Source organism: Streptomyces luteolus (assembly GCF_029968015.1).
Taxonomy (GTDB): Bacteria; Actinomycetota; Actinomycetes; order Streptomycetales; family Streptomycetaceae; genus Streptomyces; species Streptomyces luteolus.
Map to the genome: position 1 here is coordinate 223,012 of NZ_JASCIS010000004.1, position 54,431 is coordinate 277,442.

At 70.4% G+C, this 54,431-nt stretch carries 59 protein-coding genes, 1 pseudogene and 1 riboswitch (1 of these 61 running past the window's edge); of the genes and pseudogenes, 31 read left to right on the forward strand and 29 right to left on the reverse strand.

The genetic code is table 11. The features are described from left to right. Window positions 1–208: 208 nt before the first annotated feature. Window positions 209–784 carry a TerD family protein gene (locus tag QIT00_RS05690; RefSeq protein WP_282533976.1) on the reverse strand — a complete coding sequence of 192 codons (576 nt, stop codon included), beginning with the start codon at window positions 782–784 and terminating at the stop codon, window positions 209–211. Window positions 785–1,035: 251 nt separating this feature from the next. Between QIT00_RS05690 and QIT00_RS05695 the strand changes: the two genes are divergently transcribed. The 8 genes from QIT00_RS05695 (at window position 1,036) to QIT00_RS05730 (ending at window position 9,018) form a co-directional block, all read left to right on the forward strand. Beyond that, window positions 1,036–2,025 (forward strand): ROK family protein, encoded by a 990-nt coding sequence (locus QIT00_RS05695; RefSeq protein WP_282534037.1) that lies wholly within the window; start codon window positions 1,036–1,038, stop codon window positions 2,023–2,025. After that, window positions 2,025–3,200: an N-acetylglucosamine-6-phosphate deacetylase gene (gene nagA, locus QIT00_RS05700; RefSeq protein ID WP_282533977.1), complete on the forward strand. Its 1,176-nt coding sequence runs from the start codon at window positions 2,025–2,027 to the stop codon at window positions 3,198–3,200. Before QIT00_RS05695 ends, nagA begins: the two co-directional genes overlap by 1 nt. Window positions 3,201–3,427: 227 nt before the next feature. Next, the gene (locus QIT00_RS05705; RefSeq protein WP_282533978.1) at window positions 3,428–3,718 is read left to right on the forward strand and encodes a hypothetical protein; all 291 of its coding nucleotides are present in this window, start codon (window positions 3,428–3,430) and stop codon (window positions 3,716–3,718) included. Window positions 3,719–3,762: 44 nt separating this feature from the next. After that, window positions 3,763–4,899 (forward strand): putative T7SS-secreted protein, encoded by a 1,137-nt coding sequence (locus QIT00_RS05710; RefSeq protein ID WP_282533979.1) that lies wholly within the window; start codon window positions 3,763–3,765, stop codon window positions 4,897–4,899. Window positions 4,900–4,961: 62 nt separating this feature from the next. Next, window positions 4,962–5,687 carry a hypothetical protein gene (locus QIT00_RS05715; RefSeq protein ID WP_282533980.1) on the forward strand — a complete coding sequence of 242 codons (726 nt, stop codon included), beginning with the start codon at window positions 4,962–4,964 and terminating at the stop codon, window positions 5,685–5,687. Window positions 5,688–5,761: 74 nt separating this feature from the next. Next, a complete protein-coding gene (locus tag QIT00_RS05720; protein ID WP_282533981.1) occupies window positions 5,762–6,856 on the forward strand; it encodes a hypothetical protein in 1,095 nt (364 codons plus the stop codon). A gap of 116 nt (window positions 6,857–6,972) precedes the next feature. After that, window positions 6,973–7,902: a 1-phosphofructokinase family hexose kinase gene (locus tag QIT00_RS05725; RefSeq protein ID WP_282533982.1), complete on the forward strand. Its 930-nt coding sequence runs from the start codon at window positions 6,973–6,975 to the stop codon at window positions 7,900–7,902. 225 nt (window positions 7,903–8,127) lie between these two features. Further along, window positions 8,128–9,018 (forward strand): class II fructose-bisphosphate aldolase, encoded by an 891-nt coding sequence (locus QIT00_RS05730; protein ID WP_282533983.1) that lies wholly within the window; start codon window positions 8,128–8,130, stop codon window positions 9,016–9,018. Here the strand turns inward: QIT00_RS05730 and QIT00_RS05735 are convergent. Next, a complete protein-coding gene (locus QIT00_RS05735; RefSeq protein WP_282533984.1) occupies window positions 8,999–9,964 on the reverse strand; it encodes a carbohydrate-binding protein in 966 nt (321 codons plus the stop codon). The two genes, QIT00_RS05730 and QIT00_RS05735, sit on opposite strands and share 20 nt — an antisense overlap. A 123-nt stretch (window positions 9,965–10,087) precedes the next feature. Beyond that, complete coding sequence (cdgB, locus tag QIT00_RS05740; protein ID WP_282533985.1) at window positions 10,088–11,791, reverse strand: diguanylate cyclase CdgB; 1,704 nt, start codon at window positions 11,789–11,791, stop codon at window positions 10,088–10,090. Window positions 11,792–12,184: 393 nt separating this feature from the next. On the opposite strand from cdgB, the gene QIT00_RS05745 reads away from it, so the two are divergent. From QIT00_RS05745 to QIT00_RS05755, 3 genes are read left to right on the forward strand one after another with little or no spacing between them, the layout of a single operon-like run. Then, window positions 12,185–12,733: a flavin reductase family protein gene (locus tag QIT00_RS05745; protein WP_408909722.1), complete on the forward strand. Its 549-nt coding sequence runs from the start codon at window positions 12,185–12,187 to the stop codon at window positions 12,731–12,733. 49 nt (window positions 12,734–12,782) lie between these two features. Further along, a complete protein-coding gene (locus tag QIT00_RS05750) occupies window positions 12,783–12,977 on the forward strand; it encodes a hypothetical protein (RefSeq protein WP_282533986.1) in 195 nt (64 codons plus the stop codon). Further along, complete coding sequence (locus QIT00_RS05755; protein ID WP_282533987.1) at window positions 12,974–13,366, forward strand: type II toxin-antitoxin system death-on-curing family toxin; 393 nt, start codon at window positions 12,974–12,976, stop codon at window positions 13,364–13,366. The genes QIT00_RS05750 and QIT00_RS05755 overlap by 4 nt, the downstream gene beginning before the upstream one ends. A 256-nt stretch (window positions 13,367–13,622) precedes the next feature. Here the strand turns inward: QIT00_RS05755 and QIT00_RS05760 are convergent, their stop codons facing one another. The 4 genes from QIT00_RS05760 to QIT00_RS05775 all read right to left on the reverse strand — a co-directional run bounded on the left by QIT00_RS05760 (window position 13,623) and on the right by QIT00_RS05775 (window position 16,980). Next, window positions 13,623–14,018: an ATP-binding protein gene (locus tag QIT00_RS05760; RefSeq protein WP_408909723.1), complete on the reverse strand. Its 396-nt coding sequence runs from the start codon at window positions 14,016–14,018 to the stop codon at window positions 13,623–13,625. 290 nt (window positions 14,019–14,308) lie between these two features. Next, complete coding sequence (locus tag QIT00_RS05765; protein WP_282533989.1) at window positions 14,309–15,523, reverse strand: helix-turn-helix domain-containing protein; 1,215 nt, start codon at window positions 15,521–15,523, stop codon at window positions 14,309–14,311. A gap of 62 nt (window positions 15,524–15,585) precedes the next feature. Beyond that, window positions 15,586–16,014: an alternative ribosome rescue aminoacyl-tRNA hydrolase ArfB gene (gene arfB, locus QIT00_RS05770; RefSeq protein ID WP_282533990.1), complete on the reverse strand. Its 429-nt coding sequence runs from the start codon at window positions 16,012–16,014 to the stop codon at window positions 15,586–15,588. A gap of 66 nt (window positions 16,015–16,080) precedes the next feature. Then, entirely contained in the window at window positions 16,081–16,980 is a 900-nt protein-coding gene (locus QIT00_RS05775) for an SIS domain-containing protein (protein ID WP_282533991.1), read from the reverse strand. Between the two features lie 269 nt (window positions 16,981–17,249). Between QIT00_RS05775 and QIT00_RS05780 the strand changes: the two genes are divergently transcribed. The 3 genes from QIT00_RS05780 (at window position 17,250) to otsB (ending at window position 19,990) form a co-directional block, all read left to right on the forward strand. After that, on the forward strand, window positions 17,250–18,506 hold the full coding sequence (locus tag QIT00_RS05780) for an extracellular solute-binding protein (RefSeq protein ID WP_282533992.1): 1,257 nt from the start codon (window positions 17,250–17,252) through the stop codon (window positions 18,504–18,506). Between the two features lie 45 nt (window positions 18,507–18,551). Continuing rightward, window positions 18,552–18,806, forward strand: coding sequence for a DUF3263 domain-containing protein (locus QIT00_RS05785; RefSeq protein ID WP_282533993.1), 255 nt, complete (start codon window positions 18,552–18,554; stop codon window positions 18,804–18,806). Window positions 18,807–19,111: 305 nt separating this feature from the next. Next, on the forward strand, window positions 19,112–19,990 hold the full coding sequence (otsB, locus tag QIT00_RS05790; RefSeq protein ID WP_282533994.1) for a trehalose-phosphatase: 879 nt from the start codon (window positions 19,112–19,114) through the stop codon (window positions 19,988–19,990). A 167-nt stretch (window positions 19,991–20,157) separates the two neighbouring features. On the opposite strand, the gene QIT00_RS05795 is transcribed toward otsB, so the two are convergent. Beyond that, window positions 20,158–21,555: an alpha,alpha-trehalose-phosphate synthase (UDP-forming) gene (locus QIT00_RS05795; protein ID WP_282533995.1), complete on the reverse strand. Its 1,398-nt coding sequence runs from the start codon at window positions 21,553–21,555 to the stop codon at window positions 20,158–20,160. A gap of 50 nt (window positions 21,556–21,605) precedes the next feature. After that, window positions 21,606–22,553: a glucosyl-3-phosphoglycerate synthase gene (locus QIT00_RS05800; protein ID WP_282534039.1), complete on the reverse strand. Its 948-nt coding sequence runs from the start codon at window positions 22,551–22,553 to the stop codon at window positions 21,606–21,608. Window positions 22,554–22,684: 131 nt separating this feature from the next. Then, window positions 22,685–22,832, forward strand: a riboswitch (SAM riboswitch). An 18-nt stretch (window positions 22,833–22,850) separates the two neighbouring features. Here QIT00_RS05800 and thrC point away from each other — a divergent pair. The 4 genes from thrC to groL all read left to right on the forward strand — a co-directional run bounded on the left by thrC (window position 22,851) and on the right by groL (window position 27,075). Continuing rightward, window positions 22,851–24,137 (forward strand): threonine synthase, encoded by a 1,287-nt coding sequence (gene thrC / locus QIT00_RS05805; protein WP_282533996.1) that lies wholly within the window; start codon window positions 22,851–22,853, stop codon window positions 24,135–24,137. An 88-nt stretch (window positions 24,138–24,225) separates the two neighbouring features. After that, window positions 24,226–24,504, forward strand: coding sequence for a MoaD/ThiS family protein (locus QIT00_RS05810; RefSeq protein ID WP_282533997.1), 279 nt, complete (start codon window positions 24,226–24,228; stop codon window positions 24,502–24,504). Between the two features lie 433 nt (window positions 24,505–24,937). Then, complete coding sequence (locus QIT00_RS05815; RefSeq protein WP_005315736.1) at window positions 24,938–25,141, forward strand: cold-shock protein; 204 nt, start codon at window positions 24,938–24,940, stop codon at window positions 25,139–25,141. A gap of 311 nt (window positions 25,142–25,452) precedes the next feature. Then, complete coding sequence (gene groL / locus QIT00_RS05820) at window positions 25,453–27,075, forward strand: chaperonin GroEL (protein WP_282514660.1); 1,623 nt, start codon at window positions 25,453–25,455, stop codon at window positions 27,073–27,075. A 91-nt stretch (window positions 27,076–27,166) separates the two neighbouring features. Here the strand turns inward: groL and QIT00_RS05825 are convergent, their stop codons facing one another. The 8 genes from QIT00_RS05825 to QIT00_RS05860 form a co-directional block, all read right to left on the reverse strand. Further along, a complete protein-coding gene (locus QIT00_RS05825) occupies window positions 27,167–27,427 on the reverse strand; it encodes a Txe/YoeB family addiction module toxin (RefSeq protein WP_282533998.1) in 261 nt (86 codons plus the stop codon). After that, complete coding sequence (locus QIT00_RS05830; RefSeq protein ID WP_282533999.1) at window positions 27,424–27,675, reverse strand: type II toxin-antitoxin system Phd/YefM family antitoxin; 252 nt, start codon at window positions 27,673–27,675, stop codon at window positions 27,424–27,426. Before QIT00_RS05830 ends, QIT00_RS05825 begins: the two co-directional genes overlap by 4 nt. Window positions 27,676–27,770: 95 nt before the next feature. Then, complete coding sequence (locus QIT00_RS05835) at window positions 27,771–28,424, reverse strand: hypothetical protein (RefSeq protein WP_282534000.1); 654 nt, start codon at window positions 28,422–28,424, stop codon at window positions 27,771–27,773. A 47-nt stretch (window positions 28,425–28,471) separates the two neighbouring features. Next, complete coding sequence (locus QIT00_RS05840) at window positions 28,472–30,046, reverse strand: PTS transporter subunit EIIC (protein ID WP_282534001.1); 1,575 nt, start codon at window positions 30,044–30,046, stop codon at window positions 28,472–28,474. Window positions 30,047–30,090: 44 nt separating this feature from the next. Continuing rightward, entirely contained in the window at window positions 30,091–31,071 is a 981-nt protein-coding gene (gene murQ, locus QIT00_RS05845) for an N-acetylmuramic acid 6-phosphate etherase (protein WP_282534002.1), read from the reverse strand. Window positions 31,072–31,133: 62 nt separating this feature from the next. Next, window positions 31,134–32,078, reverse strand: coding sequence for a MurR/RpiR family transcriptional regulator (locus QIT00_RS05850; RefSeq protein ID WP_408909724.1), 945 nt, complete (start codon window positions 32,076–32,078; stop codon window positions 31,134–31,136). A gap of 82 nt (window positions 32,079–32,160) precedes the next feature. Further along, on the reverse strand, window positions 32,161–32,508 hold the full coding sequence (locus QIT00_RS05855; protein ID WP_282534003.1) for a hypothetical protein: 348 nt from the start codon (window positions 32,506–32,508) through the stop codon (window positions 32,161–32,163). Beyond that, entirely contained in the window at window positions 32,505–33,365 is an 861-nt protein-coding gene (locus QIT00_RS05860) for a hypothetical protein (RefSeq protein ID WP_282534004.1), read from the reverse strand. The genes QIT00_RS05855 and QIT00_RS05860 overlap by 4 nt, the downstream gene beginning before the upstream one ends. 242 nt (window positions 33,366–33,607) lie before the next feature. Between QIT00_RS05860 and QIT00_RS05865 the strand changes: the two genes are divergently transcribed. The 4 genes from QIT00_RS05865 (at window position 33,608) to QIT00_RS05880 (ending at window position 34,990) form a co-directional block, all read left to right on the forward strand. Continuing rightward, on the forward strand, window positions 33,608–33,886 hold the full coding sequence (locus QIT00_RS05865; protein ID WP_282534005.1) for a DUF1905 domain-containing protein: 279 nt from the start codon (window positions 33,608–33,610) through the stop codon (window positions 33,884–33,886). 4 nt (window positions 33,887–33,890) lie between these two features. Then, complete coding sequence (locus QIT00_RS05870) at window positions 33,891–34,265, forward strand: VOC family protein (protein WP_282534006.1); 375 nt, start codon at window positions 33,891–33,893, stop codon at window positions 34,263–34,265. A gap of 72 nt (window positions 34,266–34,337) precedes the next feature. Continuing rightward, a complete protein-coding gene (locus QIT00_RS05875; protein ID WP_282534007.1) occupies window positions 34,338–34,721 on the forward strand; it encodes a hypothetical protein in 384 nt (127 codons plus the stop codon). After that, entirely contained in the window at window positions 34,718–34,990 is a 273-nt protein-coding gene (locus tag QIT00_RS05880) for a DUF4031 domain-containing protein (protein WP_282534008.1), read from the forward strand. Before QIT00_RS05875 ends, QIT00_RS05880 begins: the two co-directional genes overlap by 4 nt. Here the strand turns inward: QIT00_RS05880 and QIT00_RS05885 are convergent. The 4 genes from QIT00_RS05885 to QIT00_RS05900 form a co-directional block, all read right to left on the reverse strand. Beyond that, a complete protein-coding gene (locus QIT00_RS05885; RefSeq protein WP_282534041.1) occupies window positions 34,941–36,227 on the reverse strand; it encodes a Cmx/CmrA family chloramphenicol efflux MFS transporter in 1,287 nt (428 codons plus the stop codon). The two genes, QIT00_RS05880 and QIT00_RS05885, sit on opposite strands and share 50 nt — an antisense overlap. A 181-nt stretch (window positions 36,228–36,408) precedes the next feature. Next, entirely contained in the window at window positions 36,409–36,900 is a 492-nt protein-coding gene (locus QIT00_RS05890; protein ID WP_282534009.1) for a GNAT family N-acetyltransferase, read from the reverse strand. A gap of 7 nt (window positions 36,901–36,907) precedes the next feature. Further along, a complete protein-coding gene (locus QIT00_RS05895; RefSeq protein WP_282534010.1) occupies window positions 36,908–37,564 on the reverse strand; it encodes an HD domain-containing protein in 657 nt (218 codons plus the stop codon). 63 nt (window positions 37,565–37,627) lie between these two features. After that, the gene (locus tag QIT00_RS05900; RefSeq protein ID WP_282534011.1) at window positions 37,628–38,224 is read right to left on the reverse strand and encodes a cysteine hydrolase family protein; all 597 of its coding nucleotides are present in this window, start codon (window positions 38,222–38,224) and stop codon (window positions 37,628–37,630) included. 101 nt (window positions 38,225–38,325) lie between these two features. Here QIT00_RS05900 and QIT00_RS05905 point away from each other — a divergent pair, with 101 nt between their 5' ends. Together QIT00_RS05905 and QIT00_RS05910 are read left to right on the forward strand one after the other, a co-directional pair. Then, window positions 38,326–39,327, forward strand: a complete 1,002-nt coding sequence (locus tag QIT00_RS05905; protein WP_408909725.1) for a GlxA family transcriptional regulator — start codon at window positions 38,326–38,328, stop codon at window positions 39,325–39,327. Between the two features lie 71 nt (window positions 39,328–39,398). Next, window positions 39,399–39,752, forward strand: a complete 354-nt coding sequence (locus QIT00_RS05910) for a VOC family protein (RefSeq protein WP_282534013.1) — start codon at window positions 39,399–39,401, stop codon at window positions 39,750–39,752. Window positions 39,753–39,757: 5 nt separating this feature from the next. On the opposite strand, the gene QIT00_RS05915 is transcribed toward QIT00_RS05910, so the two are convergent. Genes QIT00_RS05915 through QIT00_RS05925 form a run of 3 tightly spaced genes read right to left on the reverse strand, consistent with a single transcriptional unit; the run spans window position 39,758 to window position 41,360 of the window. Further along, window positions 39,758–40,294, reverse strand: coding sequence for a Uma2 family endonuclease (locus QIT00_RS05915; RefSeq protein WP_282534014.1), 537 nt, complete (start codon window positions 40,292–40,294; stop codon window positions 39,758–39,760). Next, window positions 40,291–40,539: a DUF397 domain-containing protein gene (locus tag QIT00_RS05920; protein WP_282534015.1), complete on the reverse strand. Its 249-nt coding sequence runs from the start codon at window positions 40,537–40,539 to the stop codon at window positions 40,291–40,293. The genes QIT00_RS05915 and QIT00_RS05920 overlap by 4 nt, the downstream gene beginning before the upstream one ends. After that, window positions 40,536–41,360: a helix-turn-helix domain-containing protein gene (locus QIT00_RS05925; RefSeq protein ID WP_282534042.1), complete on the reverse strand. Its 825-nt coding sequence runs from the start codon at window positions 41,358–41,360 to the stop codon at window positions 40,536–40,538. Before QIT00_RS05925 ends, QIT00_RS05920 begins: the two co-directional genes overlap by 4 nt. A gap of 112 nt (window positions 41,361–41,472) precedes the next feature. Between QIT00_RS05925 and QIT00_RS05930 the strand changes: the two genes are divergently transcribed. After that, window positions 41,473–41,877, forward strand: a complete 405-nt coding sequence (locus tag QIT00_RS05930; RefSeq protein WP_282534016.1) for an ATP-binding protein — start codon at window positions 41,473–41,475, stop codon at window positions 41,875–41,877. Here QIT00_RS05930 and QIT00_RS05935 read toward each other — a convergent pair. Further along, window positions 41,861–44,143, reverse strand: coding sequence for a heavy metal translocating P-type ATPase (locus QIT00_RS05935; protein WP_282534017.1), 2,283 nt, complete (start codon window positions 44,141–44,143; stop codon window positions 41,861–41,863). The genes QIT00_RS05930 and QIT00_RS05935 overlap by 17 nt on opposite strands. A 406-nt stretch (window positions 44,144–44,549) precedes the next feature. Between QIT00_RS05935 and QIT00_RS05940 the strand changes: the two genes are divergently transcribed. Both QIT00_RS05940 and QIT00_RS05945 read left to right on the forward strand, forming a co-directional pair. Next, window positions 44,550–45,248 (forward strand): copper homeostasis protein CutC, encoded by a 699-nt coding sequence (locus QIT00_RS05940; RefSeq protein WP_282534018.1) that lies wholly within the window; start codon window positions 44,550–44,552, stop codon window positions 45,246–45,248. Between the two features lie 218 nt (window positions 45,249–45,466). After that, on the forward strand, window positions 45,467–46,111 hold the full coding sequence (locus QIT00_RS05945; protein ID WP_282534019.1) for a dihydrofolate reductase family protein: 645 nt from the start codon (window positions 45,467–45,469) through the stop codon (window positions 46,109–46,111). Between the two features lie 97 nt (window positions 46,112–46,208). Here QIT00_RS05945 and QIT00_RS05950 read toward each other — a convergent pair whose 3' ends face one another. Continuing rightward, window positions 46,209–48,263: a HelD family protein gene (locus QIT00_RS05950; protein ID WP_282534020.1), complete on the reverse strand. Its 2,055-nt coding sequence runs from the start codon at window positions 48,261–48,263 to the stop codon at window positions 46,209–46,211. A gap of 276 nt (window positions 48,264–48,539) precedes the next feature. Here QIT00_RS05950 and QIT00_RS05955 point away from each other — a divergent pair, with 276 nt between their 5' ends. Next, window positions 48,540–48,728 (forward strand): hypothetical protein, encoded by a 189-nt coding sequence (locus tag QIT00_RS05955; RefSeq protein ID WP_282534021.1) that lies wholly within the window; start codon window positions 48,540–48,542, stop codon window positions 48,726–48,728. Window positions 48,729–48,859: 131 nt separating this feature from the next. Beyond that, window positions 48,860–50,152 (forward strand): glycosyltransferase 87 family protein, encoded by a 1,293-nt coding sequence (locus QIT00_RS05960; RefSeq protein WP_408909726.1) that lies wholly within the window; start codon window positions 48,860–48,862, stop codon window positions 50,150–50,152. 5 nt (window positions 50,153–50,157) lie between these two features. On the opposite strand, the gene QIT00_RS05965 is transcribed toward QIT00_RS05960, so the two are convergent. From QIT00_RS05965 to QIT00_RS05975, 3 genes are all read right to left on the reverse strand, one after another. After that, window positions 50,158–51,798: a DNA repair helicase XPB gene (locus tag QIT00_RS05965; protein ID WP_282534022.1), complete on the reverse strand. Its 1,641-nt coding sequence runs from the start codon at window positions 51,796–51,798 to the stop codon at window positions 50,158–50,160. Between the two features lie 124 nt (window positions 51,799–51,922). Further along, on the reverse strand, window positions 51,923–52,837 hold the full coding sequence (locus QIT00_RS05970) for a hypothetical protein (RefSeq protein ID WP_282534023.1): 915 nt from the start codon (window positions 52,835–52,837) through the stop codon (window positions 51,923–51,925). 3 nt (window positions 52,838–52,840) lie between these two features. Further along, window positions 52,841–53,263 (reverse strand): ATP-binding protein, encoded by a 423-nt coding sequence (locus QIT00_RS05975; protein WP_282534024.1) that lies wholly within the window; start codon window positions 53,261–53,263, stop codon window positions 52,841–52,843. 235 nt (window positions 53,264–53,498) lie between these two features. Between QIT00_RS05975 and QIT00_RS05980 the strand changes: the two genes are divergently transcribed. After that, on the forward strand, window positions 53,499–54,347 hold the full coding sequence (locus QIT00_RS05980) for a helix-turn-helix domain-containing protein (protein WP_282534025.1): 849 nt from the start codon (window positions 53,499–53,501) through the stop codon (window positions 54,345–54,347). 9 nt (window positions 54,348–54,356) lie between these two features. After that, window positions 54,357–54,431 (forward strand): annotated as a pseudogene (locus QIT00_RS05985) (DUF397 domain-containing protein) (its annotated part continues 87 nt past the right edge of the window); the annotation flags it as partial.

Here is a 54,431-nt window from a genome sequence, read left to right on the forward strand (position 1 = left end):
AGGCAGCGGCGCAGCCGCAGGCCGTCAGGGGCGCGGGGAAACTGCGCGACCGGCCCACGACAGGCCGCACCCGGCGACGAAACCGACACACCCCGCGTACGGGAAGGGGCCCCGGTCCGACGACCAGGGCCCCTTGCCTCGTCAGCGCGACCTCGTCAGCGCGACCTCGTCAGCGCGACCTCGTCAGCGCGACCTCGTCAGCGCGACCTCAGATGTTGACGCCGAAGTCCTGCGCGATGCCGGCGAGGCCCGAGGCGTAGCCCTGGCCGACCGCGCGGAACTTCCACTCCGCGCCGTTGCGGTAGAGCTCACCGAAGACCATCGCGGTCTCGGTGGCGGCGTCCTCGGAGAGGTCGTACCGCGCGATCTCGGTGCCGCCGTCCTGGTTGATGATGCGGATGTAGGCGTTCCGCACCTGGCCGAAGTTCTGCGAGCGGGACTCCGCGTCGTAGATCGAGACCGGGAAGACGATCTTGTCGACCTCGGCCGGCAGGCCCGCCAGGTTGACGTTGATCGCCTCGTCGTCGCCCGCGCCCTCGCCGGTGCGGTTGTCACCGGTGTGGACGATGGTCTGGTCCGGCGACTGCTTGTTGTTGAAGAAGACGAAGTGGCCGTCCGTGAAGACCTTGCCGTCGGCCTTGACCGCGATCGCGGAGGCGTCCAGGTCGAAGTCGGTGCCGGTGGTGGTGCGGACGTCCCAGCCGAGGCCCACCGTGACGGCGGTCAGGCCCGGTGCCTCCTTGGTGAGCGAGACGTTGCCGCCCTTGGACAGGCTTACAGCCATGGAAGATCCCCTCTGATTACTGCGGTGCTACGGGCTACGTACCTTCAGACGAAGCTACCGTCACCCGCTCTAACGCCGCCGGGGACCCGTGAGGTTCCAGGTCTCTTCGCTTTCTTCGGCACCGAAGGCTTTCTTCGGCACCGAAGACTTCTTCGGCACCGGAGGCTTTCTTCGACACGGAAGACTTTCTTCGGCACCGAAGTGGACTAGACCTTTCGCGGGGCGCGGGCCAGACTGTCAGCGTGACTGCATTGACCCGGGCGACAACCCCCGGACCCCCGGCCGGACGGCACGTCATCGCCCTGGACGTGGGCGGCACCGGAATGAAGGCCGCCCTGATCGGCGCGGACGGCACCTCCCTGCACGAGGCCCGCCGCGCCACCGGACGCGACCGCGGACCCGAGGCCGTCGTCGAGTCCATCCTCGACTTCGCCGCCGAGCTGCGCGCGTACGGGGAGGAACGCTTCGGCGAGCCCGCCGCCGCGGCCGGGGTCGCCGTGCCCGGCATCGTCGACGCGGAGCGCGGCATCGCCGTGTACGCCGCCAACCTCGGCTGGCGCGACCTGCCGCTGCGCGATCTGCTCACCGAGCGCATCGGCGTCCCCGTCGCCCTCGGCCACGACGTCCGCACCGGCGGCCTCGCCGAGGGCCGGGTCGGGGCCGGGCAGGGCGCCGACCGGTTCCTGTTCCTGCCGCTCGGCACCGGGATCGCCGGGGCCATCGGCATCGACGGCCGGATCGAGCCCGGCGCGCACGGGTACTCGGGCGAGATCGGGCACATCGTGGTCCGCCCCGGCGGACCGCTCTGCGGCTGCGGGCAGCGCGGCTGCCTGGAGCGGCTCGCCTCCGCCTCCGCCGTGAGCCGCGCCTGGGCCGAGGCGAGCGGCGACCCGGACGCGGACGCCGCGGACTGTGCCAAGGCCGTCGAGTCGGGGGACGAACGGGCCCTCACCGTCTGGCAGGACGCGGTCGACGCCCTCGCCGACGGCCTCGTCACCGCGATCACCCTGCTCGACCCGCGCACGCTCATCATCGGTGGCGGACTCGCCGAAGCGGGGGAAACCTTGTTCACACCGCTGCGGGCGGCCGTCGAGCGGCGCGTCACGTTCCAGCAGCTGCCCGCCGTCGTCCCCGCCGCGCTCGGGGACACCGCGGGCTGCCTGGGCGCGGGCCTGCTCGCCTGGGACCTGCTGACGGCTCAAGAATCCGCATCCCCCACGTCCTCGGAGGTAACCACCTGATGGCCGCACGCAAGGTACTCACCGGCGCCCGGGTGGTGCTGCCCACCGGGACCGTCGCCGACGGCCGGGTCATCGTCGACGAGCACGGCCGGATCGCCGGGCACGCGCAGGAGAGCGACACCGCCGTCGACCTGACCGGCCACTGGGTCGTGCCCGGCTTCGTGGACATGCACAACCACGGCGGCGGCGGCGCCTCCTTCACCTCCGGCACCGAGGAGGAGGTGCTCAGGGGCGTCCGCACGCACCGCGAGCACGGCACCACCACCCTCGTCGCCTCCACCGTCACCGGCGAGCTCGACTTCCTCGCGCAGCGCGCCGGTTTCCTCTCCGAGCTGGCCGAGCAGGGCGAGATCGCGGGCATCCACTTCGAGGGCCCGTTCATCTCCCCGTGCCGCAAAGGCGCCCACAGCGAGGTGCTGCTGCGCGACCCCGACCCGGCCGACGTCCTGAAGCTCGTCGACGCCGCGCGCGGCCAGGCCCGCATGCTCACCCTCGCCCCCGAACTCCCCGGCGGCGTCGACTCCGTACGCCTCCTCGCGGAGCACGGCGTGCTCGCCGCCGTGGGCCACACCGACGGGTCGTACGAGCAGACCCTGGCCGCGATCGACGCGGGCGCGACCGTAGCCACGCACCTCTACAACGCGATGCCGGGGCTCGGCCACCGGGCGCCGGGGCCGATCGCCGCGCTCCTGGAGGACGAGCGGGTCACCGTCGAGCTGATCGACGACGGCACGCATCTGCACCCGGCCGCCTTCCAACTGGCCTTCCACCACGCGGGCGCCGACCGGGTCGCGCTGATCACGGACGCGATGGACGCGGCCGGATTCGGCGACGGGCGGTACATGCTCGGGCCGTTGGAGGTCGAGGTGAAGGATAATGTGGCGCGCCTCGTCAGCGAGTCGGGCCCCGGCTCCATCGCGGGCTCCACGCTCACCCTGGACCGCGCGTTCAAGCGCGCCGCGACGATCGACCGGCTGCCCGTCGAGGACGTCGTCCGCGCCATCTCCGCCAACCCGGCCAAGCTGCTCGGCGTCTACGACCGGGTCGGCTCCCTCGAACCCGGCAAGGACGCCGACCTGGTGGTCCTCGACGAGCACTTCGACCTGGCGGGCGTGATGAGGAAGGGCGAGTGGGTGGTGGCACCCGGGGCGCCCGGAGCGCCGCAACTGGGCTGATTCGCCGATCCGTTGAGGCACATACGCGGTGGGCCCGGAGGCAGCCTTGGCTGCTTGCTGCTTCCAGGTCTCCGTGGCCACGGCCCAGCAGCGGGCCGAGCGTTACTGCGCCCTCTCACATCAATAGTCACATAACTCTCACGTGTTCCCACGGGGGTTGACCGCCAGATGCGTCGGCCCTCGCCAGTACGGTGGGAGGCCCGTGGCCAGCAGTAAGGGGGAGAAGCGTGGGCACCGGCTTCCAGATCGACACCGTCGCAGTCCAGCGCATCGTGGAGAAACTCGACGAGTGCGACGAACGCATGGAGCAGGCACGGAAACGCCTCAAGAACGTCGGCCCGAAGTCACTGGGAACCAACGGCCTTGACAACGCATGCGACACCTTCCAGTCGGAGTGGGAGGACGGCATCAAGCGCATCGAGGACGCGTCGAAGGACATCAGGGAGCGCCTGCAGGCCACCATCGACGCGTACAAGGCGGGCGAACGGAAGACGGCCGAGGGATTCGGCGCGAAGTAGTCGTGAAGTAGGGCTGTCAGCAGCCAAGGGGGAACGCACGTCGCATGTCGTACCGCAGCATCTTCATCTTGGGCGACGAGGCATGGCCGGGCCTGAAGTTCAATCCGGCCAAGGGCGACTTGGAAGCGATCGACGATCTCGCGTCGGACGTGAAGGCCGTCAGTACCGAACTCGACGAGCTTGAGGAGCTGTTGACCTCCATCGGGAAGAACAGCGGTGTCTGGCGGGGGGAGGCGGCCGAGCGCTTCTCGAAGAAGCTGGGCAAACTCCCCAAGTACCTGAACCAGGGCTCCGATTCCATGGGCAGGTGTGCCAAGACCCTGCATAAGTGGCACAGCCAGCTGTCGCAGATGCAGCACAACGCGCAGGGCTTGGAGGCCGAGGCCGTTACCGCCCGGCGTGAGGCCGACCGGCTCACGAGCGCGTACAACTCGGAGAACGACCGGCTCAGGGCGCTCGGCCCCATGCCCGCCGACGAGGCCGACCGGCTCAATCAAAAGCTGGACCGGCAGCGAGCCGAGGTGGAACAGGCGCAGGACAAGCTGGAGAAGCTGATCCGCGAGGCCGAGGACATCTACGGCCGGTGGAACGACCGGGCCCAGATCGCCGAAGCGGCCATCATCGAGGCGTCCGAGAACCACCCGCCGGACTTCGGCTTCTGGGAGCGGGTCGGCGACGGCCTGAAGGAAGTGGCGCGAGACGCCGGCGACTGGCTGGCCGAGAACGCTGATTTGTTGTCCACGATTTCCTCGGCTCTGACCACGGCCGCGCTCGCCTGCCAGATCATTCCCGGCATCGGCACTGCCGCGGGCGTGGCTCTGGGTGCTGCGGCAGGAGCCTTCGCACTCGGCGCGATGGCCGGGCATGCTGTCCAGGGAATGCGCGGACAGAAGATGGGCTGGGTGAAGATGGGGCTGGATGCATTCGGTGTGATCCCGGGCGCGAGTGGGCTCATTGGGCTGGCGAGAGGAGGGAAAGCGGCAGGGGCCCTGGCTCTGGAGAAGGGGATTCACAGCGGATTTCTGCAGTCGAAGGTCATCCAGCCTGTCGAGTTGAAGATTGCGGGAGCGTTCGGGAAGACCATGGACGAGGCGGCCATCACGACAATGAATCAGTACACGCAGATGACCATTAAGGCAGGAACTGCCGCCTTCGGCGGGTGGAAAGAAGCGACCAGCTGAGGCTCCGAGGTGCTGCACTTATGCCAAATCGCCCCGGAGAACAGAGGTCTGGAATCAATACCATGGTGGAAGCGCAGACGCGACCGGCGAAGTTGTTCAACGCGGCGCTGGAGGCGACTGGAGGCGTAGCGGTCGATGGGCTCTTCTACGTCACTCGGCCCGTAATGTCGGACCTGCTGGTGACTCCTTGGCGGCAGAGGCCATGGGTGCTGAGCGATTCGAGAGTGAAATCCGCTCGTCTATTGAAAGCCCTCAATATAGCCCTTAATGCGCTTCTGTTGGAGTGGACCAGTAGTAAGATCCTCTACTCCTCCGATAAGGGAGCGGCAAGGGAGCGGGCGAGCCTGGAGCGCAAATCCAATAAGCGTGTAACCAAGAGCACTGATGATTCTCTGGGTTTCTTCTTCGGTAAGGAAAAAAGCGCCGCAGCAGGCCTGCTGGTGGCCTCGCTGCCACGCTCCAAGGCTCGCGTGCTGAGCCTGCTGTGTTTCACCCGCGATGAAATCATGCTGCTTCACGTTCCCCAGACGTTTCGGTCGAAGTACTTCGCCAACGTGGCGGAAATCGGCTGGCGCATCGACCGGAACGAGCTGGAGTGGACTCGGATTTCTTCCCGAAAGGGGACTCCGTACATGCAGTACGGATTCGCCGACGGCAGCTGGATGACCTTCATCACCACACCGGTTGACGGTCAACCCGCGTTCACCGATCTCTTCCCGCACACCCTCACCAGGGAAGATCCGATTCCGCCGCACCCCGACTACCCCGCACCGGAGCCGAAGAAGTGACCGAAGCTGCAACTGCCGGGCGGTCGACGCTGTACGTCGGCTGGATCATGCCGACGTTCTTCCATCCGCTCCCCGTGGACACCACCGACGTCGATGAAATGGCCGACCGTCTCGTCGCCATGGCGAAGACGGTGCTGGCCGACCGCAGCACTGACGAACAGCACTTCTTCGCGCAGATGATGTTGAGGCAGACAGCTCAACTCATCGAGGCGGAGGCCGAGTACGCCGGTCTGTGCTTCGTCGAGCACGAGGGCGAGCAGGCCATGGCCACGCTCCTCGTCAACCGGGTTCCCTCTCTCGGGAGAAAGGTCGACGAAGCGGCCGAGGCCACGAAGGCCCAGCTGAAGGAGCTTTACCCGAACGACGAAGTCCGCATCAGTGCGTTGGCGGTGGACCACACCCCCGCCGTCACCCGCATCGGCGGTCTGGAAGTGACCGTCCCGCCCGAAATCTCCCCCGATGGGCAGCCTCAGACCCTCCGGCAGGGCATCATCCAGACGTACGTGCCGCTGCCCGGCCAGGGCGAGACGATGGTCTTCGAACTGAACACACCGTCACCCGAAGCCTGGGACATGTACGCGGACATGTTCGATGCCATCGTCGGCACCCTCGACTGGGCGACAGCCGAAGAGCGAGCCGAACAGCGGGAGTTGCAGCAGAACGCGGCAATCCCCGCCCAGCCCGGGCCGCAGGCACCGGCACCGCAGGAGCAGGTTCCGCAGCCACAACAGCCGGAACCCGAGCCCGTCGCCCAAGGGGTGGCCGAGGCCGTCCACCGGATTTCCCGCCTCGTACTGGACGCAGTCGGTATGCGCGGCCCGGTCGACGAAGCGGCCGATCACCTCGCCGCAGCCCCTTGCCCTCCTTGCCGCGCCAAGGGCCTCACCTCCGGTTGCACGGCGCGCCACCACTGGGAGATGACCGGCCTGACACCAGCGACGTTGCAGGACATGTTCGCCGCCGCCAGCTCCCACCTGAACGGGAGCAGTTGGTCGCAGGAATTCATGACCGAAGGTCAGGCGACCTTCAAGGCTCAGGGCGACTCCATCAGCGCGCAGGGCTACACGGTCTCGCTCACTTCGGATACCGGGCAGCGGCGGCTCCTCCTCGATGTGGCGACCGCCTGCACTCGAGGCACCGCCACCGCCGTGGTCGACGATTTCGGCTGAGGGGGACCGCAGCCAGAATCCCCGGCTGCCTGAAGAACCTCTAGGCCAACCGCCCGCTCTTTGGCATGATCAGGCCCGGCACGCGCACATACGTACGACTTCCGGGGGAGGTAGCCGTGATCCTCACGGTCACGCTCAACACCGCCCTGGACTTCACCTACCGCGTCCCGCGCCTGACCCCGCACGCCTCGCACCGCGTCACCGACGTCACCGAACGCCCCGGCGGCAAGGGCCTGAACGTCGCCCGCGTGCTCGCCGCGCTCGGCCGTCCCGTCACGGTCACCGGCTTCGCGGGCGGCTCCACCGGAGCGGCCCTGCGTGCCCAACTGGCCGAGGACATTGGCGTACGGGACGCGCTCCTGGACGTGGCGGGCCGCACCCGCCGCACCGTCGCCGTCGTCGACGAGCGCACCGGCGACACCACCCAGCTGAACGAGCCGGGCCCACTCGTCAGCCCCGCCGAGTGGGCCCGATTCCTCACCTCCTACGAGGAGTTGCTGACCTCGGCCGACGCGGTCGCCCTCTGCGGAAGCCTGCCGCCCGGCGTCCCCGTCGGCGCGTACGCGCGGCTGATCCGGGCCGCCCGCGCCGCGCGGGTCCCCGTACTCCTGGACACCAGCGGCGAGCCGCTGCGCCGGGGCATCGCCGCCCGCCCCGACGTGGTCAAGCCCAACGCCGACGAGCTGGCCGAACTCACCGGCTCCCACGAGCCGTTGCGCGCCACCCGGGACGCGCGCCGCCGCGGCGCCCATGCCGTCGTCGCCTCGCTCGGCGCGGACGGACTGCTCGCGGCCACCCCGGACGGCGCCTGGCAGGCCGCCCCGCCCGCGGCGGTACGCGGGAACCCCACGGGGGCGGGGGACTCGGTGGTGGCGGCCCTGGTCGCAGGCCTGGCCGAGGCCTCCCCCTGGCCCCGCCGCCTGACCCATGCGGTGGCTCTCTCGGCGGCGACCGTACTGGCACCGGTGGCGGGAGAGTTCGACGCCGCGGCGTACGAGGAGTTCTTGGGACGGGTCGCGGTGACGGAGCGGGCCGGTGCGGCGTGACCGACGCCGACGGCGGGCTTTGTTCCCCACCCCGCCCCTTCCCGAACTGGGGCTCCGCCCCAGACCCCGCTCCTCAAACGCCGGAGGGGCTGATTTTTCAGCCCCTCCGGCGATTGAGGAGGCCCGTCCGGCGAGGACTTTCGGGAAGGGGCGGGTAGGGGAAGAGAACGCCTCGGCCCGTACCCGACAACGCACCGCAACCGCTAGGCACACCCAGGGGGACCCATGCCGCTAGTGAGTACGGCCGAACTCGTCACCGACGCACAAGCCGCGCGCAGCGCAGTCGCCGCCTTCAACGTCATCACCCTCGAACACGCGGAGGCCATCGCCGCAGGCGCCGAACGAGCCGGCCGCCCGGCCATCCTCCAACTCTCCGAGAACGCCGTGAAGTTCCACGGCAACCGCCTCGCCCCGATCGCAGCCGCCACCACCGCCGTGGCCCGCTCCTCCACCGCCCGCCTCGCCCTGCACCTCGACCACGTCACGGAGGTGGACCTGCTGCGCGCCGCCCACCCGGAGGGCATCGGCTCGGTGATGTTCGACGCGTCGAAGCTGTCGTACGCGGAGAACGTCAAGGCCACGGCGGACGCGGTGCGTTGGGGGCACGAGCGGGGCATCTGGGTCGAGGCCGAACTCGGCAAGGTCGGCGGCAAGGAGGGCGAGCCCCCGCTGGACGCGCACGCCCCGGGCGTACGGACGGACCCGCGCGAGGCCGCCGCGTACACCGCCGCCACCGGTGTGGACGCTCTGGCCGTCGCCGTGGGCTCCGCGCACGCGATGACGGAGCGCACGGCCGCCCTGGACCACGCGTTGATCACGGAGCTGCGGGACGCCGTGCCCGTACCGCTGGTGCTGCACGGCTCAAGTGGCGTACCGGACACGGAGATCCGCCGGGCCGTCGCCGCGGGCATGGTCAAGATCAATGTGGGGACGGCGCTCAACACGGCGTTCACCGGCGCCGCCCGCGCCTTCCTGGAGGCTCACCCCTCGACGGTCGACCCCCGGAAATACCTCGCCCCCGCTCGCGAGGCGATGACGGGGACGGTGGCGCACTTCCTGGGGCTGCTGGGGCCGCTGGGGCTGCCGGAATCGGGCGCTACTTCCAGCCCTTGCTGAGCGACACCTGATCGAGGTTGGCCTCGCACTGGTCGCCGGTCTCGCAGGAGATCTTGATCGTGTTGGTGCCCTTGGTGAGGAGGATGTTGGCCCAGGTGTTGGTCCAGCCCTTCTCCCAGTCGCCTTCCTCCGCCTTGGCGAAGTTGCCCATGTTCAGCTTGCGGTCCTGCTGCTTGCCGTTGATGGTCAGCGTCGTCGACTGGTCCTTGCCCGGCACGCCGTACTGCACATGGAGCGTGTACTTGCCGTTCTTCGGGATACCGTGGAAGGTCCAAGTCGCCGAGGCGCCCGGGGTGTTGAACCCCTGGACGTAGGTGCCGGACCTGGCGCCCTGGACGTCGGAGGCCGTGGACGTGCCGCCCGCCAAGGTCAGCGCCTTCGCGTCCTCCTTCGGCAGCTCCACCTTCTCCTCGTCCTTCGCCGGCTCGTCCTTCGGCTGCTCGCCCTGGCCGCCGTCCGCACCGGCCGAGCTGCCCGAGCCCGCCTGGTTCGAGCCGGGGCCCGGGTCCTCGTCGCCGTTGCTGAGCATGGCCGCGCCGATGCCGACGACGACCGCGGCGACCACCGCGATCGCGCCGATCAGCAGACCCTTGGTGTTGGGCCCGCGCCCGCCCCGGTCGTCGCGCCCGCCCCGGTCGTCGCCGGGCAGCGGCTGCCTGCGGGTGGACTGACCGCCGGGCAGGGTCTCGGGCGCGGCGTAGTGCGCGTTCTGCTGCGGCACCTGCTGGCCCGCGCCCACGCCGGCTCCCGCTCCCGCTCCGCCCGCGCCCTGCTGCCCGTACTGCCGCTCGCCGACGGTACGGACCTGCTGGTACGAGGAGCCGCGGCCGGGGTAGCCGTAGCCGCCGCCGGGCGGGGTGGCGCCGGAGGCCTGGCCGTCGGCGTACAGATAGCCGAACGGGTCGTCGTCCTCGGGCGTGCTCGCGCCGTTGTTGCCGGCCGTCATCCCTCGGTCACTCCTCATGCAGATCGAGTACGGGTGGCGCCACAGGTGTGCAATTGGGGGAGCCTACACGTGCGGACCGCCCCCGCACTGCGACGCATTTCTCCCCACCGCGCTGACCTGCGGCTATCCGGCCCGCCTGTGCTGTTTGGCACGAGAACGTTTCTCGATGTACATCCGCTGGTCGGCCGACTGCAGTACTTCCTCCGCCGACATTCCGCAGTGCGCCCAGCCGATCCCGAAGCTCGCGCCGACCCGCACCGCGCGTCCGTCGACCCGGATCGGCGGGATGATCGCGTTCCGCAGCCGTACGGCGAGGTCCGCGGCGTCCGCCCGGCCGAGTCCGTCGGCGAGGACCACGAACTCGTCGCCGCCGAGCCGGGCCACCGTGTCCCCGTCCCGCACGCCGCTGGTCAGCCTGCGCGCGACCTCGATGAGGACGGCGTCGCCGGTGTGGTGCCCGAAGCGGTCGTTGATCGACTTGAAGCCGTCGAGGTCGCAGAAGAGGACGGCGAGCCCCTTCGTCCCGTCGTCGGTGTCGCCCTCGGGCGCGACGGTGTGCACATGGTGGTCGAAGGCCTCCAGGCCGTGCGGCATGCTCGCGCCCGGGTAGGAGGAGGCCTGAGCGTTGCTGTCGTACGCGTCGTGTGTGCCGTACCCGTCGTCGTATCCCTCGGGGTTCCTGAACGCGGGCGGGGTGCCGTAGACCGCGTCCAGGGCGTGGGCGCTCTCCTGCGGGTCCGGCGGACGCCGGCAGAGGCGGGCGCTCAGCCGGGACCGCAGCTCGGCGGAGTTGGGCAGCCCGGTGAGCGAGTCGTGCGAGGCGCGGTGGGCGAGCTGGAGCTCGCGGCGCTTGCGCTCCTCGATGTCCTCGACGTGGGTGAGCAGGAACCGGGGCCCGTCGGCGGCGTCCGCGACGACGGAGTTGCGCAGCGAGACCCAGAGATACGTTCCGTCACGCCGCCCGAGCCGCAGTTCGGCCCGCCCGCCCTCGGCGGAGGTGCGCAGGAGTGTGCCGATGTCCTCCGGGTGCACGAGGTCGGAGAAGGAGTACCGCCGCATCGCCGCGGCGGGCCGCCCGAGCAGCCGGCACAGCGCGTCGTTGGTCCGCAGGATGCGGCCGTGGTGGTCGCCGCCCATCTCGGCGATGGCCATGCCGCTCGGCGCGTACTCGAAGGCCTGCCGGAACGACTCTTCACTGGCCCGCAGCGCCTGCTGCTCGCGCTCCAGGCGGACCAGGGCGCGCTGCATGTTTGCTCGCAGCCGGGCGTTATTGATTGCAATGGCGGCCTGCGAGGCGTACATCTGCAGCGCCTCGCGCCCCCACGCGCCGGGGTGGCGTCCGTTGCGCGGCCGGTCCACCGAGATGACGCCGAGCAGCTCTCCGCGGGTGGCCCCGCTCCCGTACATCGGGGCGTAGAGGCGGTCCAGGGGGTGCCACTCGTCCTCGAAGCGCGGCTCGGGCCCCTCGGTGTGCCACTGCGGGACGTCGTCCTCCAGGAGCGCCCAGCCCTCGCTGTGCGGGATGAAGCGGAGCGCGCCCCAGGCCTGGCCCATCGCGAGCCGCCGCTCCCAGGACTCCCGGGAGCCGACCCGGCCGGTGATCAGGGCCTCGGCGGCGGCGCTGCCCGCGAAGGCGGCGACGACGAGGTCTCCGTCGGGACGTACGAGGTTGACGCACGCGAGCTCGTATCCGAGTCCCTGCACCACGCCGTCGGCGACGGTCTGCAGGGTGTCGGCGAGGCTGCGCGCCGTGTTCAGCTCCGCGACCACCTGGTGCAGCTGCCGCAGGGTCGCAAGACGGACGTAAGGCTCCGACTCGGTCTCCATGCTCGCTCTCCCCGAGACCTCGACAGCAACTCCTGGATTCCTGGTGCCCTTAGCGCTGGTGCCCTTAGTGTCTGATTGCCTCCGATTGCCTCCGCCACTGAATCACAGCGAGCTGCTCACTCGGTACACAGGGTCAACAAAATATGGAGCCTGTGACTCAAGTCACAAGTGACGTGAACGAGTGGGAGGTACGGGGTGGATCTCCGCGTACGTTTCCTGAACGCAAAGCTGTTGGGTGGGGCATCTTTCCAGCCGCGTACTCGCGGGTAGTCGGCGGGGGGTGCCAGGGGGTGCCGGGGAGTGCCGGGGAGTGCCGGGGAGTGCTGGGGCGGGAGACCTAGGCGGTCTCGGTCCGGGGTCCGATGCCGGGGCGGGCCTGCCGGGGCTAGCGTCTTGGTCGTGTCCACCGTGCTGAAGTCTCATCCTGTTGAGGTGAGCAACGAAGATTTCCGTGCCGCCATGTCCCGGCTCGCCGCAGGCGTCGTCCTCGTCACCGCGCGGGAGGGCGAGCTGGGCGAGGGCGGCCCCGCCGCGGAGGACGTCGGCATGACGGCCACGGCGTTCATGTCGGTGTCCCTCGATCCGCCGCTGGTCCTGGTCAGCCTGCGGGAGGGCTCGCGTATGGACGATCTCCTCGCGGAGCAGCCGCGTTGGGGCGTCTCGGTCCTGGCCGGGGACCAGCGGCAGATCGCGGGCCGCTTCGCGATGAAGGGCCGCATCAGCGACCGTCTCCTCTTCGCGGACCTCCCGTACGTACGGGGTACGGAGTCCGGCGCCCCGTTGATCGACGGCGCGCTCGCGACGCTGGAGTGCGAGACGGAACAACGCGTCGAGGCGGGCGACCACACCCTGGTCGTGGGCCGAGTCCTGACGGCCTCCTTCCCGTCGTCGGACGGGGACCCGCTGCTGTACTTCAAGGGGCGGTACCGGCACTTGGGGTGAGCTTCGCCGGAACCCCCTCGGGTGATACCGGACTGGTATCGTCGACTGCATGGCTATGACACTGCGACTCCCCGAGGACGTCGACCGTCGGCTGACCGAGCGCGCCGAGCGTGAGCACCGCAGCAAGCAGGAGCTCGCGATCGAGGCGATCAAGGAAGCCAACGCCCGCGCCGAACTCGACATCCACGGTGCCCTCGACGAGCTCATGGGCACCCAGGCCGAGACCCTGGACCGCCTCAAGTGACCGTCCGTCACCTCAAGTTGGACGAGATTTTGGTCGTCGTCCGGGCCGTCACTGGCAGCGAGCACGCGGTCCGCGACATCGGCCTGCTCGTCTCGGCGATGGAGCGCCCCGCCACGCATGTGTTCGGGACCGAGGTGTACCCCACGCTCCACGAGAAGGCCGCGGCGCTCCTGCACTCCCTCGCCCGTAACGACGCGCTCGTGGACGGCAACAAGCGCACGGCATGGCTGTGCGCGCTCGCCTTCCTCCGTTTCAACGGAGCGCCCCCGCCGACTCCCGGGCGCCCTTCCCCGGACGATGCCGTGCCCTTCGCCGAGGCTGTGGCCCAGGGCCACATGGATGTGCCGACCATCGCCAAACGCCTCGCGTCCTGGTTCCCGGTGGGCTGAGCGTCGCCCGGTCACGCTCGGGAAGTCCGTCTGGGCCGAGATCGTGCTGCCCGGCTGAAGGGGTCAGTCCCAGTCCCGCCAACCCACCCACGCGGGCCCGAGCTGAGGCGTACGGCACCCGCCCCGCGCACCAACGCACCCCGAACCAGCGCTGTTTGCCCGCCAGGTTCAGGCCGTGCACCCGCCCCGCAGGCCGACCTCCACAGGTCCGACGCCCGCCCCGGCCCCGCCGGGTCCGGGCTGAGGCCGGGCCCGTTCAGCTGCTCGGTGTGTGCAGGGCGGCGCCGCCCGGTGTCTCGCGTTCCTGCCTTGCCGCGGCGAGCTTGAACTCGGCCCAGACGAGCTTGCCGGCGCCGTCGCGGGGTGCTGTACCCCAGTCGTCGGCGAGTGCGGCCACGAGGAGCAGGCCCGGGCCGTGGTCGTCATCCTCGGCAGGCTCGCGCAGCTGCGGCTTTCCTTCGCCCGCGTCGTGCACCTCGAGTCGTAGCTTGTCGACGGATACGGCGAGGCGCACCCGGAACTGCCGTCCGGGTGGGGTGTGTCGAAGGGCGTTCGTGGCGAGTTCGGATACGCAGACAGCCACGTCGACGGTTCGGTCGGCCGGGAGACGGCCGGCGATCGCCTCCCGTACGAATCGGCGTGCTCGGCCCACGGACTGACGGTGACGCATGAACTGCCGTTGTAAATAGACAGGGTGGGGCGGCGTAGCGGGGGAGGGGTGGCTGAGCGGGCGTAGTCGCGTTGCTTCGTCGTGTCCGTAGGTCGCATCGGTCGGATCGGTCGCATCGGTCACGTCGGTCACGTCGGCTCTCTGAGGGTCGGCCTTGCCCTGGGCCGTTCACGCGGTCGCCGGGGCTTTGCCCGATGTATGCAACCGAAGCGCCACACAGAGTGACAGGGATGCTGTGTCCTAGTTTCGCGACGCTGGCGGGTGCTCCCGAGTCAGTCGCCGACGCCCAGGAACTCCGCCAACGAGCGCAGGCCCGGCGGATGGTTGGGCAGAGCCCACAGGTCCCGCACGATGGCCACGGCCAGGGTGTGATGCCGCATCCAGGTCGGCGCCACGCGGCGCAGCGACTCCAATGTCTTCACCGCCCCCGCGGCGTCCCCGAGGTCGGTGTGGGCCCGGGCCACGTCGAGCAGCAGCCAAGTTCGCCACGACGGAGGGGTGTCCTTGCTCAGCCGCATGCCCTTCGCCAGCGCCAGGGCTTCCTCCGGGTGCTCGTACTGGACGGCCAGGCGTACGCGTTCGATGCGTACCGACGACGGGCTGAAGACGCTGACCATGCGGTTGTCGCTGCCTTCGGGAAGCGTGGCGACGCGGGCTGCCTCGTTCTCCGCGCCCTCCATCAACGCCGCCGCTCGCGCGTAGTCGTTGCTGCGGGCGGCCGAGGTGGCGGCGGACATGGTCAGGGCGCCCCAGACCTTCAGGCCGTCCGCGGTGTCCGTACGCCCGCCGTCCTTGGTGTCGTCGGCGGCGCTCAGGGCGATGAACAGGGCATCGTCCAGGCGTCCTTGGCGCTGGTACGTCCACGCGACGGAGTTGACGACCATCGCGGGCAGCAGCGGATCGGAGGACTGACCGGCGGCGTCGATCGCCCGCTCCAGAGCGATCAGGGCCAGGTCCGTCTTGCCCATACGCACCGCGATGTGCCCGGCGAGCTGCAGCACTTTGGCCAGGGCGGCGAATCCGTCCCTGCGGTCGTCCTCCTCACCCCGCACGGTGGCGGACCGCGCGTCGGTGATCAGGTCGGGGAGCGTTTTCAGGACCGGGTCGAACTCGGCTGCGTGGTACTGCGACCAGCCGTCGGCGATCTGCTCGCGCAGGAGGTCGAGCGAGAACTCAGGGCCGGGTGGCTGCGGCTGCGGACCCCACAGCACGGGCATGACCGCACGGCGCATGGCTACGAAGCGCGGCCCGTCGTTCTCGCCACTGGAGGTGACCGCAGGCGGGTCCCCGAGCAGAGTGGTCAGTTCCACGCCGAGCCCGTTCGCGAGAGCGTGCAGCGTGGGCAGTCGCGCCGAGTGCTTCCGCTGCTGTTCGAGCTGGCGGATCACGTCGACGGACACACCGGAGCGGCTGGCCAACTCCTCCTGCGTCAGCGAGGCCAGACGGCGCAGACGACGCAGCGTACGTCCCAGGTCTTCGTTTGCCACGCCGCCACGGTACGCCGGGGAGGCCGCAGGGGTCAGACCTGGCACCCCCTGGCCCCTACCCCCTACCCCCAGTCCCGCCCCGAGCGCCCCCGCTTCGTCTGGGAGCGGGCCTTCTTCTCGCGGAGGCGGCGTTCGTTGATGCCTCGGGGGATCTTCGTCGCGCGGCGGGGGCGCGGGGGTGGGGCCGTGGCCTCGGCGAGGAGGGACGTCAGGCGGGTCGCCGCCGTCTCGCGGTTGCGCCACTGGGAGCGGTGCTCCGAGGCGCGGACCGCGATCACCCCGTCGACCAGGCGCGGGGCCAGGCGTTCCAGGGCGCGGGACTTCCAGACCTCGGGGAGCGATTCCGTACGCGCCAGGTCGAACCTCAACTCCACCTGCGAGTCGGAGGTGTTGACGTGCTGGCCGCCGGGGCCGGAGGAGCGGGAGAAACGCCACAGGAGCTCGGCCTCCGGCAGGAGGACCGAGCCGCGGATGACGTAGGGCCCAGGCATGGACCCATCGTCGCGCGACCGGACCCTTCCCGTCACCTCGATTTAGCGGCGGAGCTCAGGCCAGGATCAGGCCAGGATCACGCTGCGCGTCAGGTTGCGCGGGCGGTCCGGGTCGTACCCCTTCGACTCCGCCAGGGCGACCGCCAGGCGCTGCGCGCGGATCAGATCGGCGAGCGGGTCCGTTCCCTGGCGGGCGACCAGGTGGCCGCCGACCCGGTCCACGTCACCGGCGAGCCCCTCCGGCAGGGTGCCGAACATCCACGCCACGCGGCCGGGGCCGGTGATGGAGATCGGGCCGTGGCGGTACTCCATCGCCGGGTACGCCTCCGTCCACGCGCCCGCCGCCTCGCGCATCTTCAGGCCCGCCTCCAGGGCGAGCCCGTACGTCCAGCCGCGGCCGAGGAACGTCCACTGCTCCGCGCCGAGCACCGCCTCCGGGAGGGGTTCCGTGACCGCGAGTTCCGCGTCCACCGAGGCCTCGGTGACCGACTTCACACCGAGCCCCGACAGGTCGCCGAGGCCCGCGCGCAGGAACGCGAGGGCGGTCGTGGCGAAGCGGGTCTGGACGACCGACTCCTCGTCCGCGAAGTCGAGGACCGCCACCGCGTCGGCCGCCGCCATGACCGGAGTCCTCGGGTCCGCGGTCAGGGCCGTGGTCGGCACCGAGCCCCGCAGCTCGCCGAGGAGTTCGAGGACCTCCGTCGTCGTACCGGAGCGGGTGATCGCCACGACCCGGTCGTACGCCCGGCCCACCGGGAACTCCGACGACGCGAAGGCGTCCGTCTCGCCCTGTCCGGCGGCCTCGCGCAGGGCGGCGTACGCGAGGGCCATGAACCAGGACGTGCCGCAGCCGGTGACGGCGACCCGCTCGCGCGGTCGCGGCAGCCCGTCGAAGGCGGCCGCGGCGTCGGCCGCTCGGCGCCAGCAGGCCGGCTGGGTGGCTATTTCTGCTGCGGTGCGTGACATGTGCGGTGGCTCCTCGACGAGCGTTCGGAACGGGCGTACGGAAACGGGCGTACGAAATCGGCGTAAGGAACGAGCGGACGGAACGGGCGGACGGAACGGGCGGACGGACGTACTCGGCAGAACGTCACGTGCATAGCAGCAGCTCGGGGCGGGCGGCAACGGTGCGCCCTCGTTGCCGAAGCGAGATCTGAGTGGTGTAGACCTTATGGGCGAACTGCGGGCAAACAAACGGGGCGGGCAAAGGTGGGGAAGCGGCTGTGCAGCGGCGCATGACAGGTCTGACGGCGGCGGTCGCCACACTCGGCATCACGGCGGGCCTCGCTGGATGTGGGGCGGAGAGCGGCTCCGACACCGTCACGCTGAAGATGGTCGCCGCCGATTACGGCGACAGTCCGGCCAACAGCACCCAGAAGTACTGGGACAAGGTCAGCGCCGACTTCGAGTCGAAGAACCCCGGCATCCGGGTCGACGTCGACGTCCGCTCCTGGAGCGAGGTCGACGCGCACGTCGCCGCGCTCGTCAAGAAGGGCGAGGCGCCCGACATCGCGCAGATCGGCGCGTACGCCGACTACGCCGCGCAGGGCAAGCTCTACAGCGCCGACGACCTGCTCTCCATCCCCGTACAGGCCGACTTCCTGCCCGCCCTCTCCGAGGCCGGCGAGCTGCGGCGGGTGCAGTACGGCATGCCCTTCGCGTCCTCGACCCGGCTGCTCTTCTACAACAAGGACCTCTTCGCGAAGGCCGGGGTCACCGGCACCCCGCAGAGCTGGACCGAGCTGGCCGCCGACGCGCGGAAGCTGAAGGCCGCGGGCGTGAAGTACCCGTTCGCCCTGCCGCTCGGCCGCGAGGAGGCCCCCGCCGAGACGCTGATGTGGCTGCTCAGCGGCGGCGACGGCTACACCGACAACGTCGGTACGTACACCCTCGACTCCGACCAGAACATCAAGACCTTCAAGTGGCTGCGCGACGACCTCGTCGGCAAGGGCCTCACCGGCCCGACCGCGCCCGGCGAGCTCGACCGGCAGGACGCCTTCGACGCGTTCTCGCGCGGCGAGGTCGGCATGCTCAACGGCCACCCGACGCTGATGAAGCAGGCCGAGAAGCAGGGCGTCGAGTACGGGATGGTCCCGCTGCCCGGCGTCAACGGCAAGGCCAAGGCCACCCTGGGCGTCGCCGACTGGATGATGGGCTTCAAGGAGAACGGCCACAAGGAGGAGATCGGCAAGTTCCTCGACTTCGTCTACGACGACGAGAATGTCCTGGACTTCTCCGAGCGGTACGACATCCTGCCCGTCACCTCGTCCGCCTCCGACGCGATGGCCGACGAACCGGAGTACAAGCACCTGCGGGAGTTCCTCGAGGAGCTGCCGGACTCGGAGTTGTACCCGGTGGGCAAGACGTCCTGGGCGCAGGTCAGCGCGTCCATCAAGAAGGAGATCGGCAAGGCCGTGCGGCCCGGGGGCGACCCGGCGGAGATTCTGCAGGAGCTGCAGAACGAGGCGGTCGCGGCGGAGTCGGCGGAGTAGGGGCTTGCGGGTGTTGTTGTCGGTGCGCGCGTCTACGGTTTTCTCATGACCCCCGACGAACCCCGCCCCTCCGAGGCTCAGCTGTCCGAGCGGGACAGGGCCGTGCTCGCGCTGGAGCGGCAGGGGTGGGCGTCGCCCGGTGTGAAGGAGCGCGCGATACGGGAGCGGCTCGGGATATCCCCGGCCCGCTACTACCAGCTCCTGAACGCCCTCCTCGACGACCCGCGCGCCCTCGCCCACGACCCGGTGACGATCAACCGCCTCCGCCGCGTCCGCGAGGCCCGCCGCGCCCGCCGCTGATTTTCCCCACCCCGCCCCTTCCCGAAGTCCTCAGCGGACAGCTCTGGGGGCGACGCCCCCAGCCCCCCATCCCGGGGCTGCCGCCCCTGGACCCCGCTTCGGGGGCCAGCCCCCGGACCCCCGCTCCTCAAACGCCGGAGGGGCTGGTTTTTAGGGGCGCGGGGAACTGCGCAAAGCCCAGCCACGACGGCGCGGCAGCCGAAAGACGAAGCCGGGGTCCGGGGCCGAGTCGGGGCCCGGGGCGGAGCCCCGGGAGCTGTCCGCAGGGCTTTCGGGAAGGGGCGGGGAGGGGAAAAATCAGCCCCATGCGCAGCCACCCGCACCCGCCCACCCCCGACAACGACATGCCGGTACCGGCAACCCCCGCCGGGCGGGAAGGGCTCGCCGCCCTCCGAGCCCACCCCGAACACGCCCTCGTCGCCCTCGACTTCGACGGCACCCTCGCCGAGATCGTCCCCGACCCCGAGCAGGCCAGAGCCCACCCCGACGCCGTGCCCGCCCTCGCCGCCCTCGCCCCCCGGCTCGCCTCCGTGGCCGTGGTGACGGGGCGGCCCGCCGGGGTCGCCGTGCGGCACGGCGGGTTCGCGGGCGTCGCGGGCCTTGAGCACCTCGTCGTACTCGGGCACTACGGCGCCGAACGCTGGGACGCGGTGACCGGCACCGTGCAGGCCCCGGACGTACACCCGGGCGTCGCCGGCGTGCGGGCCGAACTCTCCGGATTCCTCGACGAGTTGGGCCTGTGGCGCGGCACGTGGGTCGAGGAGAAGGGCCGTGCCGTCGCCGTGCACACCCGCCGTGCCGACGACCCGCACGCCACGTTCGACGCCCTCGGCGGCCCGCTCGCCGAACTCGCCGCCCGGCACGGCCTGATCACCGAGCCCGGCCGCTATGTGATCGAGCTGCGCCCGCCCGGCATGGACAAGGGCGTGGCCCTGGCGTCGTACGCGCGCGAGGTGGGCGCGGAGTCCGTCCTGTACGCGGGCGACGACCTGGGCGATCTCCCGGCGTACGCGGCCGTGGAGAAGCTGCGCTCGGACGGGGTGCCGGGGGTGCTCGTGTGCAGCGGCAGCGCGGAGGTCGCGGAGCTGGCGGAACGAGCGGACCTCGTCGTGGACGGCCCGGCGGGAGTGGTCCGGCTGCTGTCCCGGCTGGCCGAGGTGCTTGCGGCGGCTCGGCCGCAGTAGCGCCGCCTGCCGCGTGCGCGCCGGAGGGGCTGATTCATCAGCCCCTCCGGCGTTTGAGATGGGGGTCCCCCCTGCTCGAGCGAAGCCGAGAGCTTGGGGGAGGGGTCTGGGGCGGAGCCCCAGTTCGGGAAGGGGCGGGGAGGGGATGAAGCACGCGGCCCGAACCCTCAGCTCGACGCCTCCAGCGCGTCGAGCTGGTCAAGGAACCATCGCTCTGGCGGCAGCGCGGTCGCCGCCGCGGCGAGCCGTTCCGTGCGCCGGGTGCGCTCCTTCTCCGGCATCGTCAACCCCTCGTGCAGCGCGGCAGCAGTCCCCACCACGTCGTACGGATTGACCGCGAGCGCGTCCTCGCCGAGCTCCTCGAAGGCGCCCGCCTCGCGGGACAGCACGAGCGCGCAGCCCTCGTCCGAGACCACCGGGACCTCCTTCGCGACCAGGTTCATGCCGTCCCTGATCGGGTTGACGAGCGCCACGTCCGCGAGCCGGTACGCCGCGAGGGAGCGCGCGAAGTCGTCCTCCACGTGCAGGATCACCGGCGTCCAACCCGGCGTACCGAAACGGGAGTTGACCTCGTCCGCGACGCGCGCGACCTCCGCCGTGTAGTCGCGGTAGACGGCCAGGTCCTGCCGTGAGGGGTAGGCGAACGCGAGGTGCACGACGCGCTCACGCCACTCGGGGTGATCCTCCAGGAGGGTCTCGTACGCGCGCAGACCGCGCACGATGTTCTTGGAGAGCTCGGTGCGGTCGACCCGCACGACGGTCTTCCGCCCGGACCCCCCGATCTGCTCGCGGAGCGCCGCCGCCCGCTCGGCCACGTCGTCCCGGTGCGCCCGCTCGCGCAGGAACTCCGCGTCCGCGCCCAGGCCGTGCACGCCGATCCGGGTGGCGCCGACGCCGCCGACGACCGCGTCGCAGCAGGCCGTGAACGCGTCGGCCCAGCGGCGGGTCAGGAAGGCGAGCCGGTCCGCGCCGAGCAGTCCGCGAAGGAGCTGCTCGGCGATGTCGTCGGGCAGCATCCGGAAGTACTCGGGCGGGGCCCACGGCGTGTGCGAGAAGTGCCCGATCCGCAGGTCGTCGCGGAGCGCGCGGAGCATGCCGGGGACGAGGGCCAGGTGGTAGTCCTGCACGAGCACCGCCGCGCCGGGCGCGGCCTCGGCGGCGAGGGCCTCGGCGAAGGCCCGGTTGTAGCGCTCGTACGAGGCCCACTGGCGGCGGAACTCGCGGTCGAAGGAGGGTTCCAGGGGCGTCTGGTACAGCATGTGGTGCACGAACCAGAGCACCGAGTTGGCGATCCCGTTGTACGCGTCGGCGTGCACCTCGGCGTCGATGTCCAGCATCCGCACGCCGCGCTCGGAGACGCCGCGCCGCACCGCCACCCGGTCGCCGTCGCCGAGCGCCGCGCACACCCACAGGGCGCCGGCGTCGGGCCCGATCGCGGAGAGCCCGGAGACGAGCCCGCCGCCGCCGCGCCGTGCGTCGAGGGTGCCGTCCTGCCGTACGGAATACGTGACCGGGCCGCGGTTGGAGGCGACGAGGATCGGGGCGGCGGAGCGCTCGGCAGGCATGACGCGAACCTAGCCAGGCCCGGGAACCCTCAAACGTGACATCGCGCCACTCAGGCCACGCGGCGGTCCCGGTACTCCTCGATGTCCACCATCGGCGGCCGCTCCTCCGTGTCCACCGCGTGCGTACGCGGCTCGAAGCCCTGCTCGCCCCGCTCGAACTGGGTGAGCCGCGGCCGTACGAGATGCCCGCGGGCGAGCCTCAGCTGTGCCGTGCGGTAGATCGCCGCCGCCATCCGCCCGAGCGCCCGCCCGTCCTGATGGCGGTGGAGCCGCACTCCGACGTCGACCTGCGCGAGCGCGTCCAGGCCCACGGTGTGCAGCGAGTCCACGAGCAGGCCCAGCTCCACGCCGTACCCGACGGGAAACGGCAGCTGTTCCAGCAGCGAGCGCCTGGCCGCGTACTCGCCGCCCAACGGCTGGACGAATCCGGCCAGTTGGGGCCAGTGCAGATTGAGCAGCGGCCGCGCCACGAGTTCGGTGACCCGGCCCCCCTGACCTGTCGCCTCGCCCAGCGGCCGGTCGTACATCGCCTTCACGAACTGCAGCTCGGGGTCGGTGAGGAGCGGGCCGACGATCCCCGTGACGAAGTCCGCGGAGAACTCCCTGAGGTCGGCGTCCACAAAACACACCACGTCACCACTGGTCACCAGGAGCGAGCGCCACAGCACCTCGCCCTTGCCGGGCACGGCGGGCAGCCGCGGCAGGATCGCGTCCCGGTGCACCACCCGCGCCCCGGCGGCCGCCGCCACCTCGGACGTACGGTCGGTGGAGCCCGAGTCGACCACCACCAGCTCGTCGACGAGCGGCACCGCGTCCGTCATCAGCTCGCCGCGGATCACCGACACGATCGCGCCGACCGTGGCTTCCTCGTCCAGCGCGGGCAGCACCACGCTGACCGTCGTCCCCTGCCGGGCCTTCGCGGCCAAGAGCAGGTCGAGCGGGCGGTCCCCGACGGCCCAGGAGCGCCGTTCGAGCCAGCGCTCCACCTCTTCGAGCACGTCTGTTACTCCCTGGTTGTGATCCATCTCGCGGTTCGGACGACTATCTCAACAACGAGAGCCGTCGGTTACAGTCTTGAACAACGCGAACGACCACCGCATGCCGGGGTCGTCCCGCAACAACCGAATACCGCTCATCCAGAGGGGCAGAGGGATACGGCCCGTTGAAGCCCCGGCAACCCTCCAGCTGGTTACTTGCGCAACTGGGCGCGCGAGGCCCCGGCTAGGGAAGGTGCCAAATCCGTCTTGCGGCGAAGTGCGTCGCGAGGAAGATGAGGAGAAAGGGCCTCGCCTCTCATGGCTGTACAGACCGAAACCACCGCCACCACCACCGTGGACCTCGGCCCCGCCTCGGGCCTCTCCTGCCGCGAGTGCGGCGAGCGGTTCCCCCTCGGCCCGATCTTCGCCTGCGAGCTGTGTTTCGGGCCCCTCGAAGTGGCGTACGACCTGCCGGTCGGCGACCCGGAGGGGCTGCGCAAGCAGATCGAGGCAGGCCCGGACAACATCTGGCGGTACGCACCGCTGCTGCCCGTCCCGGCCGACGTGGCGACCAAGCCGAACCTCAACCCCGGCTGGACCAAGCTCGTCAAGGCCGACAACCTCGCGGCCGAACTCGGCGTCACCGGCGGCCTGTACATCAAGGACGACTCCGGCAACCCGACGCACTCCTTCAAGGACCGCGTCGTCGCCCAGGCCCTGGAGGCCGCCCGCGCCTTCGGCTTCACCACGCTCTCCTGCTCCTCCACGGGCAACCTCGCCGGCGCCGTCGGCGCCGCGGCCGCCCGTGCCGGCTTCCGCTCCTGCGTGTTCATCCCGCACGACCTGGAGCAGGGCAAGGTCGTCATGGCCGCGGTCTACGGCGGTGAGCTCGTCGGCATCGAGGGCAACTACGACGACGTCAACCGCTTCTGCTCCGAGCTCATCGGCGACCCGCTCGGCGAGGGCTGGGGCTTCGTCAACGTGAACCTGCGGCCGTACTACGGCGAGGGCTCCAAGACCCTCGCGTACGAGATCTGCGAGCAGCTCGGCTGGCAGCTGCCCGACCAGCTGGTCGTCCCGATCGCGTCCGGCTCCCAGCTCACGAAGATCGACAAGGGCCTGCAGGAGCTGATCAAGCTCGGCCTGGTCGAGGACAAGCCGTACAAGATCTTCGGCGCCCAGGCCGAGGGCTGCTCGCCGGTGTCGACCGCGTTCAAGGCCGGCCACGACGTCGTACGCCCGCAGAAGCCGAACACCATCGCCAAGTCCCTCGCGATCGGCAACCCGGCGGACGGCCCGTACGTCCTGGACATCGCCCGGCGCACCGGCGGCGCGGTGGAGGACGTGAACGACGAGCAGGTCGTCGACGCGATCAAGCTGCTTGCGCGGACCGAGGGGATCTTCGCGGAGACGGCGGGGGGTGTGACGGTGGGTGTGACCCGCAAGCTTCTGCAGGAGGGCCTGCTCGATCCGACGCTGACCACGGTGGTCCTCAACACGGGTGACGGTTTGAAGACCCTCGACGCCGTGGCACCCACGTCTCAGGCGACGGCGACCATCAAGCCCAGTCTTGACGCGTTCCGCGCCGCGGGGCTTGCGGGCTAGTTCCCCACCCCGCCCCTTCCCGAACTGGGGGCTCCGCCCCCAGACCCCCGCTCCTCAAACGCCGGAGGGGCTGAAATTGGAGACAGCTATGAGCGTCAACGTCCGCATCCCCACCATCCTGCGTACCTACACCGGTGGCCAGGCCGAGGTCGCCGCCGAGGGGGCGACCCTCTCCGAGGTCATCGCCGACCTGGAGAAGAACCACGCGGGCATCGCCGCGCGCGTCCTGGACGACCAGGGCAAGCTGCGCCGCTTCGTGAACGTGTACGTGAACGACGACGACGTCCGCTTCGAGCAGGGCCTGGAGACCGCCACCCCGGACGGCGCCGGCGTCTCGATCATACCGGCCGTCGCCGGCGGTTGCTGACCGAGCGTCCGACCGTATTACGCAAGAACGTTACAGAATTGCCCCCTCCGCAGAAGCGGAGGGGGCAATTCTGCAGGGTTGGCCGCGATAGAGTCGGGAATGCTGTTCCGCTTTTGAGCTCCGCGCATGCCGGACGCATATGAGAAGTCCTGGATTCGCCGACGACTTGTGGCCGAACAGCCCTCGCAATTCGTACGTTTTGCTCCCTTCGCCCGGTCCGACTTGTTCTGGAAACGGCGAATTCTCCCCGTTCAACCGATCAGCCGTGCCCGGATTTCTCGTCCGACTGACCTGTTGCAGACGGCAGTTGGGCAGATACATTCAGCGGCGGTCGACGCGTTCCGGCGCACACCCCCACCTGTCGGGGGGTGAGGTCTGACCCGGGTCCGCGAAGTGTGGATCTGTGCAAGGGCCAGTAATAGGGGAGTTAGGCATGGCTCAGGGCACCGTCAAGTGGTTCAACGCGGAGAAGGGGTACGGCTTCATCGCGGTCGACGGTGGTGCGGATGTTTTCGTCCACTACAGCGCGATTCAGATGGACGGCTACCGCACCCTTGAAGAAGGTCAGCGAGTGGAGTTCGAGATCTCGCAGGGCCAGAAGGGTCCGCAGGCGGACATGGTCAAGCTCGCCGTCTGATCCAGGCGCGATCGGCCACCGACGCACTCACGCCGAGGGGCCCGCATCCCGAAGAGGGATGCGGGCCCCTCGTGCGTGCGCGCGGGGCGCGCACGGGAGTTGCCGGATCCTGGGAGGCGCTTGCACTCGTAGGGGGCGAGTGCTAATCATTGGCGTTAGCACTCTGAAGGTGAGAGTGACAGATTTGGATCGGGTCGGTGAGGCTCGCAGGCCGGGTGGGGCAAGGAACCATCGGGCTCGCAGGCCGTCCGTCGCGGGCACCAGCACGGTCCGTTTGCGTTTCCACCCCCTGTCCGGGAGGACCACTTCACATGGCCAAGATCATCGCGTTCGACGAGGAGGCACGGCGCGGCCTCGAGCGCGGCATGAACCAGCTCGCCGACGCCGTCAAGGTGACCCTGGGCCCCAAGGGTCGCAACGTCGTCCTCGAGAAGAAGTGGGGCGCCCCCACGATCACCAACGATGGTGTGTCCATCGCCAAGGAGATCGAGCTCGAGGACCCGTACGAGAAGATCGGTGCCGAGCTGGTCAAGGAGGTCGCGAAGAAGACGGACGACGTCGCCGGTGACGGCACGACGACCGCGACCGTCCTGGCCCAGGCGCTCGTCAAGGAAGGCCTGCGCAACGTAGCCGCCGGCGCCAACCCGATGGCCCTCAAGCGTGGCATCGAGAAGGCCGTCGAGGCCGTCTCCGCCGCCCTGCTCGACCAGGCCAAGGAGGTCGAGACCAAGGAGCAGATCGCCTCCACCGCCTCCATCTCCGCCGCCGACGCCCAGATCGGCGAGCTCATCGCCGAGGCGATGGACAAGGTCGGCAAGGAAGGCGTCATCACCGTCGAGGAGTCCCAGACCTTCGGTCTGGAGCTGGAGCTCACCGAGGGTATGCGCTTCGACAAGGGCTACATCTCGGCGTACTTCGCCACCGACATGGAGCGTATGGAGGCCGTCCTCGACGACCCGTACATCCTCATCGCCAACTCGAAGATCGGCTCCGTCAAGGACCTGATCCCGCTCCTCGAGAAGGTCATGCAGTCCGGCAAGCCGCTGCTGATCATCGCCGAGGACGTCGAGGGCGAGGCCCTGTCGACCCTGGTCGTCAACAAGATCAAGGGCACCTTCAAGTCCGTCGCCGTCAAGGCCCCGGGCTTCGGTGACCGCCGCAAGGCGATGCTGAACGACATCGCGATCCTCACCGGCGGCGAGGTGATCTCCGAGGAGGTCGGCCTCAAGCTGGAGAACGCGACGATCGACCTGCTCGGCCGCGCCCGCAAGGTCGTCATCACCAAGGACGAGACCACCATCGTCGACGGTGCCGGTGACAGCGACCAGGTCAACGGCCGCGTGAACCAGATCCGCGCCGAGATCGAGCAGTCGGACTCCGACTACGACCGCGAGAAGCTCCAGGAGCGCCTCGCGAAGCTGGCCGGCGGCGTGGCCGTCATCAAGGCCGGTGCCGCGACCGAGGTCGAGCTCAAGGAGCGCAAGCACCGCATCGAGGACGCCGTGCGCAACGCCAAGGCGGCCGTCGAGGAGGGCATCGTCGCCGGCGGTGGCGTGGCCCTGCTGCAGGCCTCCGCGGTCTTCGAGAAGCTGGAGCTCGACGGTGACGAGGCGACCGGCGCCAACGCCGTGAAGCTCGCCCTGGAGGCCCCGCTCAAGCAGATCGCCGTCAACGGTGGCCTCGAGGGTGGCGTCGTCGTCGAGAAGGTGCGCAACCTGACCGTCGGCCACGGCCTGAACGCCGCGACCGGCGAGTACGTCGACATGATCGCCGAGGGCATCATCGACCCGGCGAAGGTGACGCGCTCTGCCCTGCAGAACGCCTCGTCCATCGCCGCGCTGTTCCTCACCACCGAGGCCGTCATCGCCGACAAGCCGGAGAAGGCCGCCGCGGCCGCTCCGGGCGGCATGCCGGGCGGTGACATGGACTTCTGATCGACCTCTGGTTGATCAACCTGTCCTGACCGAGGGCGGCACCTCCTTCTTGGGGGTGCCGCCCTCGGGCGTTGTTCGGGGAGGGGCGTGCTCAGCGCTCGTAGTGGTAGCGGCAGGCCGCGATGCGGACCTCGTCCTCGACCACTTTGTAGATGAGGCGGTGTTCCTGCGTGATACGGCGCGACCAGTAGCCGTGGAAGCCGTGTTTCAGGGGCTCCGGTTTGCCGATGCCCTCGTTGCCGTTGCGGGTGATGTCCTGGAGCAGTGCGTTGATCCGCTTGAGGACCTTGCGGTCCTCCGTCTGCCATCCGACGTAGTCGGCCCAGGCCTGCTCCTGCCAGACGAGTTTCAATCCAGCATCTCCCGAACAACGCCTTGGCCGTTCTCCAGGTCTTCGATCGCCTGCAGGATCCGACGCGCGTTCTCCGGGCTGCGGAGCAGGTAGGCCGTCTCCTTCAGGGACTCGTACTCGTCGAGTGCGACCATCACCACTGGCTCGTGGCCCGCGCGGGTCACGATCACCTCTTCACGGTCGTCGACCACTCTGTCGAGGGTCTCGGCGTACTTGGCTCTGGACTCTGTGTACGTCATGGTGCGCATCGTGGCCTCCCCGGAGATGGTGTACGTGATCCTGTACGTACAGGAAAGTGTACGTCGGCCACGGGCTTCCGGGAAGTGGCGTTGCGGCCATCCCGTCACGGGTGCCGCAGGAAGATCTCCCTCAGGTCGGCCAAGTGGGCCGAAGCCTCCTCCTCGTCCTCGTAATAGCCGTCCTCCGCGCGGTACTTGGCGAAGGCCTCGGGGGTGAAGTCGGGGGTGTCGAGGAGGTAGTCGGAGAGGCAGTAGTCGAAGCCGGACTCGACGAAGAGGTCGAGCTTCTCGCGTGCGCAGTGGGCGCGGGTGCCGTCCGCTATGTGCCACCGCTCGCCGTCGAACCAGAAGACGCCGCCCGCGTAGTGGATCGTGCCGCCGGAGCGCGGGTCGGTGAGGTTCAGGGACTCGTAGTTCTCCGGGCGGTCGAGGACCAGGCGGAGCAGATCCTCGGGGACGCCGTCGTACAGCGACCGCTGGAGGGCGTAGTCGTCCTCGGCGTAGAGGTTGAGGGGCGACTCGTGGTCGAAGGTGAGCAGCAGGGCGCGGCCGTCCGCGGTGAAGTACCACACCGCGGACTGGCCGCCGCTGTCGTTCCAGGCGAAGCGCTCCGCGCCGTCCACCGTCATCGGCCCGATCTCGGTGACCTCGGTGATGACGGCGGCGCGCCTGCGCACCTCGGAGAGGGGCAGGGCGCGCAGCGCCGTCCAGAGCGTCCCGTGCGTCCAGTGCGTCCCGTGCGTCGCGTCGTCGTTCATGGCCGCAGGCTATGCCCGGCCACTGACAACGCGATGGGAGACGGGCCCTAGACCCCCGCCGGCTCCTTGGGCCGACCGTCCGTGGCTGCGGCTGCGGCTGCGGCTGCGGCTGTGGCTGCCGCCGTCGCCGGTTCCGCTTCCGCTCCGGTCGTCGGGGATTCGTCCGCGGCCGTGTCCTCGGGGGCCGCGTTCAGGTCCACCAGCATCTGCTTGCTGAAGCCGAAGAAGTACGTGGCGAGGAAGCCGACCACGTAGCCGACCAGGAGGCCGCCCGCGTAGACCGCGATCGTGGCGCCCAGGCCCTTGTTGCCGTCGAGGAGGGGGAACAGGGCCCAGCCGGACGGGCCGATGGCCGTGGAGCCGACCTTGTCGCCGATCATGGAGAAGAAGCCGACGAACGCGCCGCCCGCCGCGCCGCCCACGCAGGCCGTGATGAACGGGCGGCCGAGGGGCAGCGAGACACCGTAGATCAGGGGCTCGCCGACGCCGAGGAAGCCTGCGGGGAGCGCGGACTTGATCGTCGTACGGATGGACGCGTTCCGCTTGAGGCGCTTGAAGACGGCGATCGCGCAGCCGACCTGGCCCGCGCCCGCCATCGCCAGGATCGGGAGCAGGACGGTGTAGCCCTGCTGCTCGATCAGCGTGGTGTGGATGGGGATCAGGGCCTGGTGCAGGCCCAGCATCACGAGGGGCAGGAACAGTCCGCCGAGGACCAGGCCCGCGAACGCGCCGGTGTTGTCGAGGAGCCAGTTGGCGCCCGTGCCGATCGCGGTGGACACCTCGCCCGCGACGAACATCAGGCCGAAGATCGTGACCAGGCCGGAGAGCAGCACCGTGAGGGTCGGGGTGACGAGGACGTCCACCGCCTCCGGGACCCACTTCCTGCACCACTTCTCGATGTACGTGGCGAGTACGGCGGCACCCAGGGCGCCCAGGACACCGCCCTGCCCCGGCGACAGCTTCTGCCCGAACGCCTCGATGTTCGCGACGCCCGGGAAGACGATGATCGCCGCGACCGCGCCGCCCAGGATCGGCGTACCGCCGAACTCCTTGGCCGTGTTGATGCCGACGAACACCGCGATCAGCGCCATGAAGCCGGAGGCGATCGCCGCGAGCGCCGGGGTCACGGACGGCAGCCAGCCGAGGTTGACCAGGAGGCCGTTGAGGCCCGCGATGATGCCGCAGCCGATCAGGGCCGGGATCAGCGGTACGAAGATGTTGGCGATCCGGCGCAGGAACAGCTTGACGGGGGTCTGGTTCCTGGCCTTCTGCGCGGCCTTCAACTCGGCGCCCCGCTCGGCCAGTTCATCGGCGGAAAGCGACGCCTGCGGGGCGGCGGGCGCGTCCGGCCGTGCCGCCCGCTCCTCCTCCACCAGGGCCTCGAACTCGGGCGTGACCCGGGCGACCTTTCCGGGGCCGAGCACGATCTGGTACGTCTCGTCCTCGACGACGCCCATCACGTCGGGCAGGGCCGCGAGGGCCTCGTCCTGGACGAGCGTGCGGTCGTGGAGCGTGAGCCGGAGCCGGGTCATGCAGTGCGCGACGGAATCGATGTTGGCTGCGCCGCCGACGAGGGGCAGGATCGCGGCGGCGGTGGCGCGGTTCTTGTTGTCGGTGCTCATGTACGGGCCTTGCTGTGCGGGGATACCGGGGGTGGTGCCGGGATTCAGGGGGCGGGGGAGGACGGCGTGGCGGGGGAGGACGGCGTGGCGGAGGCGGCGGTGAGGGCTGCCCGGAGGTGGCCCTTCGAGCCGGTCAGGAGGTCGTTCGCGGTGGCCGCGTCGACATCGGCGAGGATCATCAGGATCGCCGTCTTCACCTCGCCGTCGGCGGCGGCGAGCGCGGACTCGATGGCCGCGTCCGAGGCGTCCGTGGCGAGCGCGACGATACGGCGGGAGCGGGCCTGCAGCTTCTCGTTGGAGGCGCGCACGTCCACCATCAGGTTTCCGTACGTCTTGCCGAGCCGGATCATCGTGATCGTCGACAGCATGTTGAGGACGAGCTTCTGCGCCGTGCCCGCCTTCAACCGGGTGGAGCCGGTGAGGAGTTCGGGCCCGACGACGACCTCGACGCCGTGCTCGGCGGCCGCCGCGAGTGCGCTGTCCGCGTTGCAGGACAGGCCGACCGTCAGGGCCCCGGACGCGCGGGCGTGCTCGACGGCGCCGATCGCGTACGGCGTGCGGCCCGAGGCGGAGATGCCGACCACCGTGTCGTCGGCGGTCAGGCCCAGCTTCTCCAGGTCCTCGCGGGCGAGCTCCTTGGAGTCCTCGGCGCCCTCGACGGCGGTGACCATCGCGGACGGGCCGCCCGCGATCAGGCCGATCACCTCGTCCGGGTCGGTGTTGAAGGTGGGCGGGCACTCGCTGGCGTCGAGCACGCCGAGCCGTCCGGCGGTGCCGGCGCCCGCGTAGATCAGGCGGCCGCCGCGGGCCATGCGCTCGGCGGTGGCGTCGATGGCGGCGGCGATCTGCGGCAGCCGCTCGGCGACCGCCGTCGGGACGGAGGCGTCCTCGCCGTTCATCGTGCGGGCGATCTCCAGGGTGGACAGCCGGTCGATCTCGGCCAGCTCGGGCCGGAACGCCTCCGTGGTGAGCGTGGCGAGCTGGGCGCGCAGTTCGCCGTAGTTGTCGGGGGTGGTGGCAGTCATGGGTGCGGCGGCTCTCTCGTACGCGGCGGGTGGGGGGTTCGGAAGTCTTCTGGGGCCGGGGGTTATCTGCTGCGCGGGCTGTGGCGGTGCGCGAGCGCCTCGTAGGACGCGGCGAGCGCGGGCGCGGCCGTCTCGTACGTCCGCTGCGCCACGCCGACGAACAGGCAGTCCACGACGAGGAGTTGGGACGTACGCGAGGACATCGCGGCCGGGCGGAGTTCGCTCTCGCGGGCCGTGGACGTCGTCAGGACGTGGTCGGCGTACTGCGAGACCGGGCCGTCCGGGCGGCCGGTGATCGCGATCGTGGTGGCGCCGTGCTCGAAGGCGACGCGCAGCGGCTCGATGACGTCGCCGGTGGAGCCGGAGTGGGTGATCGCCACGGCGACGTCCTTGGAGCGGAGCAGCACCGCGTTGGTCACGGACAGGTGCGGGTCGCCCATGGCGTGCGCGAGGATGCCGATGCGGAGCAGCTTCTGCGCCAGGTCCTGGGCGACCAGGGCGGAGGCGCCGACGCCGTAGATGTCGATGCGGCGGGCGGCGGCGAGCGCGGAGACGGCGGCGCCGAGCTGCGCGGTGTCGAGCCCGGCGGCGGTGTCGGCGAGGGTCTGCTGCTCGTCGTACGCGAGCTTGGCGACGACGTCCGCGATCGGGTCGTCGACGGCGATGTCCGCGGTCACGGCCGGCGCGCGCCCCGACTGCTGCTGGGCGGCGAGGCCGGCGAGGGCGAGGCGCAGGTCGCGGTAGCCCGGGTACCCGAGGAGGCGGGCCGTGCGCACGACCGTGGCCTCGCTGGTGCCGGTGAGCTCGGCGAGCCCGGTGACCGTCAGGGCCGCGCAGCCGGCCGGGTCACCGGCGACGGCCTCGGCGACCCGCTGCATGGAACGGGTCATGGACGGCGCGAGCGTACGCACCTTCGCGGCGAGGGCGGCGGGCGCGGGCGGGGCACCGCCGTTCCCGCCGTTGCCGCCAGTGCCGCCGGTGAAAATTTCCTTCACGTCATTGCTCACGCTTGAAAGATATTTTCCGCCCCGGGTGCCGTCAAGGGTCCTAGGTCACACCGGGAGGCGGGACCTTCGCCCACGAGCGCGCTTATGGCTGGGCGCCGCCGTCGAAGATGTCCGAGGCGCTCTCGACGGTGCGGGACCGGGAGATCCACTCGCCCAGCACCTCGTCGTCACGGCAGCTCATGACGCGTTCTCGCAGACCGTCGGGCACGTCGAGGCCGCGCCTTCGGAAGATCACCTCCAGCGCCTCGGCGCACCCTTCGGCGTACCCCTCGGCATACGCCTCCGCGCACACCTCGAGGAAGTGCTCGACGTACCAGTCCGCGAGATAGCCTGTGAGGCCTTTCGCGTGAGCGAGTCTGAGGCCTTCTTCGCGGACCTGTTCTTCCGTGTAGCTGCCGAAGGGGCGGCTCGGAGTCGGCGGCCGGGTCACTCGTCTTCGAAGATGTCCGAGACCTGCTCCGCGGTGAGGGCGCGGTCCATCCAGGCGTCGAACAGGCTCTGGTCGTGGCAGCTGGTGATGCGCTCGCGTACGTCGTCTGAGACATCGAAGCCACGCCGTTCCAGGACTCGCAGCAGATACCTGGCCGCGGTCTCGTCCCGGATCTCTTCCGCGAGCCACGACGTGTAGAAGGAGAGGTCCACGGCCATCAGGTTCCTCCAAGTGTGCTTGGCCGGGCGGTTGCCCAGGCCCCGGGCGGTGAATTCGATGATCGGGTGTACGAGGTCCTCGGGGGCGTCCTTCAGCGCTGCGGACAGCGCCTTCAGTATCGCATCGACCCCCGGATCCGCGGCGTGCGCAATCGCCGCCAGGCTTGCCAGGACCAGGTCCGCGCGGGCCTCGTCCGGGTCGGTGATCTGCGGCATGTTGTGCGGCCCGGCGACAAGTGGCTGCAGGGTCAGGGTGGGTACCTGCGCCGGGCCGCAGGTCATCGGCCCGCGGGCCCACTTCGCGGTGCGCAGGTCCTGGCAGACGACCAGGAGTGCGGTGGGCAGGCGGTACTTCGTCCATAGATACGCCGCGTAGTACGCCCAGCTCGAAGCTTTCGCCGGGTCCTTCTTGCCCTGGGCCTCCACGGCGAGCAGGAAGGGGCCCTGGTCGGCGGTGTCCAGCCGGAGCAGGGTGTCGACGCGGCGCTCGACCGGGCTGTCCTCGGTGAGGTCGGTGGGGAGGGCGGTCGCTCCGACGGGTCTGGGGATGTCGGCCCCGAGGAAGTGGGAGACGCGGCTGAAGAGCCCGGGATCGTGCTGGAAGATCCGGTGCATTGCCTCGTGGGAGGAGGTGACCATGCGGTTCCGTTCGATGGTGGTGCGAAGGTGGAGCAAGGGCGTTCGAGTGGAGCGTAAGCGGGCCAACCGGCAGGAACGGAAGCCGAGTTGAGGAAGATCACTCATGGGGGTGGGGTCGCTTGACGAACACGCGGATGGCGTGGTGAGCGGCTGTTTTTCGCGGGGCTGCGATGAGTTTCGGCCGGTCGGGAGGTCCACCGAACGTAAGACCCCTTACGACCCCCGGTTGGAGGGCAGTACTCATGATCGACATCGACAGGGAATTCACCGCGACCCTGCAGAAGAGCCCGGAGGAAGGCGGCTGGACCTATGTCGTCTGGCCCGAGTCGGCCGAGTTCTTCGGTACGCGGGGGCTCGTCAAGGTTCGCGGCACGGTCGACGGGCACCCGTTCCGCAGCTCCTTCATGGCGCTCGGCGACGGTCGGCACAAGCTCCCCGTCAAGGCGGACGTGCGGAAGGCGATCGGCAAGGAAGAGGGCGACGAGGTCACCGTCAGGCTGCTGGAGCGGATCGAGGCGTAGCGCCATGGGAACGCGGAACAGCATGAAGGTGGGCATGTACTCGTTCGACTGCCGGGACGCCGCCGCTCTGGCCGAGTTCTGGGCCGGTGTGCTGATGCGGCCGGTCGACGCGGGGGCGACGGCGGCGTTCGCGACGATCGGGTTCGAGGGTGACGGGCCGACCTGGATGTTCCACCGGCCGGCCGGAGAGCTCCCCCTCGGCGACAACCGCCTGATGCTCGACCTCGGGGGCGAGAGCGACTGGGCGGAGCAGGCGGACCGGGTGGAGGCTCTGGGCGCGGCGAGAGTGAGCGACAACGAGCAGGACGGGGTCCGCTGGACCGTGTTCCGGGACCCCGAGGACAACACGTTCCGGATCTTCGCCCCGCGCCCGGAGTAGGACCGCAGCAGCGGGAGCGGTCCCCCGGAAACGGATCGACTTCCGTCGGGGCGGAGGGTCCACAATGGACGCATGAACGCCCCGGACCCGGACCCCACCAGTCACCTGGAGCAGGCCCTGCACGCGGCTCGCGCGCTCGTCCTGGCCGACCTCGTGGCGGGCGACGTGGCCGAGGCCGACGTCGTGTCGCTCGTCGAGGACGCCGTGACCCACCGCCGCTGGTGGGTCGGGCAGTGGCCGGAGGGCGTGGAGTTCGTCGCGGGCCTGATAGCCCAGGACGTCCAGGACGCGCTCCTGGACAAGTACGGCCGCTGGCCGCTGTGCGTCGTGTGCGGTACGGGAGAGCCGCACGCCCTTGACGTCGAGCCCGAGCTGGGCGCCGACCCGCACTGGGTGTGCGGCAAGGCGGGCGTGGTCGTCGCGGCCGTCGGCTCGCTCGGTTCGGTGGGCCGGTGACGGTCTACATCGACCCGCCCACCTGGCCGGGCCACGGCCGCATGTGGTCGCACATGGTCAGCGATGTGTCGTACGACGAGCTGCACGCCTTCGCCGAACAGGTGGGCTGCCCGCGCCGCGCCTTCGAGCGGGACCACTACGACGTACCGGCGCACCGGTACGCGGACGCGGTGCGTGCCGGTGCGGTCGAGGTGTCCAGCCGTGAGGTCGTACGACTGCTCACGCGGGCGGGGCTGCGGCGGAGGAAGCGGAGCGGGAGCGGTCGGTAGCCACGGCGGAGGGAGCGGAACGCTCACCAGCCACCGCGGAGGAAGCGGCCGAGGACGTGACGGCGGAGCCGCCCGTCGCGACGGTCACCGAACGGCCCTTCTGCAGGCGCAGCGCAAGCACCACCGCGGCCAGGCCGAGGACCGTCATCCCCGCGCCCGCCCACGCCGGTGACGTATAGCCGAAGCCCGCGTCGATGACGAGGCCGCCGAGCCAGGGCCCGCTGGTGTTGCCGAGGTTGAAAGCCGCCGTGGCGGTGGCCCCGGCGAGGGTCGGGGCGGCGCCCGCGACGTTGAACATCCGGGCGTTGAGCGCCGGCGCCGTGTAGAACGCCGAGAAGCCGACGAGGAAGGCCACCGCGACCGCCACGGCCGCGACGGACGCGAACAGGCCGAGCACGATCAGGAAGACCGACGAGGCGACGATGCCGCTGAACAGCACGCCGAAGAGGTGCGCGTCGGCGACCCGGCCGCCGATCATCGTGCCGACGAGCGCACCGATCCCGAACAGCGCGAGCACGGTGGGCACCCAGCCGGACGCGAGCCCGGACACGTCGGTGAGCAGCGGCGCGAGATAGCTGAACGCGCAGAACACACCACCGCCCGCGAGCGTGATCAGCACGATCTGCACCCACACCTGCGGGTCCCGGTAGATCACCAGCTCACGGCGGAGCTGCGGCTTCTGCTCCGGCACCGGGATGCGGGGGATCAGCGTGGCGACGCCGACGAGCGCGATCGCGGAGGCCGCGCCCACCGCCCAGAACGCCGAGCGCCAGCCGAAGTGCTCCCCGAGGAAGGCGCCCGCGGGCACACCGAGGACGTTGGCGATGGAGAGCCCGCCGATCATCACGGCCATCGCGCGCGCCCGGGCACCCTTGTCCACCATGGCGATGGCGACACCCGCGCCGACCGCCCAGAACCCGGCGCAGGCGAGGGCGCTCACCACCCGGGAGGCGAAGAGGATCTCGTACGTGGGGGCGAGCGCGCCCGCGACCTGGCCCAGGCCGAACACGGTGATCAGCGAGACCAGGGTGGTGCGCCGGGGCAGCCGCAGCGTGGCGGCGGCGAGCACGGGGGCCCCGATGACCATGCCGATCGCGAACGCGGATATCAGCAGGCCCGCGCTGGGAATGGACACGTCCATGTCGCGGGCGATCTCCGGGAGCAGCCCGGAGAGCATGAACTCGCTGGTGCCGAGCGCGAAGACGGCGAGGCCGAGCGTGTGCACGGCGATCGGCATACGGGTCTTGGAGCTCTTGGCGCTGTCGGGGGAGGGGGCGGGGGAACCGGTGTCGGTCACGGGGTCGGGCATATCCGTTGCGAACAGTGACCGGGCGGCGCGCATTCCCGTACGGACCCATGTCACTCCCGTACGGACGCACAACACTCCTGTACGGACGCACATCACTCCCGCTCGTACGTCAGCACTCCCGCTCGTACGTCAGCTCTTCGGGCTCGCGTGCGGTGAGCGTGAACCCGGCCCGTTCGAGGACGCGCCGGGAGGCCGTGTTATCCGGTGTGGTGCGGGCGAAGACCGCCGTCACGTCCGGCTTGCTGAGGGCCCAGGCGGTCAGGGCGCGCAGGGCGGCGGTCGCGTAACCGTGGCCGCGGGCGGCCGTCACCACGTCGTACCCGATCTCGACGCGGCCCTCGACGGGCGCGCTGTGGAAGCCCATCGCGCCGACCGCGCGTCCGTCGTCGGCGCGGGCGATGACGTAGATCCCCCAGCCCGGTACGTACGTACCCTCGCCCTCGGACTTGGCGACGAGGCTCGCGCCGATGCGGGTGCCGCCCTCGGGGCCGCCCTCGATCCAGTCGAAGCCGCCGGTCCCGCCGAGGGCGAGGTTGGCGGCGGCGGCCGGGGTGACGGGGAGCAGGGTGACGAGCGAGGGCGCGCTGGGGGAAGGGGTCATGCCCCGATCATGCCGTGAGCAGCTCCAGCTCGACAGCGAGATTTTGGCGGGCCCGCTCCTCCCACTCGGCGGCGCCGTGCGCGGTGCGGAACAGCCGTGGCAGATCGAGGAGTTGGCGCAGGACGGCCGCGCGTCCGTCGCGGAACGCCTCGTCCGGCACGAACGCGTACTCCTCGCGCACGGCGGCCGCGTACGCGGCGTATGCCTCCGGCTCGGCGGCCAGGATCGCCAGGTCCGCGTCGCACAGCGCCTCGCCGTTGCGGTCGCCGTCGGCGGGGTCGTGCGTGACGGTGAGGCGGACGAGCCGGGCCACCTCGGCGGTCGCGTCGGTGCCCAACCCGGCCTCGGGCAGGGCCCGTTCGGCGAGCCGGGCGGAGCGCTCCTCGTTCTCGGACCGCTCCGGCAGGTACACCGCGTCGTGGAACCAGGCGGCGAGCCGGACCACGTCCGCGTCCTCGGCGTGCGCGGCGAGGGTGTCGATGTGGTCCAGGACCGCCGTGAGGTGCGCCACGGTGTGGTACTTCCGCTGCGGCTCGGCCCACCGCTCGACGAGGTTCACCGCGTACGGGGCGGGGTCGGGCCCGCCGCCCTCGCCACGCACGGCGAGCAGGGCGGCGGACCAGCGCTGGTGAAGGTGCTGAAGGTCCTGGGTGGGATCGGTCATGGGCGGGAGCCTAGGCCCACCCTTCCGGGCCGATCACCCCAGGGCGTCTCACCCCAGGACGTCTCACCCCAGGGCGTCCGCCGACGGCACGACGACCCCGTACACGTCGGCGATGGTGCCGAGCGCGCTCTGGTGGACCTGCTCGGCCGGGACCTCGCCCTCGCGGGCGCCGTGCGGGAGGGGGCGGGTGGCGCAGGCGTCGGCGACGACGGTGGGGCGGTTGCCGCGCAGGAAGGCGCCCTGCGAGGTGAAGGTCACGCACATGTGCGTCATGAAGCCGACGACCACGACGTCTGTGTTCCCGGCGGCGTCGACGTGCTCGCCCAGGTCGGTGCCGACGAACGAGTCCGGCGCCCCCTTCACCACGACCGGCTCGCCCTCGACTGGGGCGACCTTCTCGTGGATCCGCCCGATCTCGGCCCGTACGTCGTACGCGGAGCCCTCGCCGCCGTCGTGCATCACGTGCACGATCTTCGCGCCGGCCGCGCGGGCGCGGGCGAGCAGGTCGGCGGCGTTGTCCAGGGCCTCGCGCCAGCCGGTGAGTTCGAGGGTGCCGCGGGTGTAGGTGTTCTGGAAGTCGACGAGGATCAGCGTCGCGTCGGCGAGCTTGGCCGGGGTCTGATCGAAGCCGTTGAGTTCACGCAGGGTCGTGGTTGCCATGCCTCCACGCTAGGAACGCGTGGCGATGGCGGCAATGTCAGGTAACTTGCAGATACAGACATGGCTTACGGATACATGCCGTACGGGAAGGGGTGCCGGGGATGGACCGTCTGATCGTCGTGATGCTCTTCGACGGGGTCGACCTGCTCGACGTGACGGGCCCGCCGGAGGTCTTCGCTCTGCTGCGGCGCGAGACGGGGCATACCGAGGGCGCGGCGGGCGCGGCGGGCTACCGGGTCGTACTCGCCGCGCGCTCCCTCGACCCCGTCACGACGGCGGCGGGCGTCCGCGTCCTGCCCGACGTGACGTACGACGAGGTGGCGGGGCGCCCCATCGACACCCTCCTGGTGCCGGGCTCGGTGGAGCCGGACGGGTCGGGCGGCGTACGGGCGGTCGCGGACCCGGGGACGGTCGCGTGGGTGGCCCGCCTCGCGGGCGGAGCGCGCCGTATCGCCTCGGTCTGCGTAGGGGCTCATCTCCTGGCCGCAGCAGGCCTGTTGGAGGGAAGGCGCGCCACGACCCACTGGTCCACGGCGCAGCAGCTCGCGGCGGAGCACCCGGGCGTACGCGTCGACGCGGACCCGATCTTCATCCGCGAGGGCGAGGTCTGGACGGGCGCGGGCATCACCGCCTGCCTGGACCTGTCGCTCGCCCTGGTCGCGGAGGACTTCGGCGAGGCGACGGCCCTGCGCGTGGCCCGGCAACTGGTCATGTACCTCAAACGCCCCAGCGGCCAGAGCCAGTTCAGCGTGCCGACGGAACCCGGCTCGACGTCCCGCCGTATGGACGAGCTGCGCACCCACGTGACGCAGCACCTCACCGGGCCGCTCACGGTCCCCGACCTCGCGGCGGCCGCCCACATCAGCGAACGCCAGCTCACCCGCCTCTTCAAGACGGAACTGGGTACGACCCCGGCGGCGTACATCGAGGCGGCCCGGGTGGAACTCGCCCGCCAGCGCCTCGAATCGACGGACGACACCCTGGACCGCGTGGCGACGGTCTGCGGCTTCCGCACGATCGACACCCTGATCCGCGCGTTCCGACGCCAGTTGAACACGACGCCCACGGAGTATCGGAGCCGGTTCCGGCACTCTGCGGCGTGACGGTCTGCGGCCCGTATGGACTTGTTCGGATAAGCGGTTGCGTGCGGCCCCCGCTGACCTAAGCTCCTCGGATGACCTTGAACTGGGAACAGGTAATCGTCCACGCGGAAGACCCGGCGGCTCTCGGGCAGTGGTGGGCGGAGGCCCTCGGCTGGGTGGTCGTGTACTCCGACGACGACGAGTACGAGATCCGCCCGGCGGAGGACGTCACACCGGGCCTCGACTTCGTCCGCCTCAACGAGGCCAGGAAGGCCAAGAGCCGCCTGCACCTGGACTTCCGCCCGGACAACCAGGCCGCCGAGGTCGACCGCCTGATCGCCCACGGCGCCCGCCGCGTGGACATCGGCCAGGGCGAGCAGTCCTGGGTCGTCCTGGCGGACCCGGAGGGCAACGAGTTCTGCATTCTGGGGCAGCGGGCGCAGTAGGAGGTTCAGCGGGCGGGGAACTTGGACGTGTCGATCGTCCACGGGCCCAGCTGCACGGCGTCGCCGAACTTGTACGTACGGCGCGATGACGCCGAGTGGACGGTGAGCGTGCCGCATCTGGGGTCGACGTGTGCGTACACGGGGACGCCCAAGCGCCGGTAGGTGCGGAGCGCGTCGCTCTCGCCGTCGGCGGAGACTTCAACGGCGGCGGCCGCGCTCGGGCCGAGCACCGCGAAGTCGTCGGGTTGCCGGTCCAGGATGTCTTCTGCGACGACCAGCAGGTCTGCGGTACGGCACACGCCTAGGCCTGGATGGTGAGCGCGGCCGCCTACGAGTGGGACCACTGACTCGTCCTGGGACTGGACCTGCAAGGCGGTCTCGACCATGATCTGCCCGCGCATCGGGGTCGCGTCGACCACGCGGACGTTGATCTGCAGGTCCGCGATGTCCGCGCGCACGAGGAGGCCGTGCTCGTCCGCCAACCCTTCATAACCGTCCACGAGTTGGCGGAGCTCATCGTACGTGACGACGGGGCGGGTCACTGCGAGGCGCCACCGGCCTGGTCCGCGAACGCCGCCCACGCCCCCGGGCTCACGGTGAGCATCGGGCCCTCGGGGTTCTTGGAGTCGCGGATGTGGATGGCGGTGGGGTGGGGGGCGATTTCGAGGCACTCCCCGCCCTCGTCGCCGCTGTAGCTGGACTTCCGCCAGTTGTAGGCGACTTCGAGGCATTCGCCGCCCTCGCTGCCGCTGTAGGTCGACTTGAACCAGTGCAATGCGGTGCTCATCGCTCTCCTAGCAGGGCGTCCAGCAGGCCCAAGGAGTGGTCTGGAGTGAGGGCCTGGGCTCGCAGCATCGCATATTTGCGTTGCAGGATGGACACCTCGTCGCGATCAGCTACCCATTGGCTTCCGCGCTGGGTTTCCATGTATGCGAGGTGCTGATGGTCGGGCGTCTCCAGGAGGACGAATGGGCCGTTGAGCGCAGCGTGATGCTTGCTGTCCAGCGGCAGGATCTGCAGTGACACGCAAGGGAGTTGGGCGCACTCCACCAGGTGCTGCAGTTGCGCGACCTGTGTGTCGCGATTGCCCATCCTGAGTCGGAGTGCCGGCTCCCAGATGACGAAGCTGACCGTCGGCGGATTCTTCTGATGCAGGATCGCTTGTCGTTCCACCCGGGCCGCTGTCTTGGCGCTGATTTCGTCCTCCTCGTAGGAGGGGACGCGTTCACGGAAGACCGCCTCTGCGTAGTCCCAGGTTTGCAGCAGGCCCGGCAGGACCTGGTTCGCGTACAGCGACAGCGTGATCGCCTCACGCTCGTGCTTGATGTACGACTCCGCCCACAGCGGGAACTCGTCGATCTCCGGCATGTTGGCCACCGCGACGGCCAAAGCACCCTTGGTGCCCAAAAGTTGGTCCATCGCGCCCGCCAGGTCCGGCAACAGCGGGCGGCGTCCCTGCTCGATCGCCGCGATCGTCGACTCCGCTACAACCAGCCGGTCGGCCAGTTCTCGTTGAGTCATTCCTGCCGCTCTGCGGAACAGGGCAACCAGCTCACCCACCATCCGCATCGCCGACGGGTTCCTTTTCAGACGCTTGCCAGGGCTCATGACGCCCATGTCCCCGCCCCCGATCGTGCTCGACCCCGTATGCACCCCGACAAGAAACCTGTCGGGGTCGACCCACTGTCAGAGCGTAATCACGCTCCGCGACGCTCGTCCCGTGAATGAGGTCATCCAACTCCCCGTACTCCGCGAGAAGTTCCTCCTCCGGACGCGCCGCTCCGTCCCCGCCGCGCGGGCGTTCGCGAGGGACGCCCTCGCGGAGTGGGGGCTGGCCCCGCAAACCGACGACGTACTGCTCTGCGTCAGCGAACTCGCCACCAACGCCCTGCTGCACGGGGTCCCGCCGGGGCGCGGGTTCCTGGTGCGGCTCGCGTACGACGGGTCCGTACTCCGCGTCGAGCTGCACGACAGCGGCGACGGCGAGCCGCACATCCCCTGCGAGGCGCGCGACGAGGGCGGGCACGGGCTGCTGCTCGTGTCCGCCCTCGCCGACAAGTGGGGCGTGGGGGCCAGGGTCCCCGGCAAGGTCGTGTGGTGCGAGTTCCTTACGCCGCCGCCCTGAACCGCCGCAGGCGCAAGCTGTTGCCGACGACGAACACCGACGAGAAGGCCATCGCCGCGCCCGCGATCATCGGGTTGAGCAGGCCCGCCGCGGCGAGCGGCAGCGCTGCCACGTTGTACGCGAACGCCCAGAACAGGTTGGACTTGATCGTGCCGAGGGTGCGGCGGGACAGGCGGATCGCGTCCGCCGCCGACCGCAGGTCACCGCGTACCAGCGTCAGGTCGCCCGCCTCGATCGCCGCGTCCGTGCCCGTGCCCATCGCGAGGCCCAGGTCGGCCTGGGCGAGGGCGGCCGCGTCGTTGACGCCGTCGCCGACCATGGCCACGGACCGGCCTTCGGCCTGGAGCTTCTTGACCACGTCGACCTTGTCCTGGGGGAGGACCTCCGCGATGACCCGGTCCACGCCCACTTCCGCCGCCACCGACTCCGCGACGGCACGGTTGTCGCCGGTCAGGAGGATCGGGGTGAGGCCGAGCCCGCGCAGGCGGCGGATCGCCTCCGGGCTGGTCTCCTTCACCGCGTCGGCGACCTCAAGGACCGCACGCGCCTCGCCGTCCCAGGCGACCGCGATGGCCGTACGACCGGAGGCCTCGGCCTCGGCCTTGGCGCGGGCCAGCTCGACGGGCAGCTCGATCGCCCTCCCCCGAGTTCTCGACTCCGCTCGAACAGGGGGGACCCCCATGGCGAGGAGCGCCTCGCGGCCCACGAGCACCGCGTGCCCCTCGACGATGCCCTGGACGCCGAGGCCCGCGACGTTCGCGAAGTCCTCCGGGGCCGGGAGTGTGCCGACGCGGGCGGTCGCGCCCGCCGCCACGGCCTGCGCGATCGGGTGCTCGGACGCGTGCTCCAACGCGCCCGCCAGGCGCAGCACTTCGGCCTCCGTGACGCCGGTCGCGGTGTGCGTGGCGAGCAGCGTCATCCGGCCCGTCGTGACCGTGCCGGTCTTGTCGAGGACGATCGTGTCGACGCGGCGGGTGGACTCCAGGACCTCGGGGCCCTTGATGAGGATGCCGAGCTGGGCGCCGCGGCCCGTACCGACCATGAGCGCGGTGGGTGTGGCGAGCCCGAGGGCGCAGGGGCAGGCGATGATCAGTACGGCGACGGCCGCGGTGAAGGCGGCGGTGAGGCCCGCGCCGTTGCCCAGCCAGAAGCCGAGGGTGGCGACGGCGAGGGCGATGACGACCGGGACGAAGACGGCGGAGATCCGGTCGGCGAGGCGCTGGGCCGCCGCCTTGCCGTTCTGCGCGTCCTCGACCAGCTTGGCCATGCGGGCGAGTTGCGTGTCGGCGCCGACACGGGTCGCGGCGACGACGAGACGGCCGCCGGCGTTCAGCGTCGCGCCCGTCACGGCGTCCCCGACGCCGACCTCCACGGGTACGGACTCGCCGGTCAGCAGGGACGCGTCCACGGCGGAGGAGCCCTCGACCACGGTTCCGTCGGTGGCGATCTTCTCGCCGGGGCGGACAAGGAAGTGGTCGCCGACCTTCAATTCCCCGACGGGGACGAGGAGTTCGCGCCCCTCCCGTACGACCGTGACCTCCTTCGCGCCGAGTTCGAGCAGCGCCTTGAGGGCCGCGCCCGCCTTCCGCTTGGAGCGGGCCTCGAAGTACCGGCCCGCGAGGATGAACGCGGTGACTCCGGCCGCGGCCTCCAGGTAGATGTTCCCGGCGCCGTCGCTGCGGGCGATGGTCAGCTCGAAGGGGTGCGTCATGCCGGGCGTCCCGGCCGTACCGAAGAACAGGGCCCACAGCGACCACAGGAACGCCGCCGACGTACCGACTGAGATCAGCGTGTCCATGGTGGCGGCGCCGTGCCGGGCGTTGGTCCAGGCCGCCTTGTGCAAGGGCCAGGCCGCGTACGTCACGACGGGCGCCGCGAGCGTCAGGGACAGCCACTGCCAGTACTCGATCTGGAGGGCCGGGACCATCGCCATCGCGATCACGGGGACGGCGAGGAGGACGGAGGTGGTCAACCGCTGCCGCAGCGGCCGGAGTTCGTCGCCCTCAGCCGACTCGGGGGGTTCGTCGGTCCGTACGGGCTCGGGTTCCCGGGCGGTGTATCCGGTGGCCTCGACGGTGGCGATCAGGTCGGTGACCGCGACACCGCCCCCGTAGCTGACCTTCGCCTTCTCGGTGGCGTAGTTGACGGTCGCCTCGACACCGGGCATGCGGTTCAGCTTCTTCTCGATCCGCGCGGCACAGGAGGCGCAGGTCATGCCGCCGATGGCGAGTTCTGCCTCCGTAGGGGTGGTGGTCGTGGTGGTCATGGCTGCCGCCCTTCTGAGAGTACCCCTGGGGGGTATATGCGAACGGTTCCAATGTATACCCCCAGGGGGTGTGCGACGCAAGACTTCTCCTCCGCTTGGAAACCAGGGACGACGCAGGGAGCGAGTCATGAACAACGCGGCCAGGAGCACGGCCAGAGGAGCGCGGCGCTCACGAGGAGAGCGGCGGCCACGAGGGGACGTACCGGCTGTTCCTGGACTTCAAGCACGACGGGAAGGTGCGTACGGCGGACTTCACCGTGCGGACGGACGGGGCGGGTGCGCCGACCGGTGACGGCGGCGACCATGGGACGGAGGGCGGGACGGATGGCGGGCACAGCCATTAAGATTGGACTAGACCTGTAGCGGGATCTGTAGCGAGATCCGTAGCGTGAGGAAACGAGGCCCCATGAGCAAGCGTGCAGTCCTGGAGGTGATCGCGCTCGACGCCCGGGACGCGGTCGCCGCCCAGGCCGGTGGTGCGGACCGCCTTGAGCTGGTCACGGACATGGCGGCGGACGGCCTCACGCCGGGCCTCGCCGACTTCGCCGAGATCCGCGCCGCCGTCGACATCTCGCTGCGCGTCATGCTGCGCGCCTCGGACGGCTTCGCCGCGGGCGGCGCCGAGGGCGTGGCCGCGCTGGTGCGGGACGCGCGGGCGCTGCGGGCGGAGGGGGCGGACGAGTTCGTGCTCGGCTTCCTCGACGAGACGGGCGGGCCCGATCTCGGGGCTGTCGAGGAGGTCGTGGGGGCGCTGGACGGGGCGCGGTGGACGTTCCACCGGGCCATCGACCGGGCCGCCGACCGGGACGCCCTGCGCAAGCAGCTCGCGGACCTGCCGGGGCTCGACACGTATCTGACCGCGGGGTCGGCGCGGGGTGTGGCCGACGGGCTTCCGGTGCTTCTCGCGGAGGCGGGGCGGGTCGGGGAGCCCGGGTACCGGCAGCAGATCCTCGTCGGCGGAGGTCTTGAGCTCGACCACGTACCGCAGCTGCGGGCGGCGGGGATCGACGCCTTCCACATCGGTGGCGCGGCGCGGCCGGAGGGGTGGGGGGCGGGGGTCTCGGCGGAGGCGGTCGCGTTGTGGCGGGCGGTGGTGGACGGCTAGGGCGGCTTTCTCCCCTACCGGGCTGAAAAATCAGCCCCTCCGGCGTTTGAGGAGCGGGGGTCCGGGGGCTGGCCCCCGTGCCGACGGCAGCCACGCGGCGCCAGCCGCATATCGGACACAGCCGGGAAGGGGCGGGGCGGGGAGAGATTAGTTCTGGGACCGTCGACAGTCACTACTGTCACAACGGCCACCACCGACCCCCGCGGAGGGCGAAACAAGTGGAACAGCTCCTCAAGGTCCAGAACTTCACCGTCTCCAGCGACGGCTACGGCGCCGGCGAAAACCAGAGTCTGGAGCAGCCGTTCGGGCACGCCGACCCGGGGACGATGCTCTCCTGGGCCGGTGCCACGGCGAGCTGGCCGAACCGGACAGACAACGGCGGCACCCGCGGCCTCGACGACTACTTCACGCGGGACTTCGCCCACAACATCGGCGCCGAGATCATGGGCCGCAACAAGTTCGGCCCCCAGCGCGGCCCCTGGGAGAACGAGGACTGGAAGGGCTGGTGGGGCGACGAGCCGCCGTTCCACACCCCGGTGTTCGTGCTGACCCACCACCTGCGCCCGTCGTTCACGCTCTCCGACACCACGTTCCACTTCGTGGACGACGAGCCGGAGGTCGTACTGGAGAAGGCGAAGGCGGCCGCCGACGGCAAGGACGTCCGGCTCGGCGGCGGGGCAAGCACCATCCGGCTGTTCCTCGACGCCGGACTCATCGACACCCTGCACGTGACGGTCTGGCCCCACAAGCTCGGCTCCGGCGTCCGCCTCTGGGAGTCCCCGGACGAGCTCCTCGACCGGTACCACCATGAGGTCGTGCCCAGCCCGAGCGGCGTCACCCACCACCTGTTCTGGCGGAAGTAGGACACCGGAGCAGGACACCGGAGCAGGACACCGGAGCAGGACACCGGAGCAGGACACCAGAGCAGGACACCAGAGCAGGACACCGGGCGCAGCGGGCCTACGCGGCCAACTGCCCCGGCAGTTCCGCCCCGTGGACCACCACGAGCCCCGACACCGCACGGGTCAGCGCCACGTACAGCCGGCGCAGGCCCGTGCGCTCGTCGGGCTCCCCGTCCACCACCGCGGACGGCTCGTCCAGGACCACGTAGTCGTACTCAAGACCCTTCGCGAGCGACGCCGGGACCAGGGTGAGGCGGGCATCCCACGTGGTCTCCGCACCGGGGTCGAGATACGGGACCCCGGCCGCGTCCAGGGCCTCCGCCAGTACCGGGATCCGCGCGTCCGCCGCGATCAGGCCGATCGAGCCCTCGTGCGCGAGCGACTCCACGCAGGCCTGGACGACCGCCCCCGCCAGATCGTCCGCCACCCGCCGCACCACGAGCGACCCCGGCGCCTCCCGTACCGACTCCACCGCCGTGAGCCCCGGTGCGATGTCCGGAAGGAGCCGCGAGGCGTACGCGATCACCTCGCGCGGCACGCGGAAGCCCGCCGTCAGCTCCTCCACCACCGCGTCGCCCTTGCCGAGATGCGCGAGCGCCTCGGCCCAACTCCGCGTCGCCCAGGGCGTGGTGCCCTGTGCCAGGTCGCCGAGGACCGTCGCCGAACCCGTCGTACAGCGGCGGCCCACCGCGCGGTACTGCATGGGGGACAGGTCCTGCGCCTCGTCGAGCACCACATGGCCGAGCGAATGCGTGCGCGCCACCAGGTCGTGCGCCTCGTCGATCAGCACCGCGTCCGCCGCCGACCACTTCGCGGACCGCACCGAGCGCGCGGGCTTCGCCCACAGAACGGCCTTCTGCTCGTCCGCGTCGAGCAACCCGTCCGCGTGCTCGGCCAGGAACTCGGCGTCCGAGAGCAGCCGGTGGACCAGCTTCGCCGGGTCCACCGGCGGCCACACCGCCTTCACGGCCGCCTTCACCGCCGCGTTCCGCGCCACCGCGTCCTGCACCCGGTCGTCCGGCGCCTCACCCGCCTGCTCCATCCGTACGAGCACGGAGTGCGCGATGCGCTGCGGCAGCGCGTCCCGGGCGGCGCCGTAGCGGATGTCGCGGTCCAGCAACTCCCGGACGATCTCCTCCAGTTCGTACGCCGGCACGCGCCAGCGCCGCGAACCCCGCACCACCATCAGCGCTTCCGTCGGCATGCTGACGTGCGAGCGCACCGCCCGCCGCAGCACCCGCGCCATCCGCGCGTCGCCCTTCACGAGCGCGGCCCGGGGATCGTCCGCGCCCCGCACCTCCACGTGCGCGACGAGATCGCCGACCGTGGCCTGCTTGACCTCCAACTCGCCGAGCGCGGGCAGCACTTGCTCGATGTAGTGCAGGAAGGAGTCGTTCGGGCCGATCACGAGGGTGCCGGTGCGGGCGAGCCGCTCGCGGTGCGCGTACAGCAGATACGCGACCCGGTGCAGGCCCACCGCCGTCTTACCGGTGCCGGGCCCGCCCTGCACACAGACCGTGCCGCCGAGGCCGCTGCGTACGATCTCGTCCTGCTCGGGCTGGATCGTCGCGACGATGTCCCGCATCGGGCCGACGCGCGGCCGCTCGATCTCCCGCTGCAGCAACGCGCTGACCTGCGATGCCTCCGCCGGATCGGAGAGGTGCTCGTCCTCGTACGCGGTCAGCTCCCCGCCCGTGTAGCCGAAGCGGCGGCGCAGCGCCACGTCCAGCGGGTCTTTCTTCGAAGCCCGGTAGAACGGCTGCGAGACCGGCGCACGCCAGTCGATCACCATCGGGTCCCCGTCGGCGTCGTGCACGTGCCGCCGCCCGATGTAGAAGCTCGACCCCTCGCCGCCCTCGGCGGACTCGGCGCCCACCGTGTGCAGGAAGTCGAGCCGGCCGAAGAACAGCGGGGTGTGCGCGAGGTCGGCGAGCGCCTTGATCCTTTCGTCGATCTGGCCTTGCAGGACGGCCGCGTTGACCCAGTTCGCGGTCACGTCGGCGATGTCGAGCGCCTCGACGTCGGCCCGCATCGCGCGCAGGGCGGCACGGGACGCGGTCAGATGGTCGCGCTCGTGCGCGAGCGGGTCTCCAGGTGCGGACGTAAGGGTCACGGGTTCGGCCTCCGGCGGAGCAGATGCGTACGTGAGGAACGCCGACCGGTTTCCGTCCGGGCAGCAGCTCTCCGCGAGGGAGGCGGGGAAAGGGCGAGTTTAGGTCAGGGCGTCCGGCGGGGCGAACCATTAACGGGGGAGGTGAGCCGCCGATGACGGGGGAGAGTCGCCGATAACAGGGGAGAGTCGCCGATAACGGGGGAGAGTCGCCGATAACGGGGGGTGAGCCGCCGAACCCTTAGCCGGAGTAAACGCCCCAAGCCGGACAATGGAGGTATGAGCAGCGCACCCGTCACCCCAGCACCCGGCAGGCCCCCGGTCCGGGGCGCCACCGCCGCGACCGGCACCCGGCACAGCCACCCCGTCGGCAACGCCCTGCGCGCAGCCAAGGTCTTCGCGAGCACCACGCTCCACGTCACCGTCCTCGGCGAGTACGGGCAGGAATCCGGCACCCACAGACGGTGAACCCCGAACAGACGGTGAACCCCCGAACTCGCCTGTCCGATACGGCTCTTGAACCTCGCCGCCATCCGGCCGTACGGTGCCGTTGATCGCCCCGATGTAAAGATGCCGTAACTGACAGGTAGGGTCGCGCCGTGATTCACCGGACTGTGACCCCGTCCTCACCCCGCGTCATCGCCTCGGGCGTGCTGCTGCTGGTCTCCCTCGCGGCGCTCACCGCGCTCTGCGTGACCCTGCGCATCCCGATGGCCGACACCCTGGTGTACCGGGCGGAGGGCGCGGCCGTCGTCGGCGGCACCGACCTCTACGGGTTCACGGTCACCGAGTGGCACCTCCCCGCGACGTACCCGCCGTTCGCCGCGATCCTCTTCGTCCCGACGACCTGGCTGCCCATACCGCTGCTCAAGGTCGCCTTCATCGCCGGGAACGTCGCGCTCCTCGCGCTCCTCGTGCACCTGTCGTTCAGGTTCGCCGGGGTCCGGGCCCGCCCCTGGCTGCCGCTGGCCGCGACCGCCGTCGCCATCTGGCTCGAACCGGCCTTCCAGACCCTGCTGTTCGGGCAGATCAACCTCGCCCTCGCCTGCCTCGTCCTGTGGGACCTCAGCCGTCCCGAGGGCGCCGTCGGCAAGGGCTTCGCGCTCGGCATCGCGGCCGGCATCAAGCTCACGCCCGGCTTCTTCGTCGTCTACCTGCTGATCACCGGACGCATCCGGACGGCCGTCACCGCGACCGCCTCGTTCATCGGCACGGTGCTGCTCGGCGCACTCGTCCTGCCCGGCGCGAGCGTCGACTTCTGGACCCGGCGGATGTTCGAGACGAGCCGCGTCGGCAAGGCGTGGATCGTCGACAACCAGTCCCTGCAGGGGCTCGTCGCCCGCGTCCTGCACACCGAGGAGCCGGGCCTGCTGTGGGCGGTGCCCACCGTGGCCGTCGCCGTGCTGGGCCTGTGGCTCGCCCGCCGCGCCCACCGCGCCGGGCACCCGCAGTGGGCCCTGCTCACGGCCGCGTTCACGGCCCTGCTGATCTCGCCGATCAGCTGGTCCCACCACTGGGTCTGGTGCGTCCCGCTCGCCGCCCTGCTGCTCGCCGAACGCCGCCTCTACCTCGCGGCGTTCGTCGCGGCCGTCTTCACCGCCCGCACCCACTGGGTCCTGCCCCACGACGGCGCCCTGGACCTGCACTACCCGTGGTGGCAACAGCCCCTCGCGTCCCCGTACCCGGTGTTCGGGCTCGCGGTCCTTGCGTACGTGGCGGTACGGACGCGGAGGCGCCGGGTGACGTTGCCGGCACAGCGGACGGTTTCAGCCCGTCCGGAAGATCGGACCGCAGCCCGTCGGGCGGAAAAATCAGCCCGTCCGGCGTTTGAGGACGAGCCCGAAGGGCGATCGACGGCAACCGAGTCAACGGAAAGCAACCGGACGACCTAAGCCGCCTACGCGCTCAAGAAATCATCCGCGTCCGCGATCCGATACGCATACCCCTGCTCCGCCAGAAACCGCTGCCGATGCGCCGCGAAGTCCTGGTCGATCGTGTCGCGGGCGACGACGGAGTAGAAGCGGGCCTCGTGACCGTCGGCCTTCGGCCGCAGGACCCGGCCGAGCCGCTGCGCCTCCTCCTGGCGCGAGCCGAACGTGCCGGACACCTGGATCGCGACGGTCGCCTCGGGCAGGTCGATGGAGAAGTTCGCGACCTTGGACACGACGAGGACGGAGATCTCGCCCTCCCGGAACTGGTCGAACAGCTTCTCGCGTACCGCGTTCGTGGTCTCGCCCTTGATGACGGGGGCGTCGAGGTGCTCGCCGAGCTCGTCGAGCTGGTCGATGTACTGCCCGATGACGAGGGTCTGCTCACCCTGGTGCTTGCGCACCAGCGCCTCCGTCACCTTCCGCTTCGTGGCGGTGGTGGCGCAGAAGCGGTACTTCTCCTCGGTCTCGGCGGTGGCGTACGCGAGCCGCTCCGATTCCGTGAGGTTGACCCGCACCTCCACGCAGTCGGCGGGCGCGATGTACCCCTGCGCCTCGATCTCCTTCCACGGAGCGTCGAACCGCTTCGGGCCGATCAGCGAGAAGACGTCGGACTCCCGCCCGTCCTCCCGCACCAGGGTCGCGGTGAGGCCGAGCCGCCGCCGGGCCTGGAGGTCGGCGGTGAACTTGAAGACGGGCGCGGGCAGCAGATGCACCTCGTCGTAGACGATCAGGCCCCAGTCGCGCGAGTCGAACAGCTCCAGGTGCGGGTAGACACCCTTCCGCTTCGTTGTCAGGACCTGGTACGTGGCGATGGTGACCGGCCGGATCTCCTTCTTCGTACCGGAGTACTCGCCGATCTCCTCCTCGGTGAGGCTGGTCCGCTTCACCAACTCGTGCTTCCACTGCCGGGCGGAGACGGTGTTCGTGACGAGGATCAGCGTGGTCGCCCTGGCCTGCGCCATGGCCCCCGCGCCGACGAGCGTCTTACCGGCACCACAAGGGAGTACGACCACTCCGGACCCGCCGTGCCAGAAGTTCTCCACGGCCTGCTTCTGGTAGGGGCGCAGCGCCCAGCCGTCCTCGGCGAGGTCGATGGTGTGCGCCTCGCCGTCCACGTACCCGGCGAGGTCCTCGGCCGGCCAGCCCAGCTTCAGCAGCGTCTGCTTGATCTGGCCGCGCTCGGAGGGGTGCACGACGACGGTGTCCGGGTCGATGCGCGCGCCGACGAGCGGAGTGATCCGCTTCGACCGCAGGATCTCCTCCAGGACCGGCCGGTCGGTGCTGGTCAGGACCAGTCCGTGTGCGGGGTGCTTGCTGAGGGTGAGGCGTCCGTACCGGTCCATCGTCTCGGCGATGTCGACGAGCAGCGCGTGCGGCACCGGGTACCGGCTGTACTCGACGAGCGCGTCGACGACCTGCTCCGCATCGTGCCCGGCCGCGCGCGCGTTCCACAGCCCGAGCGGCGTCAGGCGGTACGTGTGGATGTGCTCGGGCGCCCGCTCCAGCTCGGCGAACGGCGCGATGGCCCGACGACAGGCGTCGGCCAGCTCGTGATCGACCTCGAGCAGGAGGGTCTTGTCCGACTGGACGATGAGGGGACCGTTCACGCGCGCACCCTTTCCGGTCTACGGCAGGCCCGTCCGTACGAGAGAGGCCAAACGTCCAGTGTGCCGCATCAGCGGGGAGGGCGGTGTGGCGTGGGCCTCACCCGGGGAGGCCCACGCCGACCGGTCAGGCGGGGGAGGGCAGGAAGATGTCGGCGGCATCGGCCACGTGGACCGCGCGCTCCGCCCAGACGGTGAGCTGCGCGGAGTCGGCGCAGGCCAGCACCCGGTCGCGTACGACATCCGGCACGGTGAGGCCGCGCCATTCGAGGATCTGGAGCGTCATCTCGGCACGGTCTTCGAGGCGCCCTTCCTCGCGCCCTTCCTCGCGGCCTTCCTCGCGCCCCTCCTCCCGTACCTTTTCGGCGACGGGGTGCCGGAAGAAGTAGTGCATCGTCGACATGATCTCTCTCCACACCTTCCTGGCCTCGGCATCCGCCAGGCCTGCTTCGACGAGCATCGCCAGTACGGCCGCGCTCTCGGGATCCACTCGTTCCAGGCCTGCCGCGACCGCCTTCAGTATCGCAGCGGCACCCCGCCCTTTACCATGCGTAATCGCGGAAAGGGCCGCGAGTGACGGGTCTTGGGCCGCCTGCTCCTCGCTTGTGATCACCGGCACGTTGTCCGGTCCGAGGACGAGCGGCCGTACGGTCACGGAGGCCCAGCCGGGCAATCCGAACCGGATCGGCCGGGCGGCCCAGCGGGCGGTGGACCTGCTCTGCGACAGGACGATGAGCACCGGCTGGCACTGGTACTTCTCGTGCAGATACGAGAGGTAGTACGCCCAACTCCCGCGTTTCCGCTCGTCCTTCTTGCCCTGCGCCTCAAGGACGAGCAGGAAGTCCCCTTCGTCCGTGTCCACCCGCACCAGGCTGTCCACCCGGCGCTCGACCGGCTCGATCTCGGTGAGATCCGTGTTGAGGACGGCGATGTCGCGCGGCTCGGGGAACGAAATACGGAACAGGCGCTCGAAGTTGCGGATCAGCGCCACCGTGTCCTTCTCGAAGAACCGGTGCATCGCTTCGTGCGACGAACTCACCATGCGCTACGCCACCGCCGTTCCGAGCTCGCACCACACGTGCTTGCCGGTCTCGCCACACGTCACGTATGGCTGCCAGCCCCAGCCGTCGGCGCAGGCGCGGATCAGGTCGAGGCCGCGCCCCTGTTCGGCGTCGGGGGCGACGTGGGTTTGTGGGGTCGGCGGCGTCGGGTCCGCGTCCCAGGCGCCGACCCGTAACAGTCCGTTGGCCCATCGGATCCGCAGCGCGGCGGGCCCTTTCGTATGCCGAACGGCGTTGGAGACCAGCTCCGTCGCGAGCAGCTCGGCGGGATCGGAGTGGGCGGCCAGCTCGTGGGCGGCAAGGATGAGTCTGAGCGTGCGCCGGGCGACGGGGACGGCGCGCGGGTCGTGCGGGATGTGGAGGACGTATTCCCAGGGTTCCCGGCTTTTCCGGGGCTCTTCGGGCATGGCTGAACTCCGTTGGTCAGTATGGGAGTCGAGACGCGCGCTGCGCTGTGGCGGAGGGTGGTGGCTCTGTCGCTCCGGCATGGCATGGCGGGGCGGTGCGCTTCCGGGAGGCCGGTGGCGCAGCGTCTTTGTGACGTCACTGACGGTAGGGCATAAATTTTTGTCAGCGCAAGCCGTTGTCGTAATCTGTCCCCGAACGAGCAGGGATATCAGAGGACTTGGGACGGGAGGGGCCATGCCGGTGAGGAGCCAACCCACGGCCCGCCAGGCACGACTGGGTGCCGAGCTGCGGAGGCTGCGCGAGGCGGCGGGACTGAAGGCGCGCGAGGTGGCCGGTCTGCTCAGCTCGACGTCGGCACAGATGAGCCAGGTGGAGGCAGGCCTGGCGGGCGTGAGCGAGGAACGGATCCGGCGCCTGGCAACGCACTACGCGTGCGGGAACGTTGAATTGATCGACGCGCTCGCGGCCATGACGATCCGGACGCAGGGATGGTGGGAGGAGTTCCGAGGCGTCCTGCCGCCCGTGTTCCTCGATGTGGCCGAGTTGGAGCACCATGCGGCGTTCCTGCGTGAAGTCGTCATCACGCACATCCCTGGCCTACTGCAGACGCCCGACTACGCCCGAGCCGTGTTCGGGTACATGGTTCCTGAGCTGCCTGAGAGCGAGATCGTGCCCCGCGTGGAGCACCGTATGCGCCGACGATCCGTCATCACGGGCGCGAGCCCGAAGTCGTACGAGACGATTGTCCACGAGGCAGCGCTGCGCATGCGCGTCGGCAGCCGCGAAGTCCAGCGGGCCCAACTCCGCGCGATGTTGGAGCAGATCGGAGATCAGCGTGCCTCCGTCCGCGTAATCCCCTTTGACACGGACCATTTCGCTGGAGCAAGCAGCGCGATGATGTATGTGGGCGGCACGTTGCCCCGCCTCGACACAGTGCTGCGGGATTCCCCTCACGGCACAGCGTTCCTCGATGCCGAGTCCCAGCTGGACCGCTTTCGAACGCTCTTCCGTAAGGTGGAGAAGGCGTCACTCGCCCCCGCCCAGTCGCGGGACTTCATTCACCTGCTGACCAAGGAACTGTGAGGCATCGACATGAGCGAGGCTCTGCGCTGGCAGAAGTCCTCCTTCTCGGAGGGCGGCGAAGGCAACACCTGCGTAGAAGTGGCC

What these genes read in the sequence shown, in the direction of transcription:
- QIT00_RS05690 (WP_282533976.1), bottom strand. Translation starts at nt 784, where the DNA reads ATGGCTGTAAGCCTGTCCAAGGGCGGCAACGTCTCGCTCACCAAGGAG.
- nagA (WP_282533977.1), top strand. Translation starts at nt 2,025, where the DNA reads ATGGCCGCACGCAAGGTACTCACCGGCGCCCGGGTGGTGCTGCCCACC.
- QIT00_RS05710 (WP_282533979.1), top strand. Translation starts at nt 3,763, where the DNA reads ATGTCGTACCGCAGCATCTTCATCTTGGGCGACGAGGCATGGCCGGGC.
- QIT00_RS05715 (WP_282533980.1), top strand. Translation starts at nt 4,962, where the DNA reads ATGGTGGAAGCGCAGACGCGACCGGCGAAGTTGTTCAACGCGGCGCTG.
- QIT00_RS05730 (WP_282533983.1), top strand. Translation starts at nt 8,128, where the DNA reads ATGCCGCTAGTGAGTACGGCCGAACTCGTCACCGACGCACAAGCCGCG.
- QIT00_RS05735 (WP_282533984.1), bottom strand. Translation starts at nt 9,964, where the DNA reads ATGACGGCCGGCAACAACGGCGCGAGCACGCCCGAGGACGACGACCCG.
- cdgB (WP_282533985.1), bottom strand. Translation starts at nt 11,791, where the DNA reads ATGGAGACCGAGTCGGAGCCTTACGTCCGTCTTGCGACCCTGCGGCAG.
- QIT00_RS05750 (WP_282533986.1), top strand. Translation starts at nt 12,783, where the DNA reads ATGGCTATGACACTGCGACTCCCCGAGGACGTCGACCGTCGGCTGACC.
- arfB (WP_282533990.1), bottom strand. Translation starts at nt 16,014, where the DNA reads ATGCCTGGGCCCTACGTCATCCGCGGCTCGGTCCTCCTGCCGGAGGCC.
- QIT00_RS05775 (WP_282533991.1), bottom strand. Translation starts at nt 16,980, where the DNA reads ATGTCACGCACCGCAGCAGAAATAGCCACCCAGCCGGCCTGCTGGCGC.
- QIT00_RS05780 (WP_282533992.1), top strand. Translation starts at nt 17,250, where the DNA reads ATGACAGGTCTGACGGCGGCGGTCGCCACACTCGGCATCACGGCGGGC.
- QIT00_RS05785 (WP_282533993.1), top strand. Translation starts at nt 18,552, where the DNA reads ATGACCCCCGACGAACCCCGCCCCTCCGAGGCTCAGCTGTCCGAGCGG.
- otsB (WP_282533994.1), top strand. Translation starts at nt 19,112, where the DNA reads ATGCGCAGCCACCCGCACCCGCCCACCCCCGACAACGACATGCCGGTA.
- QIT00_RS05795 (WP_282533995.1), bottom strand. Translation starts at nt 21,555, where the DNA reads ATGCCTGCCGAGCGCTCCGCCGCCCCGATCCTCGTCGCCTCCAACCGC.
- thrC (WP_282533996.1), top strand. Translation starts at nt 22,851, where the DNA reads ATGGCTGTACAGACCGAAACCACCGCCACCACCACCGTGGACCTCGGC.
- QIT00_RS05810 (WP_282533997.1), top strand. Translation starts at nt 24,226, where the DNA reads ATGAGCGTCAACGTCCGCATCCCCACCATCCTGCGTACCTACACCGGT.
- QIT00_RS05815 (WP_005315736.1), top strand. Translation starts at nt 24,938, where the DNA reads ATGGCTCAGGGCACCGTCAAGTGGTTCAACGCGGAGAAGGGGTACGGC.
- groL (WP_282514660.1), top strand. Translation starts at nt 25,453, where the DNA reads ATGGCCAAGATCATCGCGTTCGACGAGGAGGCACGGCGCGGCCTCGAG.
- QIT00_RS05830 (WP_282533999.1), bottom strand. Translation starts at nt 27,675, where the DNA reads ATGCGCACCATGACGTACACAGAGTCCAGAGCCAAGTACGCCGAGACC.
- QIT00_RS05835 (WP_282534000.1), bottom strand. Translation starts at nt 28,424, where the DNA reads ATGAACGACGACGCGACGCACGGGACGCACTGGACGCACGGGACGCTC.
- QIT00_RS05840 (WP_282534001.1), bottom strand. Translation starts at nt 30,046, where the DNA reads ATGAGCACCGACAACAAGAACCGCGCCACCGCCGCCGCGATCCTGCCC.
- murQ (WP_282534002.1), bottom strand. Translation starts at nt 31,071, where the DNA reads ATGACTGCCACCACCCCCGACAACTACGGCGAACTGCGCGCCCAGCTC.
- QIT00_RS05860 (WP_282534004.1), bottom strand. Translation starts at nt 33,365, where the DNA reads ATGGTCACCTCCTCCCACGAGGCAATGCACCGGATCTTCCAGCACGAT.
- QIT00_RS05865 (WP_282534005.1), top strand. Translation starts at nt 33,608, where the DNA reads ATGATCGACATCGACAGGGAATTCACCGCGACCCTGCAGAAGAGCCCG.
- QIT00_RS05870 (WP_282534006.1), top strand. Translation starts at nt 33,891, where the DNA reads ATGGGAACGCGGAACAGCATGAAGGTGGGCATGTACTCGTTCGACTGC.
- QIT00_RS05875 (WP_282534007.1), top strand. Translation starts at nt 34,338, where the DNA reads ATGAACGCCCCGGACCCGGACCCCACCAGTCACCTGGAGCAGGCCCTG.
- QIT00_RS05885 (WP_282534041.1), bottom strand. Translation starts at nt 36,227, where the DNA reads ATGCCGATCGCCGTGCACACGCTCGGCCTCGCCGTCTTCGCGCTCGGC.
- QIT00_RS05890 (WP_282534009.1), bottom strand. Translation starts at nt 36,900, where the DNA reads ATGACCCCTTCCCCCAGCGCGCCCTCGCTCGTCACCCTGCTCCCCGTC.
- QIT00_RS05895 (WP_282534010.1), bottom strand. Translation starts at nt 37,564, where the DNA reads ATGACCGATCCCACCCAGGACCTTCAGCACCTTCACCAGCGCTGGTCC.
- QIT00_RS05900 (WP_282534011.1), bottom strand. Translation starts at nt 38,224, where the DNA reads ATGGCAACCACGACCCTGCGTGAACTCAACGGCTTCGATCAGACCCCG.
- QIT00_RS05905 (WP_408909725.1), top strand. Translation starts at nt 38,326, where the DNA reads ATGGACCGTCTGATCGTCGTGATGCTCTTCGACGGGGTCGACCTGCTC.
- QIT00_RS05910 (WP_282534013.1), top strand. Translation starts at nt 39,399, where the DNA reads ATGACCTTGAACTGGGAACAGGTAATCGTCCACGCGGAAGACCCGGCG.
- QIT00_RS05920 (WP_282534015.1), bottom strand. Translation starts at nt 40,539, where the DNA reads ATGAGCACCGCATTGCACTGGTTCAAGTCGACCTACAGCGGCAGCGAG.
- QIT00_RS05925 (WP_282534042.1), bottom strand. Translation starts at nt 41,360, where the DNA reads ATGAGCCCTGGCAAGCGTCTGAAAAGGAACCCGTCGGCGATGCGGATG.
- QIT00_RS05935 (WP_282534017.1), bottom strand. Translation starts at nt 44,143, where the DNA reads ATGACCACCACGACCACCACCCCTACGGAGGCAGAACTCGCCATCGGC.
- QIT00_RS05940 (WP_282534018.1), top strand. Translation starts at nt 44,550, where the DNA reads ATGAGCAAGCGTGCAGTCCTGGAGGTGATCGCGCTCGACGCCCGGGAC.
- QIT00_RS05955 (WP_282534021.1), top strand. Translation starts at nt 48,540, where the DNA reads ATGAGCAGCGCACCCGTCACCCCAGCACCCGGCAGGCCCCCGGTCCGG.
- QIT00_RS05970 (WP_282534023.1), bottom strand. Translation starts at nt 52,837, where the DNA reads ATGGTGAGTTCGTCGCACGAAGCGATGCACCGGTTCTTCGAGAAGGAC.
- QIT00_RS05975 (WP_282534024.1), bottom strand. Translation starts at nt 53,263, where the DNA reads ATGCCCGAAGAGCCCCGGAAAAGCCGGGAACCCTGGGAATACGTCCTC.
- QIT00_RS05980 (WP_282534025.1), top strand. Translation starts at nt 53,499, where the DNA reads ATGCCGGTGAGGAGCCAACCCACGGCCCGCCAGGCACGACTGGGTGCC.